At 42.6% G+C, this 57,671-nt stretch carries 52 protein-coding genes and 5 pseudogenes (2 of these 57 cut by a window edge); 49 read left to right on the top strand and 8 right to left on the bottom strand.

Annotated features, from left to right (window positions below):
* Together def and O3629_RS02750 are read right to left on the bottom strand one after the other, a co-directional pair.
* Positions 1-168, bottom strand: the start of a protein-coding gene (gene def / locus O3629_RS02755) for a peptide deformylase (RefSeq protein WP_003004253.1). 447 nt of this gene lie to the left of the window's left edge; only the first 168 of its 615 coding nucleotides appear in the window; the start codon lies at positions 166-168; its stop codon lies beyond the left edge, outside the window.
* Positions 169-228: 60 nt separating this feature from the next.
* Positions 229-915 carry a cyclic nucleotide-binding domain-containing protein gene (locus O3629_RS02750; protein ID WP_371608682.1) on the bottom strand — a complete coding sequence of 229 codons (687 nt, stop codon included), beginning with the start codon at positions 913-915 and terminating at the stop codon, positions 229-231.
* A 146-nt stretch (positions 916-1,061) separates the two neighbouring features.
* Here O3629_RS02750 and O3629_RS02745 point away from each other — a divergent pair, with 146 nt between their 5' ends.
* The 7 genes from O3629_RS02745 to trxA all read left to right on the top strand — a co-directional run bounded on the left by O3629_RS02745 (position 1,062) and on the right by trxA (position 8,582).
* Positions 1,062-2,225, top strand: coding sequence for an MFS transporter (locus tag O3629_RS02745; protein WP_195623639.1), 1,164 nt, complete (start codon positions 1,062-1,064; stop codon positions 2,223-2,225).
* Between the two features lie 105 nt (positions 2,226-2,330).
* Complete coding sequence (locus O3629_RS02740) at positions 2,331-3,482, top strand: MFS transporter (RefSeq protein ID WP_371608681.1); 1,152 nt, start codon at positions 2,331-2,333, stop codon at positions 3,480-3,482.
* A gap of 2 nt (positions 3,483-3,484) precedes the next feature.
* Positions 3,485-4,213, top strand: coding sequence for a pseudouridine synthase (locus tag O3629_RS02735; RefSeq protein ID WP_371608680.1), 729 nt, complete (start codon positions 3,485-3,487; stop codon positions 4,211-4,213).
* Positions 4,214-4,433: 220 nt separating this feature from the next.
* Positions 4,434-7,133, top strand: a complete 2,700-nt coding sequence (locus tag O3629_RS02730; RefSeq protein ID WP_371608679.1) for a Cna B-type domain-containing protein — start codon at positions 4,434-4,436, stop codon at positions 7,131-7,133.
* Positions 7,134-7,396: 263 nt separating this feature from the next.
* Entirely contained in the window at positions 7,397-7,666 is a 270-nt protein-coding gene (gene rpsO / locus O3629_RS02725) for a 30S ribosomal protein S15 (RefSeq protein WP_003004251.1), read from the top strand.
* Between the two features lie 364 nt (positions 7,667-8,030).
* Positions 8,031-8,255 (top strand): DUF4649 family protein, encoded by a 225-nt coding sequence (locus O3629_RS02720; RefSeq protein ID WP_247913517.1) that lies wholly within the window; start codon positions 8,031-8,033, stop codon positions 8,253-8,255.
* Between the two features lie 12 nt (positions 8,256-8,267).
* Positions 8,268-8,582: a thioredoxin gene (gene trxA, locus O3629_RS02715; protein ID WP_003013593.1), complete on the top strand. Its 315-nt coding sequence runs from the start codon at positions 8,268-8,270 to the stop codon at positions 8,580-8,582.
* Positions 8,583-8,634: 52 nt separating this feature from the next.
* Here the strand turns inward: trxA and pepF are convergent, their stop codons facing one another.
* The gene (gene pepF, locus O3629_RS02710) at positions 8,635-10,431 is read right to left on the bottom strand and encodes an oligoendopeptidase F (RefSeq protein WP_371608678.1); all 1,797 of its coding nucleotides are present in this window, start codon (positions 10,429-10,431) and stop codon (positions 8,635-8,637) included.
* A gap of 374 nt (positions 10,432-10,805) precedes the next feature.
* On the opposite strand from pepF, the gene O3629_RS02705 reads away from it, so the two are divergent.
* The 14 genes from O3629_RS02705 to O3629_RS02640 all read left to right on the top strand — a co-directional run bounded on the left by O3629_RS02705 (position 10,806) and on the right by O3629_RS02640 (position 28,736).
* Positions 10,806-11,771, top strand: coding sequence for a hypothetical protein (locus O3629_RS02705; RefSeq protein WP_024054789.1), 966 nt, complete (start codon positions 10,806-10,808; stop codon positions 11,769-11,771).
* A gap of 47 nt (positions 11,772-11,818) precedes the next feature.
* Positions 11,819-14,473: an SEC10/PgrA surface exclusion domain-containing protein gene (locus O3629_RS02700; RefSeq protein WP_371608677.1), complete on the top strand. Its 2,655-nt coding sequence runs from the start codon at positions 11,819-11,821 to the stop codon at positions 14,471-14,473.
* A gap of 78 nt (positions 14,474-14,551) precedes the next feature.
* Complete coding sequence (locus O3629_RS02695) at positions 14,552-15,874, top strand: DUF6287 domain-containing protein (RefSeq protein ID WP_371608676.1); 1,323 nt, start codon at positions 14,552-14,554, stop codon at positions 15,872-15,874.
* A 12-nt stretch (positions 15,875-15,886) separates the two neighbouring features.
* Positions 15,887-17,155 carry a DUF6287 domain-containing protein gene (locus O3629_RS02690; protein ID WP_371608675.1) on the top strand — a complete coding sequence of 423 codons (1,269 nt, stop codon included), beginning with the start codon at positions 15,887-15,889 and terminating at the stop codon, positions 17,153-17,155.
* Between the two features lie 17 nt (positions 17,156-17,172).
* A complete protein-coding gene (locus O3629_RS02685; protein WP_371608674.1) occupies positions 17,173-17,910 on the top strand; it encodes a hypothetical protein in 738 nt (245 codons plus the stop codon).
* A 732-nt stretch (positions 17,911-18,642) separates the two neighbouring features.
* Complete coding sequence (gene pnp / locus O3629_RS02680; RefSeq protein WP_371608673.1) at positions 18,643-20,865, top strand: polyribonucleotide nucleotidyltransferase; 2,223 nt, start codon at positions 18,643-18,645, stop codon at positions 20,863-20,865.
* A 24-nt stretch (positions 20,866-20,889) separates the two neighbouring features.
* A complete protein-coding gene (gene cysE, locus O3629_RS02675) occupies positions 20,890-21,507 on the top strand; it encodes a serine O-acetyltransferase (protein WP_371608672.1) in 618 nt (205 codons plus the stop codon).
* Positions 21,508-21,519: 12 nt separating this feature from the next.
* A complete protein-coding gene (locus O3629_RS02670) occupies positions 21,520-22,386 on the top strand; it encodes a GNAT family N-acetyltransferase (protein WP_371608671.1) in 867 nt (288 codons plus the stop codon).
* Between the two features lie 4 nt (positions 22,387-22,390).
* Positions 22,391-23,155: a nucleoside phosphorylase gene (locus tag O3629_RS02665; protein ID WP_371608670.1), complete on the top strand. Its 765-nt coding sequence runs from the start codon at positions 22,391-22,393 to the stop codon at positions 23,153-23,155.
* A gap of 41 nt (positions 23,156-23,196) precedes the next feature.
* On the top strand, positions 23,197-24,540 hold the full coding sequence (cysS, locus tag O3629_RS02660; RefSeq protein WP_371608669.1) for a cysteine--tRNA ligase: 1,344 nt from the start codon (positions 23,197-23,199) through the stop codon (positions 24,538-24,540).
* Entirely contained in the window at positions 24,533-24,931 is a 399-nt protein-coding gene (locus O3629_RS02655) for a Mini-ribonuclease 3 (RefSeq protein WP_003010060.1), read from the top strand. Before cysS ends, O3629_RS02655 begins: the two co-directional genes overlap by 8 nt.
* Positions 24,928-25,788: a helix-turn-helix domain-containing protein gene (locus tag O3629_RS02650; RefSeq protein WP_371608668.1), complete on the top strand. Its 861-nt coding sequence runs from the start codon at positions 24,928-24,930 to the stop codon at positions 25,786-25,788. The genes O3629_RS02655 and O3629_RS02650 overlap by 4 nt, the downstream gene beginning before the upstream one ends.
* Positions 25,789-25,912: 124 nt before the next feature.
* A complete protein-coding gene (locus tag O3629_RS02645; RefSeq protein ID WP_003010064.1) occupies positions 25,913-27,043 on the top strand; it encodes an ABC transporter ATP-binding protein in 1,131 nt (376 codons plus the stop codon).
* Between the two features lie 25 nt (positions 27,044-27,068).
* Positions 27,069-28,736: an alpha-glucosidase gene (locus O3629_RS02640; RefSeq protein ID WP_155168118.1), complete on the top strand. Its 1,668-nt coding sequence runs from the start codon at positions 27,069-27,071 to the stop codon at positions 28,734-28,736.
* Positions 28,737-28,797: 61 nt separating this feature from the next.
* Here O3629_RS02640 and O3629_RS02635 read toward each other — a convergent pair whose 3' ends face one another.
* Positions 28,798-32,028, bottom strand: a complete 3,231-nt coding sequence (locus O3629_RS02635; protein ID WP_371608667.1) for an LPXTG-anchored zinc carboxypeptidase — start codon at positions 32,026-32,028, stop codon at positions 28,798-28,800.
* Between the two features lie 114 nt (positions 32,029-32,142).
* Complete coding sequence (locus O3629_RS02630; protein WP_125334922.1) at positions 32,143-33,105, bottom strand: aromatic acid exporter family protein; 963 nt, start codon at positions 33,103-33,105, stop codon at positions 32,143-32,145.
* A 96-nt stretch (positions 33,106-33,201) separates the two neighbouring features.
* On the opposite strand from O3629_RS02630, the gene rlmB reads away from it, so the two are divergent.
* From rlmB to rpsI, 5 genes are all read left to right on the top strand, one after another.
* Positions 33,202-33,930: a 23S rRNA (guanosine(2251)-2'-O)-methyltransferase RlmB gene (gene rlmB / locus O3629_RS02625; RefSeq protein WP_031576142.1), complete on the top strand. Its 729-nt coding sequence runs from the start codon at positions 33,202-33,204 to the stop codon at positions 33,928-33,930.
* Positions 33,931-33,948: 18 nt separating this feature from the next.
* Positions 33,949-34,461, top strand: coding sequence for an NYN domain-containing protein (locus O3629_RS02620; RefSeq protein WP_003004212.1), 513 nt, complete (start codon positions 33,949-33,951; stop codon positions 34,459-34,461).
* Positions 34,461-35,324 (top strand): DegV family protein, encoded by an 864-nt coding sequence (locus O3629_RS02615; protein ID WP_125334920.1) that lies wholly within the window; start codon positions 34,461-34,463, stop codon positions 35,322-35,324. The genes O3629_RS02620 and O3629_RS02615 overlap by 1 nt, the downstream gene beginning before the upstream one ends.
* Positions 35,325-35,476: 152 nt before the next feature.
* Positions 35,477-35,923, top strand: coding sequence for a 50S ribosomal protein L13 (gene rplM, locus O3629_RS02610; protein WP_002876943.1), 447 nt, complete (start codon positions 35,477-35,479; stop codon positions 35,921-35,923).
* Between the two features lie 18 nt (positions 35,924-35,941).
* Complete coding sequence (gene rpsI, locus O3629_RS02605) at positions 35,942-36,334, top strand: 30S ribosomal protein S9 (RefSeq protein ID WP_002893764.1); 393 nt, start codon at positions 35,942-35,944, stop codon at positions 36,332-36,334.
* A gap of 109 nt (positions 36,335-36,443) precedes the next feature.
* Here rpsI and O3629_RS02600 read toward each other — a convergent pair whose 3' ends face one another.
* Positions 36,444-36,665 (bottom strand): tyrosine-type recombinase/integrase, encoded by a 222-nt coding sequence (locus O3629_RS02600; protein WP_002893762.1) that lies wholly within the window; start codon positions 36,663-36,665, stop codon positions 36,444-36,446.
* Positions 36,666-36,909: 244 nt separating this feature from the next.
* Positions 36,910-37,518 (bottom strand): DUF1269 domain-containing protein, encoded by a 609-nt coding sequence (locus O3629_RS02595; RefSeq protein WP_371608666.1) that lies wholly within the window; start codon positions 37,516-37,518, stop codon positions 36,910-36,912.
* 350 nt (positions 37,519-37,868) lie between these two features.
* Here O3629_RS02595 and O3629_RS02590 point away from each other — a divergent pair.
* The 12 genes and pseudogenes from O3629_RS02590 to O3629_RS02535 form a co-directional block, all read left to right on the top strand.
* Positions 37,869-38,012: pseudogene (locus O3629_RS02590) on the top strand (IS982 family transposase); the annotation flags it as partial.
* Positions 38,013-38,015: 3 nt separating this feature from the next.
* Positions 38,016-38,349 (top strand): annotated as a pseudogene (locus O3629_RS02585) (diacylglycerol kinase family lipid kinase); the annotation flags it as partial.
* Positions 38,350-38,497: 148 nt separating this feature from the next.
* Positions 38,498-39,088: pseudogene (locus tag O3629_RS02580) on the top strand (transposase); the annotation flags it as partial.
* Between the two features lie 180 nt (positions 39,089-39,268).
* Positions 39,269-39,547, top strand: a complete 279-nt coding sequence (locus tag O3629_RS02575) for a DUF6110 family protein (RefSeq protein WP_002893755.1) — start codon at positions 39,269-39,271, stop codon at positions 39,545-39,547.
* Position 39,548: 1 nt separating this feature from the next.
* A complete protein-coding gene (locus tag O3629_RS02570) occupies positions 39,549-41,612 on the top strand; it encodes a heavy metal translocating P-type ATPase (RefSeq protein WP_002893754.1) in 2,064 nt (687 codons plus the stop codon).
* 299 nt (positions 41,613-41,911) lie between these two features.
* Positions 41,912-42,526 (top strand): CadD family cadmium resistance transporter, encoded by a 615-nt coding sequence (locus O3629_RS02565; RefSeq protein WP_002911684.1) that lies wholly within the window; start codon positions 41,912-41,914, stop codon positions 42,524-42,526.
* 11 nt (positions 42,527-42,537) lie between these two features.
* Positions 42,538-42,876: a Cd(II)/Zn(II)-sensing metalloregulatory transcriptional regulator CadX gene (cadX, locus tag O3629_RS02560; protein ID WP_000711078.1), complete on the top strand. Its 339-nt coding sequence runs from the start codon at positions 42,538-42,540 to the stop codon at positions 42,874-42,876.
* 181 nt (positions 42,877-43,057) lie between these two features.
* Positions 43,058-43,395, top strand: a pseudogene (locus O3629_RS02555) (hypothetical protein); the annotation flags it as partial.
* A gap of 569 nt (positions 43,396-43,964) precedes the next feature.
* Complete coding sequence (locus O3629_RS02550; protein ID WP_004240734.1) at positions 43,965-44,267, top strand: TMEM175 family protein; 303 nt, start codon at positions 43,965-43,967, stop codon at positions 44,265-44,267.
* Complete coding sequence (locus O3629_RS02545) at positions 44,192-44,533, top strand: hypothetical protein (protein WP_000397556.1); 342 nt, start codon at positions 44,192-44,194, stop codon at positions 44,531-44,533. Before O3629_RS02550 ends, O3629_RS02545 begins: the two co-directional genes overlap by 76 nt.
* A 13-nt stretch (positions 44,534-44,546) precedes the next feature.
* Positions 44,547-44,870, top strand: coding sequence for a potassium channel family protein (locus tag O3629_RS02540; protein WP_001253404.1), 324 nt, complete (start codon positions 44,547-44,549; stop codon positions 44,868-44,870).
* Positions 44,867-45,914, top strand: a pseudogene (locus tag O3629_RS02535) (DUF389 domain-containing protein). Before O3629_RS02540 ends, O3629_RS02535 begins: the two are co-directional and overlap by 4 nt.
* 855 nt (positions 45,915-46,769) lie before the next feature.
* Here O3629_RS02535 and O3629_RS02530 read toward each other — a convergent pair.
* Positions 46,770-46,973 carry a CsbD family protein gene (locus O3629_RS02530; RefSeq protein ID WP_049471982.1) on the bottom strand — a complete coding sequence of 68 codons (204 nt, stop codon included), beginning with the start codon at positions 46,971-46,973 and terminating at the stop codon, positions 46,770-46,772.
* 318 nt (positions 46,974-47,291) lie between these two features.
* Between O3629_RS02530 and O3629_RS02525 the strand changes: the two genes are divergently transcribed.
* From O3629_RS02525 to O3629_RS02475, 11 genes are all read left to right on the top strand, one after another.
* Positions 47,292-47,882, top strand: a complete 591-nt coding sequence (locus tag O3629_RS02525) for a rhomboid family intramembrane serine protease (protein WP_101770813.1) — start codon at positions 47,292-47,294, stop codon at positions 47,880-47,882.
* Positions 47,883-48,026: 144 nt separating this feature from the next.
* Positions 48,027-49,148, top strand: coding sequence for a VanZ family protein (locus tag O3629_RS02520; protein ID WP_347089482.1), 1,122 nt, complete (start codon positions 48,027-48,029; stop codon positions 49,146-49,148).
* 283 nt (positions 49,149-49,431) lie between these two features.
* A complete protein-coding gene (locus O3629_RS02515; protein WP_003004214.1) occupies positions 49,432-49,698 on the top strand; it encodes an ACT domain-containing protein in 267 nt (88 codons plus the stop codon).
* Between the two features lie 18 nt (positions 49,699-49,716).
* Positions 49,717-51,054 (top strand): PFL family protein, encoded by a 1,338-nt coding sequence (locus tag O3629_RS02510; RefSeq protein ID WP_070449773.1) that lies wholly within the window; start codon positions 49,717-49,719, stop codon positions 51,052-51,054.
* Positions 51,055-51,135: 81 nt separating this feature from the next.
* The gene (locus O3629_RS02505; RefSeq protein WP_371608665.1) at positions 51,136-51,825 is read left to right on the top strand and encodes a histidine phosphatase family protein; all 690 of its coding nucleotides are present in this window, start codon (positions 51,136-51,138) and stop codon (positions 51,823-51,825) included.
* A gap of 122 nt (positions 51,826-51,947) precedes the next feature.
* On the top strand, positions 51,948-52,649 hold the full coding sequence (locus O3629_RS02500; RefSeq protein WP_371608664.1) for a histidine phosphatase family protein: 702 nt from the start codon (positions 51,948-51,950) through the stop codon (positions 52,647-52,649).
* Entirely contained in the window at positions 52,639-53,412 is a 774-nt protein-coding gene (locus O3629_RS02495) for a M15 family metallopeptidase (protein WP_037607303.1), read from the top strand. The genes O3629_RS02500 and O3629_RS02495 overlap by 11 nt, the downstream gene beginning before the upstream one ends.
* Before the next feature lie 167 nt (positions 53,413-53,579).
* On the top strand, positions 53,580-54,614 hold the full coding sequence (gene hrcA, locus O3629_RS02490) for a heat-inducible transcriptional repressor HrcA (protein WP_003004578.1): 1,035 nt from the start codon (positions 53,580-53,582) through the stop codon (positions 54,612-54,614).
* 24 nt (positions 54,615-54,638) lie between these two features.
* A complete protein-coding gene (gene grpE / locus O3629_RS02485) occupies positions 54,639-55,163 on the top strand; it encodes a nucleotide exchange factor GrpE (RefSeq protein WP_301355021.1) in 525 nt (174 codons plus the stop codon).
* Positions 55,164-55,420: 257 nt separating this feature from the next.
* Positions 55,421-57,244: a molecular chaperone DnaK gene (dnaK, locus tag O3629_RS02480; RefSeq protein WP_371608663.1), complete on the top strand. Its 1,824-nt coding sequence runs from the start codon at positions 55,421-55,423 to the stop codon at positions 57,242-57,244.
* Positions 57,245-57,413: 169 nt separating this feature from the next.
* Positions 57,414-57,671 carry the 5' portion of a DJ-1/PfpI family protein gene (locus O3629_RS02475; protein ID WP_155125224.1) on the top strand. 375 nt of this gene lie beyond the right edge of the window, so only the first 258 of its 633 coding nucleotides appear in the window; it begins with the start codon at positions 57,414-57,416; its stop codon lies off the right edge, out of view.

Genomic DNA, 57,671 nt, shown 5'->3' with positions numbered 1-57,671 from the left:
AGAATGGTGCAAGAATTGCATCATTTTTTCACCCAGGATAATTTCCTGATCAGACAAAGGGAAGGTCACATCTTCCGCAACCGCTCGAAGTGTTGGATTTCCTTCGCGGATAATGTCATCCATATCAATCAAATGGGACGCTCTTGTAACTTTTTCAATTGCTTTCATCGTTTTACTCTCACTTTCTTTCTACCCTCCATGATAACACAAAAGAGCCTAAAATTAAAGTTATCTGTCGACGGTTTCCGCATGTTTGATGGACAAATCACTCATCCTTTTTGCATCTAAAATCGTATAGATCCGTCCTTCTCTTTGGACTAAGCCCTCTTCGATCATCTGCTTGATGACGCGGCTAAGGTGGCGGTAGCTGATCCCAAAACGCAGAGCCAGCTGATTCATCTTGGGCTTGAGGGTCCCATTTTCATCGCAATGCTCCAGAAAATGCGTAGCGAGGCGTTCCTTGACCGAATAATGAAAGTTGGCAGGAGCCAAATAGTTGATCTGGTGCAATTTCTCAGCCAAGGTCTTGGCCGTAGAGCGCAAAAAGGTTGGATCAAGCAGGAGGCGCTTCTTAAAGTGCTGGGCTGGGAGCTGAACGACTAGCGAGTCTTGGTCTGCAATGACCGATGTGATACAGACCCGATCGAGCAGGAGCTCAATCTCTCCTAAGAGTCCAGGTTTTTCTTGGATTTCAAGGATGGTGTCGCTACCGTTTTCAAGACTGTGGACGATCTTGAGCCGACCTTTGAGAAAATAAGGAATGACATCTTGTTCAGAACCTTGGCGGCAGATATAATCTCCAGCCTGATAGAGAACGAGGTCCAGCTGGCTAAGACAGTCGCCTGGAAAGATCTGGTCCAATTGGTAGTCTGTGATGATTTCCTTGAGTCTTGTAGATGGGGAAATTTTTTTCATCTCAATCTCCTAAAATAGGACAAATGTCCTGTTTTTCTATTTCTAAATCGATTATACTAGGATTCTATTGAAAATACTAGTTTGAATCTTTCCTAAAAAAAACTAGTAAAGTCAAATGTTACCAGTAAAGTGTAGGAAATAAAAAAATGAAAAAAACAATGGAAAGAATCAGTCTCTTGAGCTTGTCGCTCATGCTGATCTCATCTTTTTCAATTACAGCCGGTTTGCCAGCTATGAAGGCCTATTTCAGCCAATTCGGATATTCAGCAGGACAGGTGGAACTCTTGGTTTCCCTGCCGGCCTTTGCGGTTGTGGTCATGCTCTTTTTAAATAGCCTGATCGAGCGGTGGATGAGTGAGCGCCAGATGATTGTCGCAGGGCTCTTGCTCTTTTCAACTAGCGGCCTTGTGCCTTTGGTCGTGCAGGACTATCCTCTCATCTTTCTGAGTCGTTTTCTCTTTGGTTTGGGGACAGGAATGATCAATGCCAAGGCTATTTCGATTATCAGTGAACGCTACTCAGGCAATGACAAGACTCGGATGCTGGGCTATCGGGGGTCTGCTGAAGTGGTGGGTTCTGCCATCTTGACTTTTATGGTGGGACAACTCTTACCCCTAGGCTGGCCAGCGATCTTTGCTGTATATGGAGGTGGTTACTTGATTTTACTCCTCTATATCCTTTTTGTCCCCTATCCTAAGGGGAAAAAACAGGCTAGCTTGAAGGAGAAAAAGAAAGGTTCCGCACGCCTTCGCTCCCCTCAATGGCGTTTTAGTCTGATGCTAGCCGTGATTGCTGGTATCATCATTTGTTTCAATTCCATCATTAGCCTGCGCGTGCCGGATATCATTGTTGACGCTCGTATGGGAACAGCGACAACAGCTGGAACAGTCCTAAGTCTGATGCAATTGACAGGGATTGTAGCGGGAGTGGGCTTTGCTAGTTTGACACATGTTTTCAAAAAGAACTTGCTCATGATCATGTGCTTTGGTTTCGGTCTAGCGTTAGCCTTGATTGGCTTGTCTGGACAGCTGTGGAGCCTGGTTCTAGGAACCCTCTTGGCAGGATTTACCTACAGTACAGGAGTAACCAGTATCTTCTATCACTTATCTGAAAAAATTCCGACTAATCTTCTGAATCTTGCGACCTCGCTTGTCTTGATTGGCTGCAATCTTGGATCAGCCGTCTCTTCTTTCTTCATCCAGTTGGTGACGCCACTAGCTCCTTCCAATCATCTGCTCTTTGTCTGGATTGGTGCTTTGATGCTCCTAACAGGAGTCTTCGCCTCACAATTACTAGCACGAACGAAATGATTGAAAAATCATTTCGTTTTTTTAATTCAATCTATTGCGTCCTGTCACTAGCTCGTGTTATTATAGGAGGAGTGTGAAAAAAAGAATAGTTTAAAGGAAAAAATAATGAAAAGAATCATGGAGAAAGTGAGTATTCTTGCGCTTTCATTTATATTGACGACTTCGTTTTCGATTTCGAGTGCGCAGTCGGCCATGTTTGCCTATTACAAGGAAATTCCTCACAGCATGATTGAGCTCTTGGTCTCGCTTCCTTCTGCAGGGATCATGGTTTCACTCATTTTCAATAAATGGATTGGGCGACTATTTTCAGAGCGTCAGATGATTGTGATAGGCCTAGTCGCTTACGCTCTATGTGGCTTTATTCCCTTAATCAGTCCAGCTTATCCGGTTGTCTTTTTGTCTCGGATTATTTTCGGGATGGCGGTTGGCTTACTCAATGTTTCTGCCATTGCCATTATCAGTGAGCGCTATAAAGGAAAAGAACGTGTCCAAACACTTGGCATTCGTGGCTCTGCAGAAGTTGTCGGGACAGCAGTTCTGACCTTTGGGGTTAGCCTTTTGATCCGCTTTGGCTGGCAGGCTGCCTTTCTCGTCTATGGAATCAGTATTCCTATCTTGCTCTTGTATCTCTTATTTGTCCCTTATGGTTCGAAAACAGTGGATGCAGAGGAGAAACATCGGAATGATCAAATGACAGCTAGTCAATGGCGGACAGCGCTTGGCCTAGCAGTCGTCGCGGCGTCAATCGTCTTGTCTAATGTCATGATAACCATCCGGATTCCAAGTGTAGTGGAGCAAGTTGGTCATGGCACTGCCCAAACTGCAGGGCTTATTTTAGCAGCCATGCAATTTGTTGGAATCTTGGCAGGTTTGGCCTTCTCGCCCTTGACCCAACTATTCCGCGATCGTTTATTATTAGTTTCGGGAGTAGCTTTTGGTGTGGCCCAAATGTTGATCGGGGTCTCTCCAAATCTCTTGATTCTTGCCCTTGTAACCATTGCTTCTGGCTTCGCCTACAGTGTGGCTTTGACAACAGTTTACAATGTCTTATCTGATAAGATGCCAGCAGGGGTCTTGAGCCAGGCAACGTCCATTGCGGTTTTGGGATGTAGTACAGGTTCGATCGCAACGACCTTTGTCCTTAGTCTATTAGGGACGATCTCATCTGCTCCAGTCTTCATTTTTGGATTTTCTGGTATCCTCATGATCCTGGTTTCCTTTTTTGGCCTTTGGATTGTGCGAAAGAGCGGGAAGTAATTATGCGGCTAGATAAATTTTTAGTGGATTGCGGCGTGGGGAGCAGGACCGAGGTCAAGCAACTCCTCAAGCAAAAGAAAATCGCAGTGAATGGAAAAAAAGAGACAGCAGGGAAGCTACAGATTGATCCAGACAAGGATCAGGTGACCTTTATGGGGGAAAATCTGGTCCATGAAACCTTTGTGTATTATCTGCTCAATAAACCAGCTGGGGTCATCTCAGCGACTGAAGATGACCATCACCAAACTGTGCTGGACTTATTGGATGAGACAGCCCGTCACAAGGAAGTTTTTCCTGTCGGGCGCCTGGATATCGATACCCATGGCTTGCTCCTTTTGACCAATAATGGCAAGCTCGCCCATGCCATGCTTTCGCCAAAGAAGCATGTGTCGAAGATCTACCGTGCCCAGGTGGCTGGGATCATGGATGAGGCAGATGTAGCCCGTTTTGAAGCAGGCATTGCCCTCAAAGATTTCACGACCTTGCCCGCGAGATTGCAGATCGTAGAGGTGAATGAGGCAAATGCCAGCTCCTACGTCGAAATCGAAATCGCTGAAGGAAAATTCCATCAGGTCAAGCGCATGGTCGCTGCCTGTGGCAAGGAAGTGGTGGATTTAGAGCGTATTTCTATGGGTCCTCTAACGCTAGATCCAACTCTTCAATTGGGAGAATGGCGGAGGCTCCATCCTTCTGAACTCAAGTCCCTAGAGGTCTTCGGAGTTCCCTTATAAGCAAAAAACCAAGCAGTCTGATTCCTACAGACTGCTATTTTTTATTTGTTTCAAAAAAATGTACTTAAAATACAAAAAGCATATATATTAGCTTGTCTTCTCAAAGTAAATCGATTATAATGAAAAAAGATAGGTTGTGTAAAAAATCACAATATGTAGTGATAATTTTTCGACTCACATACCTTATCTAGTAAACGTAGAAAAAGGAGAAAAATCGTTTATGAAAAAGTGGCTCTATTCTGTTGTGACAACAGTTGCCCTATTTTTACTAGCGGCTTTAGGATTTGCCAAACCCAATAGTCCAGCTAAAGTCCATGCAGATACGATCAATGATGTTGTGACATCTGTAAACATCTCGAAATCAACTGGTGGAGCGATTACAGATCCACTCGGTGTTTGGGAGAGTTTTCAAGTTGAAGCAAACTTTGTGTTGCCAAATGGACGTGTAAAAAAGGGAGATCAGACCGTTATCCAACTTGGAGATGGCTTTAAGGTCTTTGAAACGGACACCATTGACCTGCTGGATCCAAGTGGTCAAAAAGTTGCGACAGCAACGGTAGACGATCAAAGAAAGGTCATCACAGTAACCTATACAGACTATCCTGAAAGAATGGCCAATGTGACAGGGAAACTGCGTTTCTTTGCGCGTGTTGACCACCAAGTCGTCAAAGGACAAAAGACACTTGATTTTACTCTTACGATCGATAAGAAAGTGATTTCAGGTGGGAATATCGATTACAAAGGGGTCAATCCAGGTGAGAATCCTCCTACTCCAGAAGTCTTTAGCAAATGGGGTTGGACCAACTCAGATGATAAATTAAAATTGACCTATACCTTGAACATCAATCAAGGCCACACAGCCCTTCATAATATTGACATTAAAGACCAATTGGCCTTTACAGATGGGAAGATCAAAGCAGATTCTGTCAACATCCATACAGGAACTTGGCAGGTCAGTGATGAAGATGGGGCTTATCATTTAAAAGATACCACAAATGTCACGAAGAATTATTCTCCTGTTGTCAGCGCTGATGGTCGTTCTCTAACGATTCATATTGGCGATCTAGCTCCTGAACAAGGGATGACTGTTCGCTATGATGTCTATCTGGACAAGGTTCCAGCCATCAATACATCCTTTAAAAACAATGCTAGCATGACAGCTACAGAAATCAAGGAACAAAATAAGGTTGCAGACATTCTGTATCAGTTCCTTGATGGAAAATTCAATGGTGAGAAATACTCCTTCACCATTCACAAAAAAGGTGAAAATGGTCAAGCGCTTGCCGGTGCCGTCTTTGCTGTGACAGCAGATGATACTGGTGAGCAAGTGGGAACCATTACGACAGATGAGAATGGTGTTGGCACCATTACTGGCTTGATCAAACAAGCTTATACGGTTCAAGAAATTCAAGCTCCAGCAGGTTATGTTCTCTCAGAAGAACCTATCAAGATCAGCAAGGATGATTTTGGAAATGACCTTGCGATTACTCGTGATGTTGTGAACCAAAAAGAAAAAACAAGCGTTGCTGGCCAAAAGACATGGAATGATAATGACAACCAAGATGGCAAGCGTCCATCAAAAATCACAGTCAATCTCCTAGCAAATGGTGTCAAAGTCGCTTCTAAAGAAGTGAAACCAGATGCTACAGGAACTTGGGCTTATCATTTTGATAATCTCGATGTGGTCGATGATGCTGGCAATGTCATTGCCTACACTGTTTCAGAAGAACCTGTTGAAGGCTATGAAGCGACTATTGAAGGAACCAATATTACCAACAGTCGGACACCAGAAGTTGTTGAGATTCCAGTAACGAAAGTTTGGAAAGACAATGATAACCAAGATGGCGTTCGTCCTGACAAGGTCACTGTTCGTCTCCTTGCAGATGGTACAGAAGTAGCTAGCCAAGAGCTAAGTGCAGCGACTGATTGGAAGACAGTCTTTACCAATCTTCCAAAATACAATCACGGCAAACAAATTGTCTACACAGTCACAGAAGACACAGTAGCCAATTACTCTGCTGCGATTGATGGAACAATCATTACCAATAGCTACAAGCCAGGTAAAACCAGCGTTACTGTTACAAAACGTTGGGAAGACAACAATGACCAAGATGGCAAACGTCCAAGCGCCATTAAGGTACAGCTCTATGCAGATGGCAAAGCTCAAGGAAAAGAAGTGGAACTTTCTGCTAAAAATAACTGGACCCATACCTTTAGCAATTTGCCTCTAAAAGCGAAAGGCAAAGAGATTCAGTACCTAGTGAAAGAAGTTGGAACAGTCAAAGGCTATACTAGTACGGTCGATGACAGTAACAAGGGAAATGTAGTGATTACCAATAGCCGCACACCAGAAGTAACAGAAGTAGCGGTCAAGAAGATCTGGGATGATGCAGACAATAAAGATGGTCTTCGTCCTGAAAAAATCACAGTTCGTCTCCTTGCGGATGGTCAAGAAGTAGCTGTAAAAGAAATCACAGCTACTGATAATTGGCAGGCAAGCTTCACGGATCTACCTGTATACAAGGAAGGTAAGAAGATTGCCTACACGATTACAGAGGATCCAGTAGCAGGTTATATAAGCAACATTGATGGTTTCACGGTAACGAATCGTCATACACCACCAACAACACCTCCTACCACACCACCAAGCACACCACCAAGCACACCGCCAACGACACCGCCTACAACCCCACCAACGACACCGCCAACAACACCTCCTACAACTCCACCGACGACACCACCAACAACGCCGCCAAGCACACCGGAAAAACCAGAAACTCCAACTACACCAAAAGAAGGAAAGAAAAAAATTCTTCCATCAACTGGTGAAGTTGTTGCTTACGGATTGACCATACTCGGTGCCCTCTTAGCAATTTTTGCTTTGGCTTTGCTCTTGCGTGGTAAACGGAAAGAGAAATAAGCTTCATACCGATAAAAGGCAAATATCCTAAAAGATATTTGTCTTTTTGAATAAGTTGCTTGAAGAATGATCCATCAAACTGTCCAAATTCCCAAGGTTCTTTTTAGAAAAGTGAAAAGCTCCTCTCAAAGGAAACATAAGTGTTTGACAGAAAGATGAAATCTTGGTAGAATAAGAAAGTCGAATAGACAACTAACTCTTTCTTGGTAGCAGGATATGCCAAACCTGCCACTCGGATAGAGCATAAAGAAAAGGAGCTTATCATGGCAATCTCAAAAGAGAAAAAAAATGAAATCATTGCACAATACGCACGTCACGAAGGTGACACTGGTTCAGTAGAAGTACAAGTTGCTGTCCTTACTTGGGAAATCAACCACTTGAACGAACATATCAAACAACACAAAAAAGACCACGCTACTTACCGTGGTTTGATGAAGAAAATCGGTCGCCGTCGTAACTTGTTGGCTTACCTTCGTACAAACGACGTTAACCGTTACCGTGAGTTGATCAACTCTCTTGGACTTCGTCGTTAATTCAAGATACAAAGGCCGTCAAAAGCACAAAGCAAAAATAGGAAAATTGACGAAGAAGCTTCAGCTTCTAGGAGATTTTATCTTTTTTGCCAAGTGCTTAGGCCGTGTTCAATTGAATACAAAAAAAGTTACTCTATTATAGGGTGACTTTTCTTTTTCACTAGAATTATAGTACAATCTTCGGTTCGTCGCCTTGTCTAGAAACGTTCTATCCAGCAAGAATGGAGCTCTCTGGATTCAGGGGGCTGTTTTCTTGTCTTTTCCTTATCGAACAAGATCCATCATTCTGAGGAAGTCGTTTTGTTTGACAGATGTAATATCTAGAGTTACAATTGATGCATCATAAGAAATAGAGGTTATCGATATGATTGAAATTACATATCTAGACGGTGCAAAACAAGAAAGAGTCATGCATTTTGATTCCTACGAAGAGTTTGAACGCTCCCAACAAGCCTGCTTGATTGGGGTAGCAGATTTTTATCCTGTTGTGAAACTGACCTATAATGGGCATGAGTTGGATTACCAAGGGACTTACGGAGATGTTTTCTTCTATTTAATGAAGCAAGATTTGACCCAGTACCAAAACTAAAGGAGAAAGAAAATGGCAAAAGCAATTACAGACGCAACATTTGAAGCAGAAACAAAAGAAGGCTTGGTCTTGGTAGACTTTTGGGCAACCTGGTGTGGTCCATGTCGCATGCAAGCTCCTATTTTAGAAAAATTATCGGAAGAACTTTCGGAAGATGAGTTAAAAATCCTAAAAATGGATGTGGATGAAAATCCAGAAACAGCTCGTGCTTTCGGCATTATGTCCATCCCAACCTTGCTCTTTAAAAAAGATGGACAGGTTGTTAAACAAGTAGCAGGAGTGCATACCGCAGCGCAAATTAAGGCCATTGTGGCAGAGTTGAGTTAAAAAGCAAAAAAGCTAAAGAGGAATGAACCTTCTTTAGCTTTTTTTTTGAATTTTATTCTCCCAATTCTGCACTGTAGGCAATGATTTGATCCACAGTGTCTGAAAGGAATTGGATGGTATCGCGAAGTGGTTTGTCGGTTGAGATATCTGCTCCGATAATCATGGCTGACTCAAGTGGGGTCTTGCTACCACCTGATTTAAGGAGATCTAGCCAATCTTTGGCTCCGTTTTCAGAGTCCTTCAAGTGCAGGTAACCTGCTGTTGAGATAACCAAGCCAGCTGAGTAGGTGTAGCTGTAAAGTCCCATGTAGTAGTGGCTTTGGCGCATCCATGTTAGAGCTGCATCGTCATCGATTTCAACAGCGTCTCCCCAGAATTCGGTCAAGACTTCCTTCATGATGCTGTTGAGCTTGCTAGCGCCGAAGGTTCCACCTTCTTCAATCAGGGTGTAGACCTTGCGTTGGAAAGCTGCTTCTAGCAAGTGGGTGATGAAGTTGTGGAAGTAGGTGTCTGTCAAACGGTGAGCTAGGGCAAAGCGTTTTTGACGAGGATCGTCAAACTGGTGTTCCAAGTAGTCGCTAAGGAGGAGTTCATTAAAGGTAGAAGGAGCTTCCACATAGTAGGTCGACATGTGGGCGTTGAAGTAGCTTTGGTTGTTGTCTGAGAAGATGAATTGACCAGAGTGTCCAATCTCGTGGATCAGGGTATAAACATCGCTCATCCGTCCTGTCCAACTCATGAGGACATAAGGATGGACACGGTAAGGATCGGCTGCATAACCACCAGAATCCTTGCCTTCATTGGCCGCAAAGTCGACCCAACGTTCGGTTTGGTAGCGGGCGATTTCGCGGGAATATTCTTCGCCAAGAGGTTCCACGGATTTCATGACCAAATCATAAGCATCATCAATGGTAACATCTGGGTTGAGCGCACTGTCCAAGTCCAACTTCCAATCAGCAAAGGTCATTTTCTCAAGGCCGTTGACCTTGGCCACGTGTTTGAGGAATTTTTGAGCTACTGGAGCGAAATCCTTCATGATCAGGTCAATCTGACGATCAAACATGGCACGATCCACTTCCTGCTCAGCTAAGAGATAGTCAAATACGGAATCGTAGCCTCGCATATCTGCGATTAGTTTTTCAGATTTGACTTGGGCTAGATAGGTAGCAGCAGCCGTGTTTTGGTGCTTGCGGAGACCTTCTGAGAAGGAACGAAAGGCTTTTTCACGGACTTCCGCATTCTCATGGTTTTGGTAGAAGTTTTCATAGGTGACAAAGCTATTCTTGTAAACTTTTCCATCTACTTCAAAATCAGCCATTTCAAAGTCACCTGCCCGCATCTTGGTATAGATGTCTTGCGGTCCGTAGAAGACTTCACCAAGGTTGGTCAGAGTTTTTTCCACATCAGCTCCCAAGTAGTGAGCTTTTTTGATTTTAGCCTGACGAATGGCAAAAGTGAGGTGAGGGAGTTGTCCGAGACGTTCAAGGACTTCTTCATCCGCTTCTACCAAAGCATCGTCAAAGAAGGAAAGTTCAACGCTGGCCCAAGTTTCGAAATCCATCCCTGCTTGGGCAATTTCCGCAAAAGTTTCATCGCCAAAGTCCGTCGTTTGGGGCATAAAGCTGTAGTTGCCAATGTGGCTGAGTTGGATCTGAATTTGTTCAAAGACTGTAAAGGCAGCTTCAAAGTCTTCAAAGGTGTGGAGGTTGCCTTTGTAGTTACGGACAAATTCATTGATTTCTTCACGTGTTTTTTCAATGGCACGCAAGAAGTCTTCCTGGTCTTGGTAGAGGGCTGTGAGGTCCCAGAGTTCGTTCTCAGGAAATTCAGAACGTTTTTTTAATTCCATAGTGTTCTCCTTTTGATCAAATAACTATACTAAGTATATCAGAAAAAAGGGCAGAAACATAGAGGGAGAGGGGAAAATGCTTGTGTAAAAATCTTGAAAAGAGCTGGAAAAAAGTTAAGATTAAAAAACTTAAGTTTAACCACTATATTTAGGTAAGGCATGGATTGGAATTTCGCTGATATACTTAGTACATCAGAGTATTGCATTTCATGCAATACTCTGATATACTTAGTACATCAGAGTATTGCATTTCATGCAATACTCAACACTAATGGCTCTAAAGAATATAAGGATTGCTTAATAATTTTTTGTGGCAATTCTTATATTCAAAATTTTAGTAAAATGTTGCTAATTAGTGATAGAGGAGGTTATTAATGGAAACAAGAGAAGAAATTGTCTCTAAATTAGAACTCATTCGTGAGAATATATTGGGATTTATTCAAGCCCGTTCACGTCAAGTTACACTTGTTAATCAAATGAGAACAGCTAAATTGATTCAACAAGATGAATATAACGAAAACACATTGTCTCATAAATCCCTCAAGCTTGCTTTTTCAATTATGGTATTTTCAAGTATTTCGATACTATTAGGGGATTTATTGTATGTCATCTTACTTGGTGCTGTGAATCGATTAATCGGTGATATTATCTTTGAAGTTTTGTTCTTATCAGGATTTTTATTTCTATTATTTCGTCGTATGAAAGGTTCAAAGGATAGCTGGATTTATCCAGCGACACTGATTATGGGAGGGATCTTACTTGTATTCCCTCTACGTTTGCTTTTGACTCCTAATCCTATAACATTAATTCTACTTGGAGTGTCAATTGTAGCCACTTATTTTATCATTCAAAATAAGCTGGAATTAATGATTGCGTTTGTGAATAAAGGTATTCGTAATAAAAATGAACAGCATTTAAGAGATTACCAAGCAGTGGTTGCAGAAAATCAACGATTAGAATTGGCCTATCAGCAAGAGGGACGTTTGATGGAAAATTTCCGGAATCAAGCTGTAGCAATTGGTCAAGGATGGTACCCTAAGGATTATTACGCACTAGATGCAGTGAATTATCTAATTCACGCGTTTAATAACTTTAAAGCAGATAACATAAAAGAAGCGATTAATTTATATGATACATATTTAGACCGAGAAGCACGTCGAGCCTTTGAGGCAGAGATGATCGAACTTGAGAAAGAGCAGATTATTAATCAAGAACGGATGATCAAGCTTCAAGAACATGCAAATATTTTAAGTGCAAGACAAATTGCAGAAACACAAGAAGCGGCTGCTGCATCACGTGCTGTAGCAAGTGAACTTGAGAATATTCGTTATGGAAGATAAAAAATCCGGAAAATATAGGTAGGAAAGTAAATAGAAGGGATATAATTATGAATAAATCAACAAAGAAAAGTATTGCTATCGGTGCTACTATTATTGCTGCAACTGCTGTAACTTCAGTTGTACAAGCTGAGGAAACGACAGTTGCTCAACCGCATACAGAAACACCGGTAACTACTTCAAATATCGATAAGACTGCTGAGGTTACAAAAGAGGTAGTCGATACAGCAAGAGAGAAAGCTGATGAAACGGCTAAACAAGTAACGGAACAAGAAAAGGTTGTCAGTGTGGCAGATCAAAAGGCTAAAGAAGCTGAAGCTGCTGAAGAAACGGCTGCAGCAACCTATGAAAAAACAAAAGAAGTTGCGAAGGAAGCAACCCCTGAAAATATTGCCAAAGCTGAAGAAGCCATTAAAACAAAAGAGGCTGGGGTAAAATCAGCTGAAGAAAGTGTAAAAACGGCTGAAGAAGGTGTGAAATCAGCTGAGACAGCAGAAGCTGAATCAGAAAAAACTTATGAAGAAGCTACTAAAAAAGTAGAAGATGAAAAAGCAAAAGTCGCATCAGCCAAGGAAGAAGTTAAGAAGGCAGAACAAGCTCTAAATGAAACAACATTGACCAGAGCACAAGAAACAGTGACGATTGCGGGGAATAAAGTGAAAGATGCTGAGTCTGTGAATAAAGCAGCTCAAGACGAATTGACTCGCGCAAAAGACTTCGACGCATCTCGTCAAGCTAAAATTGATGAAACAAAATCAGCTCTCGATAAAGAACGCACTGAAAAGAACGTTCCTGCGCTTGAACAAGGTCTCGCTGATGCAAAAGCTAACGTAAAAGCAAAAGAAAAAGCTCTCGCTGAAACAAAAGCTAAAGCAGGTGTCGCTCAATCTGAAGTCGATGAAGCTCAAAAAGCACTTGACGAAGCAAACGCGGCTTATCAAGAAAAAGTTGCTAAATTGCAACAAGACGAAGCTCTCCGTAAAATTGTCATTCCTGCCGAATACGCAAAACATGACATTAAGGATTACGCTTGGTTCATCTCTCATGCAGATGAATTCATGAAATTGCAACCTGAAATTAACTGGGATGCCTACAACAAAACAGCTCTTGGAACAAACAAAGATAAAGTTGACCTTGAAAACCTTACAGCGGCTCAACGTAAAGAAATTGCTGAATTCGTATCTCAAATGTTGAACGACCTTAACCAACAATACTGGTCTCAACGCGAACCGGGTAAAGCACACACACCAATCCAATTAACAGTTGGTGGTCAAGAATTTGCAGACGCTATCGCGCGTGGATACTCTAAGTTCTACGCAGACAACGGCGGAACACCTGACAAATTCAACTTCGCTAAAAACTGGGGTCACCAATACTCAGTTCTCCGTCCGTATAACGCAGCTGAATCCCTCGGTGGACTTTTGCCTGAATGGCACAAAGAAAACATGGGTGGATACAACATGTTGAACTTGAAACAAGACATCGCAAACGTTATTCGTAAAATGATGTTCGCAGATGGTGACCAAGCAAACGGTCATACTAAACACTTGATTTCACTTGAAGGTACAGGTATCGGATTTAGCGTAAGCTCAGGTTCTGTTCACATCTTGTCAACAAACCGTCCAACAAACCAAGACAAAGGTGACTACATCAGCACTGACGCTGAATACAAAGCATCTTTAACATCATCTGTTGAAGCAGAAGAACAAGCGCTTCAAGCAGCTAAAGCTAAGAAAGCAACTGCTGACCAAGTAGTTAAATCTGCTGAGAACGACCTTGCTTCTGCAAAATCAGCTCAAGTCGACGCTCAAACAGCCTTGAACGCGGCTCAAAACGCTATCGCGAAAGCTCAAAACGCATACGACGATGCTCTTGCTGTAAAAGAACAAACGCCTGACGCTCAAGCTAAAGTGAATGAAACAGCAAAAGCTCTTCAAACAGCTAAAGATGAACTCGCAACAGCTAAATCAAATCTTGCAAACTTGCAACAAGTTCGTGCACAACGCGAATCTGAATTGAAAGACGCTAAAGCTAAATTGATTGCTCAAGAAGAAGCTCTTAAAGTAGCTCTCAAATCAGCAATCGATGCCGAAAACGATTTGAAAGCAAAAGGTCTTGCAACAACTGAAGCTAAAGCTCAAGTTGAACGTGCTAAACAAGCTGTTAAATCAGCTGAACAAGCAGTAAAAGAATCAAAAGATTATCTTGAATTGCTTAAGAACGCACCTGTGAAACTTGCCGAAGCTGAAAAAGTATTGACTGAAGCTAAGGCTAAAACAGCTGAAGCTAAAGCAACTCTTGAAACTGAAATTGCAAAACTCGAAGCTTTAAAATTGAAAGCAAAAGCGTCTCAAGAAGATTACAAACGTGTCTTCGAAGCTTACCAAAAACTCGTTCAAGCAAAACAATTGGAAGAAACAATTCGTCGTGAACAAGAACGTATCAAACACGAAAACGAAACTCGTCGCAACGAACCAGTTCGTCATGAATCTACTCAAAACAAAGTAATCAAGACAACTACTCCAACTGCAACAGTAACACCTGGTGCAATCACACCAGCAACACCTCAAGTTAAACAAACTAAACAAGCAAACACTAAAGAATTGCCATCAACTGGTGAATCTACAAGTGCACTTGGACTTATGGGCGTAGCTATGATGGCTCTAGGTCTTGCTGGATTGAAACGCAAACGCGAATCAAAATAAAAATTCTATTTAGGCTGGGGAAACCCAGCCTAAAATGATATAATTTTAAGAAAAAGATTGTTAAATGGGGAATTCTTTATGAAAAAGGTTATGATTTCACTACTGGCGGGTGCGTCCGTTCTATCTTTAGTGGCATGCACGCCCAAACGTTATGAACGCCAAAGCAAGCCAAAGACAGCAACGTCATCATCGGTTAAAAAAGAAAAGAAGGATACAGGTCAGAAGTATTATCAAGAGGTTTTGAAGCGGTATGCTAAGTATGATACAGCTCTTAAAAATGGGGATAAAACAGGCCTATTTGAGGAATTAGGCAAATTACAATCGGGTTCAGAAGAAAATATCTATCTGGATGCCTTGGAACGCTTGGGAACTCCCGTAACTTTCCAATACGCTTTTACAGACTTGAACCAAGATGGTGTGGATGAGCTCTTGGTGTCTAATCAATACACGGGAAACAAACAGTATGTTTCTGCTATCTATTACCTCAAGGGTCAAAAAGCTGAATTGCTCCATACAGCTTATACAGCTGCGGTGGGCGGTTATCGCTCCAGTTTAGATGTTTTTGACAATGGGCAAATCGTCTATGCGACTTGGCAATCTGTGAGCCCAGACCGGGAATTGACCCTTTATTCGCTAGGAAAAGGGGAAGCCAAGGAAGAAAAGAAAGCAACCATTCAAATTGGTGGGGACCAAACGGCAGAACAAGCTCTTGGGATTTCAGCCAAGCAGTTGGACCTCAGTAAGCTGGACTGGAAAACTTTTGAAGGTTCAGGGGATTCCAAATCAGCAGCAAAATCGGAAGAGAAAAAATCGGAAAGCTTCCAAGTACAAGTTAGCGTAGCTGATCTTCGTATTCGAAAAGAACCATCTACTTCAGCTCCATCTGCGGGAATGATCGCAAAAGGAACTCACACCATTACGGAAACCGTAGAGGCGGATGGTCATACCTGGGGCAAATTAGAATCTGGACAAGGCTGGATTGCCCTTGACTATACAACGCGGGTGGATGGTTCTAAATCAGCCAGCTCAAGTAAGAAAAGCAGCGGAATGAACATTCAAGAAACTCAGAACGGTGATTTTTCAAGTATTGCAGGGACCTGGAGAAATGGGAAAGGTTGGACACTGGTGTTTGATGGAGCTGGATCGGCAGATCAGGTTTTCCTGAATGGTGAAAGTATGGTGGTTAATCGAATTCAACCAACGGATAATCACCTTAGTGGAGGTTTCGCCAATCCTAAGTATAAGGTTGGTGGTGCAATTATAAGATTTATTCCGGCAGGAACTTCTCTACCTGTATACGTTGAACAGATAGCAGATCCTTCGGATATCGGAAAAGATCGCATTTGGACAGGTCAATCAGCAGGGTGGGAAGCAAGCGACTTCTTCTACCGTGTGGACTAAAGGGGTGCTACTATGAGAAAACTGATAATTTCATTCCTAACAGGTGCTTCTATTCTTTCTTTAGTTGCCTGTGCTCCCAAACGTTACGAGCGCCAAAGCAAACCGAAAACGGCAAGCTCTTCGTCGGTCAAAAAAGAGAAGAAGGATACAGGTCAGAAGTATTATCAAGAGGTATTAGATCGCTATAAATCTTATGCGGTTGCCATTAATAATAAGGACCAAACAGCTTTACAAAATGAACTAAAGAAGATTGAAGCAACTTCAGAAGAATATGCGTATGTCTTTAACCTTCAAACACTTGGAAGCACCAATGAGTGGCAATATGCTTTTGAAGATCTTAATCGTGATGGTAATGACGAACTGCTGATTGGGGATGGCAAAACGATCGCTGCGGTGTATTATTTGAAAGATAACCAGCCAACCTTGCTCCATGTAGCCTATGTGGCTTCTGCAGGTGGCTATCGCTCTAGTTTAGAAGTTTTTGACAATGGGCAAATCGTTTATGCTACTTGGCAATCCCTTAATCCAGAAATGGAATTAACCCTTTATTCGCTAGGAAAAGGGGAAGCCAAGGAAGAAAAGAAAGCAACCATTCAAATTGGTGGAAAGGAAACAGCAGAGCAGGCTCTTGGGATTTCAGCCAAGAAGTTAGACCTCAGTAAGCTAGACTGGAAAAAATTTGATGGTTCAGGGGATTCCAAATCAACAGCTAAAGCAGAAGAGAAAAAATCAGAAAGCTTCCAAGTACAAGTTACCGTAGCCGATCTTCGTATTCGAAAAGAACCGTCTACTTCAGCTCCCTCAGCAGGAATGATCGCAAAAGGTATTCACACCATCACGGAAACCGTAGATGCGGATGGCCATACCTGGGGCAAATTGGAATCTGGACAAGGCTGGATTGCCCTTGACTATACAACGCGTGTGGATGGAAATGCCGAATCAGCTCCTGCCCCTGCCAAAACAAGCACTGGGATGAATCTGGATGAAATCAAAGCTGGAAATTTCTCAAGTGTAGCGGGAGTTTGGAAAAATAAGTACGGTACGAGCATTGAGTTTGATGCGCAAGGAATTGTGAAGGTCAATGGTAGTGCTGTTAATGGTGTTCAATTTTCTGGTTTTTACTTCAAGGAGGGTAATCTACACGGAGTTAGTCGGATGCCTGGGGCAACGAATGAAACGCCTATTCTTTTCATTCCTTCAAGAGAAGGTGGCAGTGAATCCATTTACTGGAGTAAGAGTGATGCTACGAATGGGAACGATTTGTACTACCGTGTGAACTAAAAAATAAGGATACAAACATGAAAAAAATTGGAACATATTTACTAGCTGCAGCCCTCTTGCTTTCCCTAGCAGCCTGCGCCCCAAAACGCTATGAGCGTAAGCACAGTCCAGTAGGAGCTTCATCGGTCAAAAAATCATCTGACAAGGCGCAAGAAAAAGAACAGTCAGAAGAAGCTAAGTCAGATGAGCATGATAAAGAAGCCATTGGGACCTTGTCAAAAGCGGACCAAGCGGATATCTACTCGATCATTGAAAACAGTGCGTCTTTGACCTATTCACTTCAGGTGCAACCGACTCGCTTGCTAGAGTTGAACAATGATCACGGTGCGGTTGATGGTTACCCGCAAGACATGTTCATTGATTACTACAATACCTACACGCCGGGAACCTATAATCTGCAAGATGTCATTGATAAATTGAATGCAGAAGAGACATCGGACTCTATCCGCAGTCTGTCACAAGACAAGCTGATCCAACTGACAAACGAAAAGAAGGACGGCTGGCTCTATTCGACAAAAGACAAGGCCTTCTACGAAATTGTACCTGGTGGTCGTGGAGGAGCGATGCCACCGATGGAAATCCCTTCACCGGATGAATGGGTAGTCAATGAAGATTCAGTTGAAGTGACAACGACTATCCAAGGAACTTCCGACCCATACAGACGTTTTGTCTTGAAACGTAACAACAAGAACTACAAGGGTGGAACCCACAAAACACGCTTTTATGTTGACAGTACAGAATTCGTGAAATCGTAAAAATAATCAAAAGCTATATCCAGCTCTAAAATTTTTATATAGAACTTGCTGAAGATTCACAGAAAAAGGCCCTCAAAGCCTTTTTCTTTTGGGCTTGAATATGTTAAAATAAAAGGTATACGTGCTTGGATACAAAGATGAGGATATAACAGATAGATGGGCTGTCGAAATTCCTATCTCGTTGAGATGGGTGGCCTTGGTATCTTGAGTAATTGAATTTTGGCCTCATTTCTTAGGAAAAAAGATAAGCTTCCTAGCACTCATCGAGTGCGGCGTCACCTTCCTATTTTTCTACAGAAATGTTCGGCAAGCCGAACCGTCCAAAATATCTTGAGAATTGAACCCGCCTACAACTCTGTGGAAAAAGATAAATCTACCTAGGAGCGTTCGCTCCGTCGTTCGATTTCCTATTTTCCTTTGAGTTGCTTAACGGCTTAGTATCTTGATAGTTGAACACGGGCTAAATCCCTAGTGAAAAAGATAGATTTCCTGGTGTGCGTGGCACACTGCGTCAATCTCCTATTTTCATACGGGATTCTACACGCCCTTTGTATCCTGATGAACTGAATTTTGGCCTCATTTCTTAGGAAAAAAGATAAGTTTCCTAGCACTCATCGAGTGCGGCGTCACCTTCCTATTTTTCTACAGAAATGTTCGGCAAGCCGAACCGTCCAAAATATCTTGATCTTTGTAGGCAAGTCGTATAATTTTATCAATCCAAAGGGGATTACAATGACAAAACAAGTGTTTCAAACGACTTTTGCGGGTCGTGAGTTAATCGTAGAGACTGGCCAGGTTGCCAAGCAAGCAAATGGCGCTGTTGTCGTGCGTTATGGTGAGTCAACTGTCTTGACGGCTGCTGTCATGTCTAAGAAGATGGCAACTGGGGATTTCTTCCCACTTCAAGTCAACTACGAAGAAAAAATGTATGCGGCTGGGAAATTTCCTGGCGGCTTTATGAAACGGGAAGGACGTCCTTCTACTGATGCGACTTTGACAGCTCGTTTGATTGACCGTCCAATCCGTCCAATGTTTGCGGAAGGCTTCCGTAACGAAGTGCAGGTGATTAACACAGTCCTTTCTTACGATGAAAATGCATCTGCACCAATGGCAGCGATGTTTGGTTCATCCTTGGCCTTGTCTATCTCAGATATTCCATTTGACGGACCAATCGCTGGAGTACAAGTAGGTTATGTCGATGGGGAGATCGTCATCAACCCAACGCAAGAACAAGCTGAGCGCTCGCTTCTTGAATTGACAGTAGCTGGTACCAAACACGCTATCAACATGGTAGAGTCTGGCGCTAAAGAATTGTCAGAAGAAATCATGTTGGAAGCTCTTCTGAAAGGGCACGAAGCTGTTAAAGAATTGATTGCCTTCCAAGAAGAAATCGTAGCAGCAGTTGGGAAAGAAAAAGCAGAAGTAGAATTGCTTCACGTGGACGCTGAATTGCAGGCTGAAATCATTGCAGCCTACAACAGTGACCTCCAAAAAGCAGTCCAAGTAGAAGAAAAATTAGCTCGTGAAGCTGCGACTCAAGCGGTTAAAGACCAAGTGACAGCCGTTTACGAAGAAAAATATGCAGACCACGAAGAATTTGACCGCATCATGCGGGATGTGGCTGAAATCTTGGAACAAATGGAACACGCAGAAGTGCGCCGTTTGATCACAGAAGACAAGGTACGTCCTGACGGTCGTAAGGTTGATGAAATCCGTCTTTTGGATGCACAAGTCGACTACCTTCCCCGCGTACATGGTTCAGGCCTCTTTACTCGTGGACAAACGCAAGCCCTTTCTGTTTTGACCTTGGCACCAATGGGTGAAACGCAAATCATCGATGGTTTGGATCCAGAGTACAAGAAACGCTTTATGCACCACTATAACTTCCCACAATACTCTGTAGGGGAAACTGGACGTTACGGTGCACCTGGTCGTCGTGAAATTGGTCACGGTGCTCTTGGGGAGCGTGCTCTTGCTCAAGTCTTGCCAAGCTTGGAAGAATTCCCATATGCCATCCGTTTGGTAGCAGAAGTTTTGGAATCAAACGGTTCTTCATCTCAAGCCTCTATCTGTGCGGGAACACTTGCCCTTATGGCGGGTGGTGTGCCAATCAAGGCGCCAGTAGCAGGTATTGCAATGGGTCTCATTTCTGATGGAAATAACTATACAGTATTGACAGATATCCAAGGTTTGGAAGACCACTTTGGCGACATGGACTTCAAGGTCGCAGGTACGCGTGACGGGATTACAGCCCTTCAGATGGATATCAAGATCCAAGGGATTACTGCAGAAATCTTGACGGAGGCTCTTGCCCAAGCCAAGAAAGCTCGTTTTGAAATCCTTGATGTGATCGAAGCAACCATTCCAGAAGTTCGTCCAGAATTGGCTCCAACTGCTCCGAAAATTGATACCATCAAGATTGATGTGGACAAGATCAAGATTGTCATCGGTAAGGGTGGAGAAACCATCGACAAGATCATCGCTGAAACAGGCGTTAAGATTGACATCGACGAAGAAGGTAACGTATCTATCTACTCTAGCGACCAAGATGCCATCAACCGTGCTAAGGAAATCATTGCTGGTTTGGTTCGTGAAGCGAAAGTGGACGAAGTCTACCATGCCAAAGTGGTTCGGATCGAGAAATTTGGTGCTTTTGTCAACCTCTTTGACAAGACGGATGCCCTCGTTCATATCTCTGAAATGGCTTGGACGCGCACCAACCGTGTCGAAGACTTGGTAGCCATCGGTGATGAAGTCGATGTGAAAATTATCAAGATTGACGAAAAAGGTCGTGTCGATGCTTCTATGAAAGCTCTTCTCCCTCGTCCGCCAAAAGCAGAAAACAGCGAGGAAAAAGGTGAAAAAACTCATCGCCATGGCGATCGTCCTCGTCACCACAATAAAGACCACAAACCTAAAAAAGACTTTACTATTACACAAAAAGATTCAGAATAATCATTAGAAAAGGAGGAGCACGGTATGGGATGGTGGCGTGAAACCATCGATATTGTAAAAGAAAATGACCCAGCAGCGCGTACCTCGCTGGAGGTCCTTTTGACCTATCCGGGCGTCAAAGCACTGGCAGCTCACCGTGTTTCCCACTTTTTGTGGAACCATGGCTTTAAGCTCTTGGCGCGGATGCATAGTCAATTTTGGCGTTTTTGGACTCAGATTGAGATCCATCCAGGTGCGACCATTGCTTCTGGTGTCTTTATCGACCATGGAGCGGGCCTCGTTATCGGGGAAACGGCCATTGTTGAAAAAGGCGTTATGCTCTACCACGGGGTGACCCTTGGGGGAACAGGGAAGGATGTCGGTAAACGCCATCCAACGGTTCGTGAAGGAGCCTTGGTCTCCGCTCATGCTCAGGTCATCGGTCCGATTGAGATTGGGGCCAAGGCCAAAGTAGGAGCGGGAGCGGTCGTCGTCTCCGATGTACCGAGTGATGTGACCGTTGTCGGAGTCCCTGCTAAAATTGTTCGTGTTCACGGTAAGAAGGATGAGCCAGTCATTCACCAAGAAGAAGAAAAACGCGAATACTATGTGAATAAGATGGAGCATGCTAAGGAAGCCAGTCATCGGTCTTCTAGCTTGTAAGGAGATCGCTACGTGATTCAAGCAACCAATACATTGACTGACCACCAACTACTGGAAGCAAAGGCCCTTATTGCCATCTGTCAGAAGGATGACGGAACGTTTCGGGATCCTTATCTCTCCAATATGCTCAATTTTGATCCCGATATGCCCGCCTTTTTCCTTTATTATGAAAAAGGTGAACTTGTTGGCCTATTAACCGTTTATGCAGATGACCCAGATGTGGAAGTAGCGATTCTGGTTCACCCCAATCATCGTCGTCAAGGCATTGCGCGGGCTTTGTATAGAAGTTTTGAGACAGAAACGGCATCTTATCCCATTGAGTCTGTGACTTTTCAGACAGAGCGTGTTTTTCTAGAGCGCCATCCTGAGTTTGCCAGCAATTGGGGACTGGTCGAGGATGAAGAGACAGAAACCTGGTTAGGACGTGATCGAACTCCATATGAACTGGATCCTCGTTCAGATGTAGAAGTACGCTTGGCAGAGCCTTCTTATCTTGAAGCCATTGCCAGGCTCCATCATCAAACGTTTTCAGATGAAATGGAATCACCGGAATTAAGCCAAAGATACATTTCTGAGGCCTTGAAGGATCCCGACAGCCTACTTTATATTTTACTCAAGGATGGTCAAGTCATTGGAGTTTGTACTGTCGATGTATCTGGAACTAGCAACTACCTCTATGGACTTGCAGTAGTAGAAGATTATCGTGGCAAAGGTTATGGGAGCTACCTGGTAAAATGCCTTGTCAACCAACTCATTGAGCAAAATGACAAGTTCTTTCAGATTGCCGTGGAAGACAGCAATGTAGGTGCCAAACGTTTGTATGAAAAGATTGGCTTTGTCAAACAGACTCAGGTTGTTTATCTAAATAGGAAAGAGTGAATAAATGTTACTAGAAGAATTTGAAAATGTACCTGCTGTTATCGAGCCAACTGATCGAAGCCTTCTTAGTAGTGGAGAAATCTGTGATACTATTATTTTATCTTTTAATGGAGAAATTGTTGAACGAGTAAAGCAGATAGACGGAGTTTATGAAGGTGGCTATCTTACCAACCTAAATGGCAAATTTCCATGGTATATCTATGAAGTAGATGGACTTAAACTTGCAGTTGCTATGGCTACTATTGGAGCTCCAATGGTTGTGGGGTTCTTAGAAGAACTCAAAGCGAGAGGCTTTAAGAACTTTATCGTTTTGGGCTCTTGCGGAGTTCTAGATCAGTCTATTCAAGCAGATAAAATTATTATACCAAGTTCAGCTTTACGTGATGAAGGTACTAGTTATCACTATGCTCCAACAAGTGATGAGATTTCTTATGATGAAGCCCTTCTCTCAACTCTGGAGAACGCTTTGAACAAAGCTGGTATTGAGCACATTCGGACCAAAGCTTGGACGACAGATGCCTTCTATCGTGAAACAGCTGCTAAGGTTAAACGAAGACTTGCAGCAGGAGCGAAAGTTGTAGATATGGAAGCTTCGGCTATCATGGCTTGGGCTCAATATCGACAAGCCAAGGTCTATCAATTTTTCTACACGGCTGACTATGTGGATCATCACAATCATGAATGGGATGCTAGACGTGAAGATAGAAAAGCAGATGCTATGACTTTCTTTAAGATTGCTGTCGATATTGCGTTAGAGTTGGAAAAATGAGAATATAGATTCAAAAGCTAGAAACAGAAAGGAAATGAAGCGTGTTAAAAATTTATGATACCATGTCTCGTGATTTGCGAGAATTTGTCCCCATCGAGGAAGGGAAGGTCCGCATGTATGTTTGTGGGCCAACGGTTTACAACTATATCCACGTTGGGAATGCCCGTTCAACGGTAGCCTTTGACACGATTCGTCGCTACTTTGAGTATCGTGGCTACGAAGTTGCCTATATTTCCAACTTTACCGATGTGGATGATAAGATCATCAACCGTGCCAAGGAAGAAGGCATTACTCCTCAGGAAGTGGCGGATAAGTACATCGCGGCCTTTCGTGAAGATGTGACGGCTCTTGGGGTCAAGCCTGCAACCCGTCATCCTCGTGTGGTTGAGTTTATGGATGACATCATTCGCTTTGTTACCGACTTGATCGAAAAAGGCTATGCCTACGAGAGCCAAGGCGATGTCTATTTCCGTGTGGAAAAATCTCACAACTATGCTAAGTTAGCCAATAAAACTTTGGAAGACCTAGAGCTAGGAGCTTCTGGTCGGACAGATGAGGAAACAGCTCGCAAGGAAAATCCAGTCGATTTTGCCCTCTGGAAAGCTGCCAAACCAGGAGAGATTTCTTGGGACAGCCCTTGGGGACCTGGTCGTCCTGGCTGGCACATTGAGTGTTCGGTCATGTCAACGGGGATTTTAGGCGATACCATAGATATCCATGGTGGTGGAGCTGACCTTGAGTTTCCGCACCATACCAATGAAATTGCCCAGTCAGAGGCTAAAACTGGTCAAACCTTTGCCAACTACTGGATGCACAATGGCTTTGTCAATATTGACAATGTCAAGATGTCCAAGTCTTTGGGCAACTTTATCACTGTGCATGATGCTTTGAAGACGATCGATGGTCAAGTGCTTCGTTTCTTCTTTGCGACCCAACACTACCGCAAGCCGATTAACTTCACAGAAAAAGCTGTCCGCGATGCGGAGACCAACCTCAAGTATTTGAAAAATACCTATGAGCAACCGTTCACAGGAGAAGTGGATCCAGCAGACTTACAAAGCTTTGTGGACAAGTTTATCGCGGCTATGGATGAAGATATCAATGCGGCAAACGGCATCACTGTCGTCTTTGAATTGGCTAAATGGATCAATTCAGGTCACTACAATCAAGACGTCAAAGATGCCTTGACCAAGATGTTAGAAGTCTTTGGAGTGGTCTTTGTCGAAGAAGTCTTGGATGCAGATATTGAAGCCTTGATCGCTGAACGTCAGGAAGCGCGGGCTAAGAAAGATTTTGCGCGAGCAGATGCCATTCGTGATGAATTGGCTGCGCAAGGAATCAAGCTCTTGGATACAAAAGAAGGTGTAAGGTGGACACGTGATTGATGTCAATCTAATCAATGGGATTGCCCTTGCCTTTGAGGGAGATGCGGTCTATTCCATGTATATTCGCAGACACCTGATTTTTCAAGGGATGACCAAGCCCAATAAGCTTCACCAGACTGCAACCCGCTACGTCTCTGCTAGAGCTCAGGCTAGCTTGATCGAAAGCATGCTGGAGCAAGAAATTCTGACGGAAAAAGAGTTGGAGATCTACAAGCGCGGTCGCAATACCAATAGCCATACCAAGGCCAAAAATGCGGATGTCGTGACTTATCGTATGTCGACAGGCTTTGAAGCCGTCATGGGCTATCTTCATATGACGGGTGAGCTTGCTCGTTTAGAAGAATTGATCAACTGGTGCATCCAGCAAGTAGAAGAAGGAAGAAAGCAGTGAAAAATATCAGAGAGTGGTTTCCTCATGCAGAGGTGACGGATCAAGCCCATCCACCAGCTGGTTATGTAGCGATACCCCTTCAGGTTCATCAATGGTTGCTACTGAAGGAAGAAGAGCTAACCGAGCGAGAAAAACAATTGATTTCCTGGTTGGGCGGTGAAGAAGAGGTTGCCCCCAATCCTTGGTACCAATACCTGATCGATGGAAAGGGAGAAGCCCCTCAGGTCATCAAAAAAATGCAGCTTGTCTATTGCCACCTCTCGCACTCAACAGCGGAAGGGATGGCTTCTTGGTTAGAGATGATGCAGACACTCTTGCCCAACTTCCGAGCAACCTTGCAACTGAGTGGACAGGACTACGTGCTCATTCTGGACCAAGACCAGTCTTTGCCTGTGGCCGATATCTTAAAAGATACTGTCTCTGCCATGGAATATGACTTTACTATTCGCTTATCCATTATGGTCGGGCAGGTATGGACAGAGTCGAAAGATGGAAAATTGTCTCCTGTCATCCGAGCAGAATGGGCAGCCTTTAGAGCCTGGATCCGAGAAGGGCATCAAGGCGTCTATCGCTTTTCTCAACTCTATCTGTGGGGGATCGAGCAGGCAGGTCTGGATCTTACCCCGATCAAAGAACGCTTACATCAGTTGATTGAAAGTCAAGATCAATTGCAAGACATCATTGTCGCTCTTTGGGAAAATGGGGCAGTCGTGACCAAGGCGGCCCAGCAACTCTATCTCCATCGCAATTCCCTTCAATACAAGATTGACAAATGGGAAGAGCTAACGGGTCTCCAGTTGAAAAATCTGACAGATCTGGCTCTTTGCTACCATTTAGTCTTGCAAGATGTCATTTAAACGGAATCAATCGAGAGTTTTGTGCAACTTGCACAAAACTCTTTTTCTTTTTTGTGAGACTTGCCATAGATTTGTAAAACGTTTTCATTTACAATAGAACTATAAAAATCAAAGGAGTACCATCATGGTAGAATTGAATCTTAGTCACATTTATAAAAAATATCCAAACAGCGAACATTACTCAGTTGAAGACTTCAACTTGGACATCAAAGACAAAGAGTTTATCGTTTTCGTAGGTCCTTCAGGATGTGGTAAATCAACGACTCTTCGTATGATCGCTGGTCTTGAAGACATCACAGAAGGTGAATGTTCAATCGATGGCACTGTTGTAAACAACGTGGCACCTAAAGACCGTGATATTGCCATGGTATTCCAAAACTACGCTCTTTACCCACACATGACTGTGTACGATAACATGGCATTTGGTTTGAAATTGCGTAAATACAGCAAGGAAGATATCGACAAACGTGTACAAGAAGCAGCTGAAATCCTTGGCTTGAAAGAATTCTTGGATCGTAAACCAGCTGACCTTTCTGGTGGTCAACGTCAACGTGTGGCTATGGGACGTGCGATTGTCCGTGATGCAAAAGTATTCTTGATGGACGAACCTTTGTCAAACTTGGATGCGAAACTTCGTGTATCAATGCGTGCTGAAATCGCGAAAATCCACCGTCGTATCGGAGCTACAACCATCTACGTAACTCACGACCAAACAGAAGCGATGACACTTGCTGACCGTATCGTTATCATGTCTGCTACTAAAAACCCAGCTGGTACAGGTACTATCGGACGTGTAGAACAAATCGGTACTCCGCAAGAAGTGTATAAGAACCCTGTGAATAAATTCGTAGCTGGATTCATCGGAAGCCCTGCTATGAACTTCATTAACGTGAAATTGGAAGGTGGACACATCGTTGCCAATGGATTGAACTTGAAAGTTCCAGAAGGTGCTTTGAAAGTCTTGAAAGAAAAAGGCTATGATGGTAAAGAATTGATCTTTGGTATCCGTCCAGAAGACGTGAATACAGAAGCTGCTTTCCTTGAAACATTCCCAGAATCAGTCGTGAAAGCAACCATCTCTGTATCTGAGTTGCTTGGTTCAGAATCTCACTTGTACTGCCAAGTTGGTGACAACGAATTCATCGCTAAAGTAGATGCACGTGACTACCTTGGAACTGGTGAAACCATCGAACTTGGATTTGACTTGAACAAAGCTCACTTCTTCGACAAAGAAACTGAAAAAACAGTATACTAATACCTACTGATTAAGGAGACAAAACATGGAAAAAGACTGGTGGAAGGGGAAGGTCGCTTATCAGATCTACCCAAAAAGCTTCAAAGACAGCAATGGAGATGGTGTTGGGGACTTAAAAGGGATCACGGAGAAACTCGATTACCTTCAAGACTTGGGGATTGATATCCTCTGGTTATCGCCTATTTACAAGAGTCCGTTTATTGACCAGGGCTATGATATTTCTGACTATTATGCCATTGATCCTATTTTTGGAACGATGGAAGATATGGAGGAGCTGATTGCGGAAGGTAAGAAACGGGGCATTTCCATCATCATGGACTTGGTGGTCAACCACTGCTCCAGTCATCACGAGTGGTTCCAAAAAGCTCTAGCGGATCCAGATGGTCCTTATGCGGATTACTTTTATTTCATCGAAAGTGACAAGGAACCCAACAACTGGGAAAGTTACTTTGGAGGCAGTGTCTGGGAACCCGTTCCTGGCACCAACAAATACTATCTCCATTCTTACCACAAGGATCAGCCGGATCTCAATTGGCAAAATCCTGTCTTACGCGAAGAGATTTATAAGATGATCAATTGGTGGTTGGACAAGGGAATTGCAGGCTTCCGGATCGACGCTATTATCAATATCAAAAAGGATTTAGAATGGCGTTCGCTTCCATCCGATCGTGACAATGGCCTGGTCCCAGTGCTGGAATCGCTGGTCAATGCCCAACCGATTGAACCTTTCTTGCAAGAGTTAAAAGAGCGTACTTTCGCCAAGTACAACGCCTTCACAGTAGGGGAAGTTTTCAATGAAACTGACGAAGAGTTGCATTTCTTCATTGGAAAAGACGGTGTCTTCTCTTCCATCTTTGACTTCAAACAAACCATGCTGGGTCAGGAAGGAAAAGGCTGGTTCGACCATGCTCTTCCGACAGCGGATGAACTCAAGGAAAGTATTTTCCAAGCGTATGAGCGCGCAGATAGTATTGGAGTTCTCTCGACCATCATTGAAAACCACGACGAACCTCGTGGAGTGTCCCATTATATCGCGGAAGGTCAAGTCAACGACACGAGTAAAAAAGCTCTGGGAACTATTCAAATCTTGCGTAAGGGAATTCCTTTTATCTATCAAGGCCAAGAAATTGGAATGGAAAACCAAGTCTTTGAATCAGTGGAGGACTTTGATGATATCGCGACCATCAATGGCTACCACGTCGCTAAAGAAGCTGGTTTGAGCGAGGAAGAAGCCTTAGCAGCGATTGCCAAATACAGCCGGGACAATGCGCGGACACCCATGCAGTGGACAAAAGAGCCAGGTCTGGGCTTTAGCGATGGGTCAGCCTGGTTGATCAGTCCCAAACCAAATGTTGCCATCAATGTGGAAGATCAGGAAAAGGATCCAAATTCCATCTTGAATTATTACCGGCAGCTGACGGCCTTGTATCGCCATCCCCTCTATGGAAATACTATCCGATTTGGAGATATGATCCCAGCGTATCGGGACCGTGAAAACATCATCGCCTTTGAACGCCGTGGGGACAAACGTCTCTTGGTTGTCAGCAATTTCCAAAATCGCCAGGCTAGCTTGGAGTTGCCAGCTCCGATTAAAACAGTCGTTTTAAATAATACAGCAGGATTATTCCAAGAAGGAGACCAGGTGCTCGAATTGACCCCTTACCAAACGGTTGTGTTGGAATTAGTAGAATAGAAAGAAGAACCTTCGCAGACGCGAAGGTTCTTTTCATGTCATCCAAGTCTAAACCTGGAACTTACTCAACTTCTTTCTTTTTCAAGAGGAGGAAGCCTCCGCTAACGGCTAGCAAGAAGGCTGAAAGAATGAAGTGTGCAGCTGTGTCTTCTCCAGTTTGTGGCAATTGTGCCTTAGCTGGACTTTCTTGGAAGCTTTGTCCTACTTGGTAAGTCAAAGCTTGCACGCTTTCTCCATTTTCCACAGTTGTTTCTTTTTGTGGAAGGAGCACTTTAGGAGTGTCCTTCTTGGCCAAGATTGGCTGTGGAGTGGTTGTTTGGTTATGAATTGGAACCACCACTTGATCTGGTTCTTTAGCTGGAACGTAATCCATCAAGCTAGCCAATTTGCTGCCAAAGATCGCATTGGTTACCCAGCGGAAGAAGTGGACAGGGTGTTGACGGTTGGTTGGATTTCCTGCATAGACAAAGAGTGGTTGTCCCATGAGTTCTCCAGAGATCGCCATGACTTTGTTGGCTAGAACATCGTTATGTGGCCACCAGCCAGCAATGTAGTAGTCGCTCGGAGCGATACTCATCAAGGTTTTGAAATGCTCTGGAACCTTTTCAATCCAGTTTCCTGAGTTGGAGTAGAAGAGGGTATTCTTCTTGTATCCGCTGGTCAATGGATCCTGATCATCAATGATCGCTTTCATCAAGCCTTCGTAGTCGCTACCGCCTTTTAATTTTTCAGCGTCAAATCCTGCAAGAACTCCCAATTTTTCCAGTTTCTGCATGGCTTCCCCGCCGATGACGAGAGTTGGTTTCTTACCAAATATGGAAGCATCAAAGCGGTTGCTTTCCAAAATAACAACATCCGCTTCTTCTGGCGTATTGACGATTTGGAAGCCTAATTTTTCAAGGACCAGACTAGTATGAGCAGGCGCATCGACTCCAGCCCAATTATAGTGGTAGTTTGGAGAGTAGACCTTCATCGGTTTCAAGGTTGGTCCGCTTGGTACCTTGTAGAGGGCATCCCCATAAATGGCATAGTTTGGCAGGAGTGAAGCAAAGGTATCGCGGTCAACGATGTAGCCATCATCTGTTAGGTAGACAGATTTTCCTTGGGAAATGGCCTGGTTGATAGCTTTAACGGCACTGGCTGAGGTATTTGCGATCACATAGTAAGGAGCTTTTGGATCGATCTCAGAAGTACGAGTCGCACGGGTAGTGGTGACTTCCCCTAATTTTCCATTGAAAAGACCATCCGCAAAGACAGGTTCGGACTTGAACCCTCTCATATCTGGGAAGTTAACCAGCAATTCTGCGTACATCGCAGCCCAGGCAGATTCGTTGGAGCCCTTGTAGAGAATATGGTTGGCATAGCCCCGTTTGGCTTGGGCCATATCAATGACTAAGTCTCCTTTTTTATAGTTGCCAATATCTTCTTTGAGTTCTTTGACGAGGACACCATTGCGTTTGAAGTAGTCGATCATATTGAAGGCTTCTTGGGCATCGTTGTCTTTGTCGAGGCTCATTGGGATGACGTAGTAGTCTGGGAAGAATTTTGGACGACCGTTTTTTACACGTCCAACGATTTCCCCATTTGGGCCGACCAGTTCATTTTCAGCTTTTGGATCTTCAGTTTTATTGAGACCACGTAAGTAGAAGTTGAGCCGCATCTCAAGGAGACGGTCTGGATCTTGGTTGAGGAAGTCAATGCCGCCGAGGACAGCATTGCGTCCAGCCTTATAGGATTCTTGGTTGGATTCTGGTATTTCAATGGTGTGGCCCAAGATGCCGTGATAGACAGCATAGACACCTGTATAACCTGAGAAGGAATCATCCCAGCCATCTCCCCAATCCAGTTTTGGAATGATGTAACTGTCGTATTTGGAATTGGCAACTCCAGCCCGGCCCATATGATGGGCATTTTCCAGCATGAGGTTGGACATGAGATCGTATTCAAAGTTCGGATCATGTGGAGGTGTTGCAGGTTCGATTAAGAATTCTTTTACAAAACCGTGTAAGTCGTAGAGAGCGATCGGATTCCACTTGTTGATCATTTGGATGACGGTCCGGACTTCAGGGTTGGTTTGGTAGCTGGCATCCCGGTTTGGATCGAGCCCGTTTGCTAGGGCCCGCAGGTTGAGAGCGTCCCCATCTGGGTTTTCCGTGAAGTCAAATAAGAAGATGAATTTATTGAGCAAGGTTGGAATATCTAGCGTGACAGTTTTAGCATTTCCAGCTTCATCAGTGGTGTTAAAGGTCACCTTTTCCTTGGTTGCAAAGGTATTAAAGAGGCCTGTGATGATATCAATGCCAGGCTGCTCATCCGCGTGGGTGTTGTGGACTAAGACAGGTAGTTTGTAATCCAAGGTCTTGTCCTTCAGTGCAGCCAGCATTTCGCTTGGTTTGGTCAAAGCTGTAGGATTGGTGCTAGACAGGTAGTGATCGATGCTGGCTTGGTCCTTACTCACAATTCCCATCTTCATGTCCCGGCCTTGGGCGCTCTTACCAAGGGTTTCTAACTGCACCAAACGATCGGGTTTCGCTTCTTCCTTGGATTTTTCGATAGCAGCTAGCATCTCTTCATGTGTATGGTAGTCTTGGTAAGGTCGAAAAACAAGAGTTTTATTGATGGTCACACCCAAGTCTGCATTGGTTCCGACCAGCTCATGATTGCCGATGTAGTTGCGATAAGTCCGGCGGATATTATTTGGGCTCCGAAGGCTAAGATCTTCACCAAAGAGATCCTGCACGTCGATGTGGAGATCCAGATCATTTCCGTTTGCGGTCTCTGTGATGGTAAGGAATGGATCCTTGCTTAGTGTTCCTGTCTCCATATCCCAAGTTTTCCACTCAGAGAGAGGCTTATTGTCTAAGGTCCAGTTGATCTTGCCAGCAGCTTGAGCTTTTTCTTGGACTTTGTCATCAATCGTACTCTTTTCAGAGAGATAAATGGTGCTATCAGCCAATCGTGTCGCTTGGTCAGCGGTCGTTGTCGCACGGGTAGTGCTTGGACTAGCGGTTGGCGCAACTTCTGTAGTAGAAGCCACATCAGAAGTCGCTGTTGCTTCTGCAGAAGTGGCAGGGGCTGCGGTGTCTCCTTTTTCAGCTGTAGCAGGACTGGCAGTCTCAGCTGTCACAGCTTGCTCAGTAGCGGGTGCCGCTTCAAGGACCGTACTTGGCTCTGTTTGAGGCGCTTCTAAGCTATCGGCTGATACTTGGCCATGACCGATGACAGAAAGCAAGACAGCAGCTGAGAGGCTGAGTGTCGTAGTGTACAAATGTTTCTTATACGAAGACTTCATATAGAAGACCCTCCTTAAAAAGTTATTTTCCTACTCCAGTATACCATTTTAGGAAAGCGTTTTCAACATTTCCCGCAATAAAGAAGCCTTTGCATTTCGCAAGGGCTTCTCTGTCTATTCTGTCTCCTGATGAAATTGTTGGTAAAAATCAACCTTGACCTGAATGAAGGTTTCTAAATCTCTTAACAATTGGAGCAAGGTGGCGCGTGTTTCAAATTCTTCCCGGGTCTTGGGCAAGGGCCGTTCGCGGAAGATCGCCAAATACTGAGTAATATCATCTAGAAGATTTTGGGCAGGATTTTCCTGACTTAACTGTTGCGCAGTCTTCTTAAAAAGTTGAGCCAAGATCATACTTTCACTCGCTGCTAACTGACAGCGGTTGACGTTTTCTGCCATATCCCGCAGGATATCGTTTTGGCGCTTGCGCATTTCGAAGTAGTGAATGTGGTAGTTGGTTTGGTGAAAAAGGTGGTTGGAATGATCCAGATAGACCAGATTTAAAGCGTCCTTTAGGATACTATCCAATTCCTTGATCAAGCGGGCATCGTTGCGACCATCCCCTTTACCAAGTAATTCCGCAAAACGGGCAAGAATCTTCTTTAGTTGGTCTTCGACAACATCATGATAGTGATCGATCGCTGCCTGGTGAGAGGGCATATAGAGATTGGCTAGTAAGGCAAAGCTGGTTCCTATTAAAAAGAGGGCAAGTTCATTGAGCAAGAGCCCCCAGGAAGTAGACTGCTCAATCAAGAGATGGGTGACGAGGACCGTACTAGGGGTGATGCCGATCTGCCAGCCCATTAGAAAGGCGCATGGAACATAGAGAGCGATAAAGACTCCCAGTGCCCAAAGGTTGAAGCCAAAAAAGGAAAAAGCGAGACTTCCGATCACAAGGGCCAGCAAAGTCGACATAAAACGCTGATAGGCTTGCTTGATCGTACTGCGACGCGTATCAGAGATACTCAAGATGGCAATGACGCCAGCTGAGATGGCATAGGTCAAGCCCAGAGCATAAGCAAGGGCAGCTGCTAAACAGGTGGCCAAGGTGAGCTTGATGGTTCGTTGAAAAAGAGGCATGGCTTCCTTTCTATTTTGCTGGTTTCGCTGAGATAGATTTCATTTCATTATATCATGAATTGGCCTCATCCTCCTTTCTTGTGGTATACTAGTTCTATGGAAAATAACGATATCGTATACGGTGTCCATGCAGTCACCGAGGCTTTACAAGCCAATACAGGCAATAAATTATATATTCAAGAAGACCTCCGAGGAAAAAATGTCGATAAGATCAAGACCTTAGCAGCTGAAAAGAAGGTGTCGATTTCTTGGACGCCAAAGAAAACCCTGCAGGAAATGACAGAAGGAGCTGTTCACCAAGGCTTCGTTCTTCGTGTGGCAGCCTTTGCTTACACAGACTTGGCAGCGATTCTGAAACAGACAGCCCAAGAAGAGAACCCGCTTTTGTTGATTCTCGATGGTTTAACAGATCCGCACAATCTTGGATCTATCCTACGGACAGCTGATGCGACCAATGTATCAGGAGTCATCATTCCTAAGCACCGGGCAGTCGGGGTAACCCCAGTGGTTTCTAAAACTTCTACCGGAGCAGTGGAACACATTCCCATTGCGCGTGTGACCAATCTTAGCCAAACCTTAGACAAGCTAAAGGAAGAGGGTTTCTGGGTCTTTGGAACCGACATGAACGGCACGCCATCGCACCAGTGGAATACGGCAGGCAAGTTAGCCTTGATCATTGGCAATGAAGGAAAAGGAATCTCAGCCAACATCAAAAAGCAAGTCGATGAGATGATTACCATTCCCATGAATGGTCATGTGCAAAGCCTCAATGCCAGTGTGGCAGCAGCCATCCTTATGTATGAGGTCTTTCGCAATCGACTATAATCCTAGAAAGGCAATGATATGAAACGAAAAATCTTATTGGTTGACGGCTATAATATGATTGCCTTTTGGCAGGAGACCCGCCAGCTCTTTCAAAAAAGTGAGCTCGATGCAGCCCGCAACATCCTCCTGCAAAAACTGAGCCACTATGCTAGCTTTGAAGGGATCGAAGTCATCTGTGTCTTTGATGCCCAGTATATGCCAGGAGTGCGGCAGACCTATGAGGAGTTCAATGTTCAGGTGGTATTTACCGGCGAGGATGAAACGGCAGATGACTATATCGAGCGTTTGGCGGCAGAGCTTAATACGCCCCTCCACCAAGTTTCGGTAGCGACCAGTGACTTAAATGAGCAATGGACCGTATTTGCTCAAGGAGCTCTTCGGGTATCTGCCAGAGAGTTAGAAAAACGGGTCGCAGTCGTCAAAGGAAACCTCAACCAGGCGCAGCGAGTGGTCAACGATCAAAAACCACCCATGCGACCACTCGATCACGAAGTATTGCGACAATTACAAGAAATGATGGGAGACAAGTAATGACATTTGCTATTTTAACCGATTCGACCGCAGATTTGGACCAAAACTGGGCCAAGGAACACCAGGTAACCATTCTGGGTTTGACCATTGAGTTAGATGGGACGGTTTACCAGACAGTAGGAGAAGGTCAATTGACCAGCCCTGAGCTTTTAGAAGCCATGAAAAATGGAGCCAAACCGACAACCAGTCAGGTCAATGTGGGCCAATTTCAGGAGACCTTTAAGCACTTTGCAAAAGATGGAAAAGCTGTACTTTATGTAGCCTTTTCATCGGTCTTATCTGGGACCTATCAGAGTGCAGTCATGGCACGAGACCTGGTTTTAGAAGACTACCCGGAAGCCGTGATCGAGATTGTCGATCCGAAGGCTGCTGGGATTGGAGAGGGCTACCTGGTCATGCGGGCAGTAGCAGCGCGCGATGCGGGTCGCTCATTAGCAGAAGCCAAAGAAGAGATCATGGCTCTAGCTCCAAAACTGCGGACCTATTTCCTCGTCGATGATCTCTACCACCTCATGCGTGGTGGTCGCCTCTCAAAGAGCGCTGCGATCATGGGAAGTCTAGCCAGCATCAAGCCCATTCTCTGGATTGATGCAGAAGGGAAATTAGTGCCCATTACGAAAGTTCGTGGACGCAAAAAAGCCGTCCGAGAATTACTGGAGTTGATCAAAACCGATATCGGTGAAAGCACAGCCTTGGTCTCTTATACAAACGATCTAGAAGGAGCCGAAGCGTTGAAGGCAGAAATGCTTGCACTTGATGGCATCGACGAAGTCCTTGTAACGCCCCTTGGACCAGTCATCTCCGCCCACGTCGGCCCAAATTCCTTGATCGGATTTGTCATAGGAAAAGAAAATCGCAAATAATTTTCCAAATCGGTTGACTTTTATCTTAGAATTTTGATACAATAGTAGGCGGTATTGTTTACCCCATTTGTAAGGCCCCGGAACCTTTCAAATACCCTGCGGACCGGAACATCCGCCCTGTAAACAAAAACGACATTCATATAGGAGAAATCATGAACAAAACTACATTCATGGCTAAACCAGGCCAAGTAGAACGCAAATGGTACGTTGTTGACGCAACTGATGTACCTCTTGGACGCCTTTCAGCAGTTGTTGCAAGCGTGCTTCGCGGAAAAAACAAACCAACATTCACACCTCACACTGATACAGGTGACTTCGTAATCGTTATCAATGCTGAAAAAGTTAAATTGACTGGTAAAAAAGCAACTGATAAGATCTACTACACTCACTCAAACCACCCAGGTGGATTGAAATCAATCTCTGCTGGTGAACTTCGTTCTAAAAATGCAGTACGTTTGATCGAGAAATCAGTTAAAGGTATGCTTCCACACAATACTCTTGGCCGCGCTCAAGGTATGAAATTGAAAGTATTCGTTGGAGCTGAGCACACTCACGCTGCCCAACAACCAGAAGTTCTTGATATTTCAGGACTTATCTAAGGAAAGGAACAATAAAGTATGTCACAAGCACAATATGCAGGTACTGGACGTCGTAAAAACGCTGTTGCACGCGTTCGCCTTGTTCCAGGAACTGGTAAAATCACTGTTAACAAAAAAGATGTTGAAGAGTACATCCCACACGCTGACCTTCGTCTTGTAATCAACCAACCATTCGCAGTTACTTCAACTGCAGGTTCATACGACGTTTTCGTTAACGTTGTAGGTGGTGGATACGCAGGTCAAGCAGGAGCTATCCGTCATGGTATTGCTCGTGCCCTTCTTCAAGTAGACCCAGACTTCCGCGATTCATTGAAACGCGCAGGACTTCTTACACGTGACTCACGTAAAGTTGAACGTAAGAAACCAGGTCTTAAGAAAGCTCGTAAAGCATCACAATTCTCAAAACGTTAATCAATACGATTATATCAACGTTTACAGACATTCAAGAATTATTTCTTGGATGTCTTTTTTGTTTCAAAAAATCAAAGTTCACCCCAAAATTCACCCCATATTCACCCCATCAATTTTTTAAACTACGAAAAGCAATATCACCTACAGTCTGATTGACTTTATCTTTGATATTAACGTAAGTTTTTGTAATCTCTTTATCACTATGAGTAAGAGCTTCTGAGAAGGCTTCAAGAGAAACACCTGCTTGTTTAGCAAGAGTAGCACCAGTATGTCTTAGTTTGTGTGGTGATGCTGGTGCTAATTCGGGATGTCTTCGTCTGACTGATTTCATCTTGATAAAACTTAAAATTTTTCTAATTATAACGAAGCATAGTCAAAAAGCTATGACCTCTATATTCACAAAAAAATCCAGACCAATACTAGTCCAGATTTCTTGTCTATTAAACATTCTTTTCAAAGAATGGAAGAACGGCTGTAACGGCTTTGTCAACGCAATTATTTAACTGTGAGAATCCGACGCACATAAATTTTAAATGGCGTCTCAGTCACATTTAAATTTATGAGACGCTTAGACGTTAGGCTTTCAATTTGTCAAATTTTGCTTTGACATTTGCCTTGAATTCTTCAAGTTTAGCCTTGCGTTCGGCTTTACGTTCATCCTTCATTTGTGCACGTGCCTGGTTGTAGAGGTCTTCTTGGACTTGCAGAGCTGCTTCGATTTCGGCTACGACGGTTGCTACATCCCAACGCACGATTTGGGTGTCGTACTTGGTGAAGTAAGCATCGATGACTGCTTCGTTGTTTTCTTGCACCAAGGCGACAACGGCTGTTTCGCCGTCGATCAATTTTTGAGACACAACGTCAATCAAGCCAGCTTCTGCCGTATCAACGGTATCACCAGCAGCCAAACCATAGAGGCTGCCAATACCATAACCAAACAAGACGCCGATAGGACCACCCAAAAGCCCGATAACTGCACCGAGCAAGCCACCTTCTAGGGTTGCATCCGTCGTTGAATCTTCAAAGTCATAGCGTTCTTTTTCAACGATGTGACCGTTTTCATTTTTGACCAAGGCGATTTGAGCAACCTTGGTCGTCTGAGTTTGGCGGAAAGCCTTCAAATCCGCAAAGGACTGATAAGCTTCGCTTTCAGTGTTAAAGACTGAAACTACTAGGTTTTCCATAGTTAGTACCTCTTTTCTAAATATATACGTTCATTATAATACAGTTTCAATCACTTTTCAATCATTTTAGTGCGACATTTTAATTGATATGTCGCGTTTATCAGCGTCAAAGAACAGTTTCAGGCAGCGGTATATCTTTGCCATATCCCAGCCCAGACACTCTGGCGACTCTGAGTGATTATCAAGAAAGGCGTCCAGCAACATCTTAAAGCCTCCCGTGCAAAAAGTAAATAAATAGTGTTTTTCCTGTATGCCTGTCACACGGCTAAAAGACCGCTTGACCAAATCTTCCAGAAAATTATAGCAGATATTATGTACCAGCTCTGTGTAGCGAGTCTGATGAGCGTGCCGAATCACATCGACACTTTTATAGAATCTGCCAACTGTTTCCTTATGGTCGAATCCTTGAAAGAAGTCGCTTTATTCGTCGGTCAAGACAATTAATTTGGCTGGTGCAACTGATTCGCCAAGCTATGAACAAGCAATTATTACCTTTTGAAAGCAAAAATGGCAATTATGAAGGTGAAGCTACTCAGGTCTTAGTTCTTCTATCCAATTACTATGCAGACAAAAAACTATTTGATGAAAATACAGATGAATATGGAAATATCTTGATTTTAAAGGATTCATCCATCATTTCTAAATTATCGGCTATCCCAGATTTATTAAAAAGGGGATCTAGTAGGTAACAATAATATCGAATATATCAAAGTACGCAATATTAGGATTTCTTCAGAGGTTGAGTTAGAGTCAGATGTTGATGGGGATAAGTCGGATAATCTGCCAATAGATATAAAAATACTAGAAAACAGGCTTGAAAAAGGCTCGTAAAGCTAGCCAGTTCTCTAAACGTTAATTCGTTGCTGGACAGCAGAATACAAACGAAAACACTTTGCATCTTGCAAGGTGTTTTTTTCTATGAGAACTGGCGGTGCGCAATTAGGATAGCTCTAGCGACTTTAGTCGCATAGAGATATGCTATGCACAGTTGCCTCAAGAAAACAATGCTTCTTGGTCCACCCTGTTAGACAAGCTTCAAAACCAAGGAATCCAACAGATTTCTCTTGTAGTTACAGATGGCTTTAAGGGGCTTGAGCAGATTATCAGTCAGGCTCACCCATTAGCTAAACAACAATGTTGCTTAATTCATATTAGTCGAAATCTAGCTAGTAAAGTGAAACGAGCAGATAGAGCGGTTATTCTGGGGCAATTTATAATGATTTATCGTGCTGAAAATTTAGAAATGGCAGGACAAGCTTTAGAGGACTTTCTCGCCGAATGGAAACCAAAGTATAGGAAAGTCATGGAAAGTCTGGAGAAGACGGATAATCTTTTAACTTTTTATCAGTTTCCCTACCAGATTTGGCACAGCATGTATTCGACAAACCTCATTGAGTCTCTTAACAAAGAAATCAAACATCAAACGAAAAAGAAGGTTCTTTTTCCTAATGAGGAGGCTCTGGAACGTTACTTAGTTACGTTGTTTGAAGATTATAATTTCAAGCAAAGTCAACGAATCCATAAAGGGTTTGGTCAATGTTCTGATACACTTGAAAGCTTATTTAATTAACACTCCGTAACTCTACTTAAGTGTTTACACATAATTATTTACAGTATCAAAAAATAAAGTATATTGTTTTCATCATAATATAATTAAATATCAGTATAGAGAATTTTATCTATATATCAGATATCAGCAATTGCTTTTGCTGTCATTTTTCGCTACAATAGTTACAAGGAGGAAATAAACATGTTAAAAGAAGTATTAAACGTCGCAAAAGTTGCGAAAAAATCATCTCTCTTCTTAGGAGGGGTAGCATTTGGGACGCTTGGCTTGAAAGTCTTAGCAAGTAAAGAAGCTAAGAAAGGCTATTCTAAGGCCTTGGCTAAAGCTTACAAATTGAAAGATGGACTGGATGCATCTGTTTCTGTTGTAAAACAACACGGTGATGATGTTTTACAAGACGCTAAATATTTATACGAACAGGAAAAGAAAGAAGAACAATTAGATAGCCTGACAGGTGAATAATATGTCTTTTAAAGTGCTACACAGAGGATATCAACATATCCGATTATCGTCCTCGTTTTCACTGACCTTGGATATTCAAGATTATCTTCGTTCCTTGGCTAAAGATGAAAAAGGGATCGACTCTATTCAGTTTTATATGGATCAGCAGCACTTTACTCTACGTATGAAAGAAGGCTTCTCTGTATTAGAAAATGCAGAGGCCTTTTTAAAAAAAATTGACAAGGGGAAAGTTTCGGACTTGATGACTCTTCCCATTCGTAGAGAAGAGAGTGCTTATTCAATTGTATCGGGTGCAGCGATTAAGCGTTTGCTGTTTCGAAGTTTTGTACCCTACCCTATTCGTTATATTTGGACTTGTTATCAGGCTTTGGGTTATGTCAAAGAAGCCTATCAAACTTTAGCGCGCAAGGAACTAACCATGGAGGTCTTGGACTGTTCGGCCATTTTGTTGTCCTTGTTTATGAACCAATCCAAGACAGCTAGCAACATCATGTTTATGCTTGATTTGGGTAATCATCTGGATCAGTGGTCTTTAAAAAAAACAGCAACAGATTTGGAACAAAGCCTTCTTGCTAAAGAAAGTGATGTTTTCTTAGTGCGGGGAGACATGGTCATCAGCATCAAGAGTTCTGATGTTCAAGTAGGTGATGTATTAGTTGTCTCCCAAGGTAATGAAATCTTGTTTGACGGCCAAGTGGTTTCAGGATTAGGCATGGTCAATGAGAGTTCCTTGACTGGAGAGAGCTTCCCTGTTGAAAAGAAAGAGGGAGATTCTGTATGTGCGAATACTGTTTTGGAAACAGGAGAGTTAAGAATTCGTGTGACTGATAATCAGATAAACAGTCGTATTTTGCAACTCATCAATCTGATGAAAAAATCTGAAGAGAGTAAGAAGACAAAACAACGTCATTTTATTAGGATGGCAGACAAGGTTGTAAAATATAACTTCTTAGGTGCTGGTTTGACTTATCTGTTAACAGGTTCGTTTTCAAAAGCCATTTCCTTTTTATTGGTGGATTTTTCATGTGCTCTAAAAATATCCACACCTGTAGCCTACCTTACGGCCATAAAGGAAGGTCTAAATCGAGAAATGGTTATTAAAGATGGTGATGTATTAGAAAAATATCTGGAAGTGGATACTTTCTTGTTTGATAAAACGGGTACCATCACGACGAGTTATCCTTTGGTTGAAAAGGTTCTTCCTTTCGGAGATTATACTGAGAAAGATATTTTAAGAATAAGTGCATGTTTGGAGGAACATATCTATCATCCTATTGCCAATGCAATTGTTAAACAAGCTGAAATTGAAGGCATTGAACACGAAGAAATGCATGGCAAGCTTCAGTATGTTGCAAGCAAAGGGATTAAATCGCAAATTGATGGTCAATCGGTTGTCATTGGAAATTATGTACTAATGCAAGACGAACAGGTAAGAATTAGTTCTGAGCAGCTGGCCTTGATTGAGCAATATAAGACTCATTACAATTTATTGTTTTTGGCTTATAAGAAAGAATTAATTGGGATGTTTTGTATCCACACTCCCTTGAGAAGCGAGGCGAAAGTTGCATTGAAAAAGCTAAAGCGCCAAGGGAAAAAACTGATTCTGGCAACTGGTGATACGTTGGCTAGAACAGAAGAGTTGGTTAAAGATCTGCCATTTGACAACGTTTATACTGATTTAAAACCAGATGGTAAGTTTCAGTTGGTTCAGGAATTACAGAAAGCTGGCCGAACTATTTTGATGGTTGGAGACGGGTTAAACGACTCTGCTGCCTTGACGCTTGCAGATATTGGGGTTGTGATGAATGAAAGTGCTGATATTTCTAAGCAGATGAGTGATATTTTATTATTAGATAATCGTTTAGATTTCTTCGAGGAATTGAATTCTTTATCTGAATCGTTGCAGAAATTAATTCAAAGAAATATTCAAGAAACAGTTGTAATAAATGGAAGTTTAATTGGATTTGGGTTGTTAAATTGGTTAAGCCCATCTAATCTTTCGATATTGCACAATCTGACTACTTTAAGAATCGTCCTTCGTAGTCTTTCTATTAAAAGTAGGTAAGAGACCGAGAAGCTGAGGTTATAAAAACTAAAAGGAGTTGTCTCATTTGAGAATAACGGTTCTTTGTCAACTGTAGTGGGTTGGTGGAAAATTATACCCTGGAGAGGACCAAATTGGTTCTCTCCTTTTAAATATTGAAAAAACCATTGGCAGTGGACATACTTTAAGACTATATATTTCTGAAACTAGTTTCACAATACAAATATTGACATGCAATTATTAATTGGTGGATTTTAAGTTGACATCTACAAAGGTTAATGTTAGAATACATTCAAAAATATATTTGAATGAGGTGTTTTATGATTCAAAATATTGTTACTTCAATAATCCTGTATTCTGGGACAGCCGTAGACTTACTTATTATCCTAATGTTATTTTTTGCCAAAAGAAAAAGCAGAAAGGACATCATTAACATCTATTTAGGACAATTTCTAGGCTCTGTTAGTCTAATATTCCTAAGTTTGCTTTTTGCATTTGTCTTAAATTATATTCCTAGTAAAGAGATTTTAGGTTTACTCGGTTTGATTCCAATTTTCCTAGGCCTCAAAGTTTTGCTTTTAGGAGATTCTGATGGAGAAGCTATTGCAAAAGATGGTTTGCGAAAAGACAATAAAAACCTGATTTTTCTAGTCGCTATGATTACTTTTGCAAGTTGTGGCGCTGACAATATTGGTGTCTTTGTCCCATATTTTACCACCTTAAATTTAGCGAATTTGATAGTGACTTTACTTACTTTTCTAGTCATGATTTATCTCTTGGTTTTTTCTGCCCAAAAATTAGCACAAGTCCCTTCTGTTGGAGAAACTTTGGAAAAATATAGCAGATGGTTTATTGCCGTTGTCTATTTAGGATTGGGGATGTATATCCTGATTGAAAACAACAGCTTTGACATGCTATGGGCTGTGTTAGGCTAGGAGAAAAAATTATGAAAAAAGATAGTATCTGTCAAGTGGATGTTATAAATCAACAAAATGTTACAACCGCAACGAACTACCTTGAAAAGGAAAAAGTCCAAAAATCACTTCGCATTTTATCAAAATTTACCGATAATAAACAGATAAATATCATCTTTTATCTCCTTGCCGTCGAAGAACTCTGTGTCTGCGATATAGCCTGTTTATTAAATCTCAGTATGGCATCTGCCTCCCACCATCTTCGTAAACTAGCCAATCAAAACATCTTGGACACTAGAAGAGAGGGGAAAATTATATATTATTTTATAAAAGATGAGGAAATCAGAGATTTTTTTAATCAACTAGGATAACAACTATTTTTACTACTTTTCCATGATTATAGGGAGATTATATATGAAATTTTTTGATGAAAATTACTCATAAGAAATACCTACTCGTATCAAATGTTTAAGAAAAAAGTATAATTTAAAGCAAAGCGACCTAGGTAATGCAGGTCAAGTTAGCCAAGTTGAAAAGGGAGGAATTTGAAAGAATTTGTATCTTTTATTTTTTGTTTCATTTATGCCCTATGCTACTGGAATAGTTAGTAGCATAGGGCACAGCTCTTTTATGGACTGATCGTTATTGTTTCAACGGTAGCAAACTGGTTTTTACATAAAGTAATTGATAAACCCAATATAGATCAGAAAGAATTACTTGAAGCTACCGCACAATATAGGAAGTTATTGATACCTGACCTAATAATTAAAGGAGTGGGATTGATTCTGTCCTTAATTCTCTATCCTCCGATTATGATGTATAGTGTTTTAATTGCGGCATTTTACATCATAACTTTAAAAACACTATCCGAAAAAAGAGTGAATAACTAAAAAACGGTGACCAAAGTTAGGTGTATTATTTTAATGCTTACAGACCTAAACTATTCCCCTATTAAAACAATATTGATTCAAATTTTATGAAATGAATAAGTAGATTTCGTTCAGAAAATCCTTGATATTACGCTGTTTTTAGTCCAACTGAAATCAATACTTTCCAAACCAGGTCTTAAGAAAGCTCGTAAAGCATCACAATTTAGTAAACGTTAAAACTTATTTAAACTTATTGAAAGCATTTCGTATCAAAAATACGGGATGCTTTTTCTGTTCACCCCAAATTTTTGTAACTAGGTGATACTTGAAATTAATACAAATTTGGTTGTTTTTGATAAATCTAAGCAACACTAAATGATGAAGTGAAAGGGGATGAATCTTTGATAGTATTCATTTATTGTGAAATATGATATATTTATTAATTAGATGGATGAATACTTCTAGAGTTAAATATAGCATAATAGGGACAGACTTTTTGGTTTATTTTTGTTTGTAGTCGGATTATGAAAGAATATCCAATATTATGCGATAAGATAGAATGTTACAAAAAAGAAAGGGGATGCAATCCGATGAAGAAAGACAGATTAATTGTATTGACAGATGCTGTTCTAGCAATTATTATGACCATCTTGATTTTAGAGTTAGAAAAACCAACAACACCAAGTCTTGAAGCTTTTTGGGATTTACGGCAAAATTTCTTTGCTTGTTTTCTTTCCTTTTTCTGGTTGGGATCGTTATGGATGGCACTAAACACATTATGGGAAAAGGTTGAGAAAATTTCCTCAGAAATTATTTGGTGGAATTTGTTTCTACTCTTGGAGCGGCAGGAGTTCTCTTTGGAGAATTTCATGCCATCCAAGATACCAGTCTGAATGATGTGGTGGACCGGATCTATATAAATGTCAAGGATTTACCGTTTCAGTCCTTGGGAGCTTTAGCTAATATCCTGTCTGATGTTAAGAAGGGACTGATTCAAGACAGTCATATCTGGTCTTTCTTCCAGTCATTTTTCAAACAATATCAGTTGATAATCAGCTTAAATCAGATCTATCAGTTTGTCTATCTTTCTCTGATGGAGATCATGTCCTATCTTCACTTTGATTATTGGAAAAAACGGCTCGGTCAGGAGCTAGTATGAATAAGGAGAACAAATGAGACGTTTAAAAATGTTATGGCATATTATACAGGTTACGGGTTTTACTCGGTTTGCTCTGAGTTTTGTGACCTTTGTTTTTGGGTCAGGAGGCGTGCTTTTCCTAGTTGAACCTGCTATCACAAATTACGGAGACGGTCTTTGGTATGCTTTTGTGACTTCGACGACTGTCGGCTACGGGGATCTCCTAGCTGTGACCTTGATTGGAAGGATTACCAGTGTCTTCTTGACGATTTATGGGCTCATATTTTTTGGCTGTTTATCAGCTGTTATTATTAATTATTATACCGATTTAAATAAGGAAAGAGGAGAGGACAAATGACTGCCAATTATTCAACACGGGAATACCGTGAGAAATTATACGATGACCTTCATGTTCGATTGAGAGATACAGCGATTTTGATGTGTGCAATTTTTATTGCCTCTATCGGTCTAAATATGAATTCAACAGCTGTTATTATTGGAGCCATGTTAATTTCACCTCTCATGACACCGATTGTTGGACTGGGATTCGGTTTAGCTATTTTTGATACGCGTTTAATCAAGCAATCTCTAGAGGTTTTATTGACTCAAGTGTTGGTCAGTTTGCTTGTCTCGACTCTGTATTTCTGGATTTCTCCCTTGTCTTATGCAAGTAGCGAGTTGATCGCACGAACCTCTCCAACCATTTGGGATGTTCTCATTGCTATTGCTGGTGGGATTGCTGGTGTGATCGGTTCAAGGAAAAAAGAAGCAAACAATATCGTGCCAGGAGTAGCCATTGCTACAGCTTTGATGCCGCCTATCTGTACTGCTGGCTATGGTTTAGCTAATGGGAATGTACGATTTTTATTGGGCTCTCTATCTTTTCTTGATCAACTGTGTCTTTATCATGCTAGCCAACATTGTTGGAACAAGAATTTTGATGAGAAAATCTCCTTTAACTTCATTTAAAGAGCTGAGCATTAAAATGAGAATTGGCTTGATTTCTTTGATTGTATTGTTGATTCTTCCAGCTAGCTATTCGGCAGTTACTCTGACAATAGAACAAGCGCGCAAAGAAGGGATCAAACAGTTTGTAGGAAAAGAGTTCGCCAATTATACGGTTATTAATCAAGTCTACAAGTCAAGTAACAATGAATTGGTCTTGACGGTTGTTGGAGATCCGATTTCAGAAGAAGAATTAGAAACACTCCACCAAAAACAAGCCTCTTACGGTATTCAATCTGTTCAATTGAAAGTGAATCAAGTTCAGAACTCGCCAACATTAGATAGTGAAGCGACCAAGGAATTTTATGAAAACATTGACAAGTATATTGATCAAAAACTCTCTGAAAAAGATTCACAAAACGATCTCGTAAAAGAAAATGAAGCAGACAAGGATTGAGGACAATGAACTGAATCGGTTTTTACGCCGTGTTTTTCTTGTATCTTCCTCTTTCTTACTTATAGCAGGTTGTTTTTGCTTGAATAAGAAATAAATTAGAAGTTCTATCATCTAAGAAAAATGATGAAAAAAATCATTTAACTAATGGTGTGAACGTTTAGTGTTTATCAGCTCCATTCTCTGTAATTTTGGGGGTAAAATCCACACCATTTAGATAAAATTAGTTGAATTTGATTGGAAAAACGCTTTTATAAAAGCGGAGAAAAGTCTTGATATTACGCTGTTTTTAGTCCAACTGAAATTCATACTTTCCAAACCAGGTCTTAAGAAAGCTCGTAAAGCATCACAATTTAGTAAACGTTAATTCGAAAGAATTACAATATTTACAAAGAACACCTTTCGAGGTGTTCTTTTTATGTTTTCATACTAAATTGTGGCAGTTGACGTAGTTGTTGTGGCTTTAGCCACTTACAAATACGGCTGCAATTCGACGAAGTCAATTGCCTCTAAACGTTAATTCGTTGCTGGAAAGCAGAATACAAACGAAAACACTTTGCATCTTGCAAGGTGTTTTTTGTATGAGAACTAGCGGTGCGCAATTAGGATAGCTCTAGCGACTTTAGTCGCGTAGAGATATGCTATGCACAGTTGCCCCAAGAAAACAAGCGAAGCGATATTTGAATGGATAGCAACCACTGCACGCAAAATGTTAATTCGAAAGAATTACTATACTTACAATGAGCACCCTTCGGGGTGTTTTTTTTGTATAACTGAATTTGAAGCAAATAAAAACCACCCTATCTTCCACGGTCAAACATGACTGTAGAAAATAGAGTGGGTCTAGGATGTTAAAGACTATTTGTCGTCTTTATGAAAGATATTTTTAACGCCCTTGATAGCTCCTTCAACAGCTTCTTTTGCATCTTCAGCAACTTCTTTTGCTTTTGAAGCAACTTTTTCAGCAGTGCCTTCAGCTTCTGTTTTTGTATCGCCGGTTAATTTACCAAGGCCTTCTTTAACAGAACCTTTTGCTTGGTTCAATTTTTCTTCTAATGACATAGCGTCACCTCCATGAAGTTAGTAGTTTTTTCTCTGAATGCAATACTGTTGATTTAAAAAAATAAAAAATATTTGTCTCAGATTAGAATGAGTATATTCTTTTTAAAATAGAAAGTCAAATTTTTGCTACGGCTAAAAAACAGGATCGCTTTCCGGTCACGAATAATGACCGACTAATAAGTCACGATATTTCGTTTTTCCAGCAAAGATTTGAAACGAAAGAAGCAAAAAACTTTTTCTGTCTCCAATGAAATAAATGGTATAATAATCGTGAATGGAAACATCGTAACGCTGTTTTTTGAAAAAGAGAAGATAAATATGAAAAGAATCCTCACAACCTACCCTATTATCAGCACTTTAGCTCTAATCTGTTTGTTGCTCGGTCTATTGACTTCCTTTTATGGGGATGCTATGTATGACTTATTAGCTTTTCATTCGAAGCCGGTGTATGGTTGGCAGTATGTCAGTGGGACCTTGATGCATGGTAGTAAAGGAGCCCCTGCCTGGTTTTTATGGGTCCATTTGATTTTAAACGGACTCATGATCCTTCCCTTCGGTGGACTGCTAGAAAGAAAAAGAGGCTCCATACAAGTCTTAATCGTTTTTGTGACGGCGACAGTCCTCTCTTCCATCGTTTTTCACTTCTTAACACACGGGCAGGACATTCAGGCAACAGGGATCTCTGCCGTCGGCTATGCCTTTGTGACCGGAGGGGTTATGCTCCTGCCAAACGTGTGGAAAGAATTTTCGCGCACCGTAAAATGGCTTTATCTATTCTTAATTTTCCTATCTGGCCTCATGCTCTTACCAGCAATCACCGGATGGATCTCAACACTATTGCATCTTTCAGGGATTGTGAGTTATCTGTTGGTCTTTATCGGAAGTAAAGGCTTGAAGGGAAGGAGCTAACTATTAAGACGGCTCCTCAGTATGGTTTTCATCGTACTTCCTTGACTCTTCCTCTACCGCGCCGTATAATATTCTATATCAATGAAGAAATCACCTTTTGTCATTGTGCAAAGGGTGATTTTATAACGGTAAAAAGGAGACACAATGGGGTATATCTCTACAATCAAAACAGCTGTTCAGCTCTTTCCTTTTCTGGCATTTTTGTTGACCTTGCCCTACATGATTTTGAATTATCGAAAATATGGTTCGGTCAATAAATTGCGGGTGCTGATTTTCTATTCTTTTATGCTTTACTTGATGACGGTCTATCTCTTGGTGATCTTGCCTCTGCCGGATCCAAGTAAGATTCATACTAGCTACTCGGAAATGGTCAATCTCCATCCCTTTGCTTTTGTGGTGGATTTTTTCAAGGAGAGCCCCTTTGATCTAGCGCAGACTGGTACTTGGATTCAAGCTCTTAAGCATCCAACTTTTTATGTGCCTGCCTTTAATGTCCTGATGTTGATTCCTTTTGGGATGTATCTGCGCTATTATTTCAAGTGTGGTTTTAAGAAAACGATCCTTCTGGCAGCTCTCTTTAGTCTCTTTTTGGAACTGACCCAGTTATCAGGTCTCTACTTTATGTATCCGGGTCCTTACCGCCTGGCAGATGTTGATGATATTATTCAAAATACTACCGGTGGTGGAGTGGGTTATCTGCTCGGTTGGTTCCTGGTTTGGTTATTGCCAACACGAGATGAAATTGACGAGCATTCTTTCCGAGTAGGAACGAGAGTATCTGGTTTCCGGATGGGGCTTGCCTTCTTGATCGACTTTGTGATGCTTTCCTTGCTTTACGTGGTAATCGAGAGTTTAGAGACGATTCCTTATGTAGCGGTTTTGGCTGTTTATTTTGCCTTGATTCCCTTGTGGCGGGGTAAAACCTTGGGAATGGCTTTGTTGAAATTCCGCTTGCATTTTGACAAGCAAAAATGGCTTCGCACCATCTGGCGGGGGATTCTAGTAGTGGGCTATTTCTATCTGATTCCTCAAGGGTTGTTCTATTTGATTTCGCTCTTGAATAGCGATTTGACGGACAATTCCCTCTTAACCCTGTCCATGATTTTATTGCTCTTCTTTATGCTTTTATTGTACCTGATTCTGACTCTTGCCATCGTCTTACTTAATCGTCGCTTTCCCTTTGACCGTTTAGCTGGAGCTGAGTATGAGAGTACGGTGCGCGTGAAGAAAGAGCTCTTAAAGGATGAAACCGAATCATCAAAATAGAGAGAGTGGGACAGAAATCGGTAATTCGTTAGAATTTGATTTCGTCGTCTCACCTCCGCACAGTTGAGTAGGGCTGTAAAAGCTGATGAAATCAGCGTAGTAGAGCCCACGCAACCACTGCGTCTTGCTCGACAATCCAAAAACAATTAAGAGGCTAGGACTTTTGTCCCAGCCTCTTTATTTTTTTATACACATAAAAATATCCGAACGTTCCCAGTTGAGAAGGGCGATTTTAAGGGGATTGTGCTACAATGGAAGCAAATAGATAGAATGGAGCAGTGAAATGAAAGCAATTATTACAGTCGTTGGTAAAGACCAAAAAGGAATCGTAGCGGGTGTTGCAACGAAAGTAGCAGAATTAGGACTCAATATCGATGATATCTCTCAAACTGTATTGGATGAATACTTTACCATGATGGCGGTCGTATCGTCAGATGAGAAAAAAGATTTCACACAGCTTCGTTCAGAGTTGGAAGAATTCGGTCAGTCTCTGCATGTGAAAATCAATATCCAAAGCGCAGCGATTTTTGATGCTATGCACAATTTGTAAGATAGGGGTTGAGAATTTATGGACATTAGACAGGTAACAGAAACCATTGCCATGATTGAGGAGCAGAACTTCGATGTTCGGACTATCACCATGGGGATTTCGCTTCTCGATTGTATTGATCCAGATATCGAAAAGGCAGCTGAAAAAGTCTACAATAAGATTGTGACAAAGGCCAAAGATTTGGTGGCTGTGGGGGATGAGATTGCGGCAGAACTTGGCATTCCGATTGTGAATAAGCGGGTTTCAGTCACTCCAATTTCTATTATCGGAGCCGCAACAGATGCGACAGACTATGTACCCTTTGCTAAGGCACTGGATCGTGCGGCGAAGGAAGTTGGGGTCAACTTTATCGGTGGCTTCTCAGCTCTGGTTCAAAAAGGCTACCAAAAAGGGGATGAAATCCTCATTAATTCCATTCCTCGCGCCCTTGCGGAGACAGATTTTGTCTGCTCTTCAGTCAATATCGGATCGACCAAGACAGGGATCAATATGACCGCTGTCCGAGATATGGGTCGTATCATTAAAGAGGCATCCCAAGCAGATCCAATGGGGCCTGGTAAGCTCGTAGTCTTTGCCAATGCAGTAGAAGATAATCCCTTTATGGCGGGTGCCTTCCACGGTGTCGGTGAAGCAGATGTCGTCATCAACGTTGGGGTTTCAGGACCAGGTGTCGTCCAACGGGCCATCGAAAAAGTTCCCGGAGCAAGCTTTGATGTATTGGCGGAAACAGTCAAGAAGACAGCTTTCAAGATTACCCGTGTCGGTCAATTAGTCGGTCAAATGGCTAGTGAACGCCTAGGAGTAGAGTTTGGAATTGTAGACTTGTCTCTCGCACCAACACCAGCTGTTGGGGACTCGGTTGCCCGTGTCCTTGAAGCCATGGGGCTTGAAGTGGTAGGGACCCACGGGACAACAGCAGCGCTGGCTCTGCTCAATGACCAAGTGAAAAAAGGTGGCATCATGGCTTGTAACCAAGTCGGTGGTTTGTCAGGTGCCTTCATTCCTGTCTCAGAAGATGAAGGGATGATTGCGGCGGTCCAATCAGGTCATATCAACCTGGAAAAATTGGAAGCCATGACAGCCATCTGTTCCGTCGGTCTAGATATGATTGCCATCCCAGCAGATACTCCAGATACAACCATTGCGGCCATGATTGCCGACGAAGCAGCTATCGGGGTGATCAACCAAAAGACAACAGCCGTTCGGATCATTCCTTATGGTAAGGAAGGCGATATGTTAGAGCTCGGTGGACTTCTTGGGTCTGCTCCGGTAATGAAGGTCAACAAAGCTTCGTCAGCTGATTTCATTGCCCGTGGTGGTCAAATTCCAGCTCCGGTTCATAGCTTTAAAAACTAAGAGAAATCTAGTATAATAGTAGAAAATAGAAAAGTCTGTGATGATGAAACTCCAGACTTTTTTCTTGCAAAAGGAGACAAGATGGCTAAAACAAGATTATTTGTGATTCGTCATGGGAGAACCATGTTTAATACCATTGGCCGTGCTCAAGGCTGGTCCGATACACCCTTGACAGCAGAAGGAGAACGAGGGATTCAAGCTCTAGGAATCGGCTTGCGTGAGTCCGGTTTGGAGTTTACTCGAGCTTATTCCAGTGATTCAGGCCGTGCCATTCAGACAATGGGGATCATTCTTGATGAATTGGGCTTGAAAGACCAGATTCCTTATCGCTTTGACAAACGGATCCGCGAGTGGTGTTTTGGTAGCTTTGATGGGGCCTACGGTGGGGAACTCTTTCACGGTGTCGTGCCGCGCGTGCTGGATGTAGAAGACTATAAGACTTTGACCTTGGAAGACTTGGCCAATGGAATTTGCCAAGTGGACACAGCAAATTGGGCTGAACCATGGGAAGTCTTGAAAAACCGAATCCTAGAAGGTTTTGAAGCCATTGCCAAAGAAGTAGAAGAAAATGGTGGAGGCAATGCCTTGGTGGTCAGTCATAGTTGGACCATTCAGACCTTGGTCTGCTTGATCGAAGGAAAACCAAATCTCAATCTACCTCTTTCAAACGGTAGTGTTACCCTTGTAGAATATGAAGATGGAGAATTGACGGTTAAGGGGGTTGGAGATAGCAGTTACCGTGAGGTCGGTGAAAACTTGCAAGAATCCTAGTTCGTCCTGAAAGGCTGATCTTTTGGTCATGCCTTTTCTTTCTCTCAAAACTTGTAAGAGCTTTCCTACTTTCTTTTTGCAAAAAATGATATAATGAAAGAGATACATACGGAGGTAATACAATGACAAAAACCAGATTATATATTGCTCGTCATGGAAAAACCATGTTTAATACCATTGGGCGGGCACAGGGCTGGTCAGACACTCCGCTGACAGAAGCAGGAGAGCGTGGAATTCGAGAATTAGGACTTGGTCTCAAGGAAGCTGGGCTTTCTTTTGAAGAGGCTGTTTCGAGTGATTCTGGACGCACCATTCAAACCATGGGAATTATTCTTCAAGAACTCGGTCTGACAGGGGAAATCCCTTATCGTTATGACAAACGGATCCGCGAGTGGTGTTTTGGTAGTTTTGACGGTGCTTATGATGGCGATCTCTTCATGGGGGTCTTACCCCGTGTCTTTAAGGTCGATGATTTCCATCAGTTAAGCCTAATGGAGTTAGCTGAAGGAATCGTCGAAGTGGATACCACTGGTTGGGCTGAATCCTGGGGTACCTTGAGTGGCCGGATCTTAGAAGGTTTTGAAGCCATCGCAAAAGAGGTAGAAGCAGCTGGCGGTGGGAATGCGATTGTGGTCAGCCACGGCATGACCATTACGACCTTGATTTATCTCATCGATCCAAAAGCGGTCGAAGAATTGGTCTTGGACAACGGAAGCGTGACGGTTTTGGCTTATGAAGATGGTGCTTTCAGTATTGAAAAGATTGGGGATCTGTCCTATCGTAAGGTTGGAGCAAAACTTCTAGAGGGTGGCCATGACGAATAAGTATAGACGCGCAAGAAAAAAACGTAAGAAATGGTGGCCTTACCTATTGAGTTTCTTTCTTCTTGTGGTCCTTGGATCGGGAATTGGTGCTTACTTAGCGAAGCCAAGCTTGTTTTCAGGGCTTCAGTTTTGGAAGGCTAAAAAAACAGCTGTAACGACTCCCTCTTCTTCTAAGAAAAAGAAAGAAAAATCAGATTTACCAGCCGTTTCGACAAAAGACTGGCAGTTGATCTTGGTTAATCGTGACAATGTGAAGCCTGAGCTGAACCCACAATTGACAGATGTGGATGCTATCAAAGTGGATAGTCGGATTGTAGAACCAACTCGTCAATTTTTAGAAGCGGCTCGAAAAATTGCCCCAGAAGAAACCTTGATATCAGGCTATCGAAGTGTGGCCGAGCAAACAGAGCTCTATAATGAGCGTGTTGCGCAACTAGAGGCTAGTGGTCTTTCGCACGAAGAAGCTGAAAAGCAGGTGCAGACCCAGGTACAGGTCCCTGGTGCGAGTGAACACCAGACGGGGCTTGCGATTGATATGAGTGTCGAAGCTGGTCAAAGTGATGAGTTGGGCATGCAGTTGGCTGCCATCGCACCGCAATATGGCTTTGTCCTTCGCTACCCAGATGGGAAGAGCAACATCACGGGTGTGAATTTTGAGAATTGGCATTTCCGTTATGTTGGCGTAGAAAATGCTCAGTATATGGCCAAGCATCAGCTAGTATTGGAAGAATATATTCAGCTATTGAAAAAAGCTGGTAAATAGGAGGAGATTCACTTCTCTAGGTCTTAAGAATGATTTTTAGCACTCTTTGAAAAGAGTGCTAATTTTTTGGTTTTTTCTCTTGACTTTCTTTTGGATGGGTGTATAATAGAATCAAGGTTTAGCACTTAAATGTTTAGAGTGCTAAAAAATGAAAGAGAGGTGAGGTCATGGTTACAGAACGTCAAAATGAGATTCTCAATCTTGTCGTCGATATCTTTACCAAGACCCACGAACCGGTCGGTTCAAAAGCACTACAAGATGTCATTCAATCCAGTAGTGCGACCATCCGAAACGACATGGCTGCCCTCGAAAAACAAGGCTTACTAGAAAAGGCCCACACTTCGAGTGGCCGAATGCCTAGCCGAGCTGGTTTTCAATATTTTGTTCAGAACTCGCTTGATCTAGAGCTGATTGATGAGCAAGATGTCTACCAAGTGGTGAAAGCCTTTGATTTCGAAGCCTTTAAGTTAGATGATATCTTGGATGCTACGGCCAAGTTGCTAGCCCAGATGACGGGTTACACCGCAGTGATTCAGGATGTTGAACCGACACGTCAGCGCTTGACTGGTTTTGAGATTGTTCCATTATCCAATCACGATGCCTTAGCAGTTCTGACCTTGGATGAATCAAAGCCTGTCACCGTCCAGTTTGCCATTCCAAAGAATTTCTTAACCAGTGACTTGGAAATCTTCCATCAGCTGGTTCAAGAACGCTTCATTGGAAATACAGTTTTGGATATCCACTACCGCTTGCGGACGGAGATTCCACAGATTGTACAGCGCTATTTCAAGACGACAGACAATGTGCTGGATCTCTTTGATTACGTCTTCTCGCAACTGTTTCAAGAACTGGTCTTTGTAGAAGGAAAGGTTTCATCCTTAACCTACGCCGATCTTCAGACCTATCAGTTCTTGGACAATCCCCAACATGTAGCTCTCGAGTTGCGAGGGGGAATGCCAGAAGACCAAATGACCCAGATCCTGGTTGCAGAATCTCAAGAGAAGGCCTTGAAGAATGTGACGGTGATTAGCCACAAGTTCTTGGTTCCTTATCGTGGGATGGCCCTCATGCATGTGATCGGTCCCGTAGAGATGGATTACAGGCGTGTGATTAGCCTGGTCAATGTCATCGGCCGAGTCCTAGTCATGAAGTTGACGGACTACTACCGTTACCTCAACAGCAACCATTATGAAGTAAATTAAGACCAAATGAAAGGGGTGTATGCCTTGACAGAAGATATCAAAAAAGAAGACGTGAAAGAAGAGGAAGTTGCCCAAACAACTGAAGAAGTTGTAGAGGAAAGCAACCAACCTTCTGAGTTAGAAGAAGCACAAGCGCGTGCCGAGGAATTTGAAAACAAGTACCTTCGTGCTCATGCAGAAATGCAAAACATTCAGCGCCGTGCCAATGAAGAACGTCAACAATTACAAAAATACCGTAGCCAAGATTTGGCAAAAGCGATCTTACCATCACTGGACAACCTCGAACGCGCCCTTGCCGTCGAAGGATTGACAGATGATGTGAAGAAGGGCTTGGAAATGGTCCAAGAAAGTTTGGTACATGCTCTGAAAGAAGAAGGAATTGAAGAAATTCCAGCGGACGGAGCCTTTGACCATAACTACCACATGGCCATCCAAACCTTGCCTGCAGATGATGAACATCCAGCAGACACCATCGCACAAGTCTTCCAAAAAGGCTACAAACTCCATGACCGCATCCTGCGTCCAGCCATGGTAGTAGTATATAACTAGGCTAGAGAACTTAAAAACCTTGTCCGAAACGACACTAAACTATGAAAGAAAGATAAGACGCAAGCCGGAGGCTTGCAAGGAAGATATTTCCCGCCGTGGTGAAAGTTTCAGTAGCTTGTGCTACTGAAACAGGGGATTTTTGAGACAGTAGGCTCAAAAATAAGTGATGAAATCCCGAAGGGAGTTGCTCACGTCCCCACCACTTAAGGGAAATATCAAAAAGAAAAAAAGATAAAAAACAACGAGGAGAAAAACATATGTCTAAAATTATCGGTATTGACTTAGGTACAACAAACTCAGCAGTAGCAGTTCTTGAAGGAACTGAAAGCAAAATCATCGCGAACCCAGAAGGAAACCGTACAACTCCATCTGTAGTGTCATTCAAAAACGGTGAAATCATCGTTGGTGACGCTGCAAAACGTCAAGCAGTCACAAACCCAGATACAGTGATCTCTATCAAATCTAAGATGGGTACTTCTGAAAAAGTTTCTGCTAACGGCAAAGAATACACACCACAAGAAATCTCAGCTATGATCCTTCAATACTTGAAAGGCTACGCTGAAGATTATCTTGGTGAAAAAGTAACTAAAGCAGTTATCACAGTTCCAGCTTACTTCAACGATGCTCAACGTCAAGCAACTAAAGACGCTGGTAAAATCGCTGGTCTTGAAGTAGAACGTATTGTCAACGAACCAACTGCAGCAGCCCTTGCTTATGGTTTGGATAAGACTGATAAAGAAGAAAAAATCTTGGTATTCGACCTTGGTGGTGGTACATTCGACGTATCTATCCTCGAACTCGGTGATGGTGTCTTCGATGTATTGGCAACTGCAGGGGATAACAAACTCGGTGGTGACGACTTTGACCAAAAAATCATCGACTACTTAGTAGCAGAATTCAAGAAAGAAAATGGTATCGACTTGTCAACAGACAAGATGGCCCTTCAACGTTTGAAAGATGCAGCTGAAAAAGCGAAGAAAGACCTTTCTGGTGTCACTTCAACTCAAATCAGCTTGCCATTCATCACTGCAGGAGCTGCTGGACCTCTTCACTTGGAAATGACCTTGACTCGTGCGAAATTCGACGATTTGACTCGTGACCTTGTAGAACGTACGAAAACTCCAGTTCGTCAAGCCCTTTCAGATGCAGGTTTGAGCTTGTCAGATATCGACGAAGTCATCCTTGTCGGTGGTTCAACTCGTATCCCTGCCGTTGTAGAAGCTGTTAAAGCTGAAACTGGTAAAGAACCAAACAAATCAGTGAACCCTGATGAAGTAGTTGCCATGGGTGCTGCGATCCAAGGTGGTGTGATCACTGGTGACGTGAAAGACGTTGTCCTTCTTGACGTAACGCCATTGTCACTTGGTATCGAAACAATGGGTGGAGTCTTCACAAAACTCATCGACCGCAACACAACCATTCCAACATCTAAATCACAAGTCTTCTCAACTGCAGCAGACAACCAACCAGCCGTTGATATCCACGTTCTTCAAGGGGAACGCCCAATGGCAGCAGATAACAAGACTCTTGGACGCTTCCAATTGACTGACATCCCAGCGGCACCTCGTGGTATCCCACAAATTGAAGTAACATTTGACATCGACAAGAACGGTATCGTATCTGTTAAGGCCAAAGATCTTGGAACTCAAAAAGAACAAACGATCGTTATCCAATCAAACTCAGGTTTGACAGATGAAGAAATCGACCGCATGATGAAAGATGCAGAATCTAACGCTGAAGCAGATAAGAAACGTAAAGAAGAAGTAGACCTTCGTAACGAAGTAGACCAAGCTATCTTTGCGACTGAAAAGACAATCAAGGAAACTGAAGGCAAAGGCTTTGATGCAGAACGTGACGCGGCTCAAGCAGGACTTGATGATCTTAAGAAAGCTCAAGAATCAGGTAACCTTGAAGAAATGAAAGCAAAACTTGAAGCCTTGAACGAAAAAGCACAAGCATTGGCTGTTAAACTCTACGAACAAGCTGCAGCAGCGCAACAAGCCCAAGCAGGAGCAGAAGGCGCACAAGCAGCAGGAAACGCAGGCGATGACGTCGTAGACGGAGAGTTTACGGAGAAGTAAAACAATCCAGTGGATTGTTTTAGCGGAACCTCCTGAAATAAAGAAAGGTTCCGAGATTTGAGGATTCCTTTAAGCCGAAACTCAATTCAGCCTAACTAGTAAATGATAAAAAGAAATCCAGAGGTTGCAACCCAGCCTCTGTTTTTCGGTAAAATAGAGGATGTTGCGTATGAAAAAAGTACTTTGTTTGATTTATCCTAATTTTTCTCTTTATGAGATAACTGCTTTAACGAGTACTTTAGCTCTGTCTTTTGATGTTACGATTGATTATGCTGCTTCAGATCATTCGATGGTGGTCTCTGAGGATGGCTTACCCTGTCAACCAACGAAAACACTAGATCAAATCCGTATTGAAGAGTATTCTTGCGTGATTTTGCCCGGGATGGTCAACATAGGACCTGCCCTACAGGATGGAAAATTGATTTCG

The sequence above is a fragment of the Streptococcus sp. 27098_8_12 genome (genome assembly GCF_041432115.1).
In the GTDB taxonomy this organism is placed as follows: domain Bacteria; phylum Bacillota; class Bacilli; order Lactobacillales; family Streptococcaceae; genus Streptococcus; species Streptococcus parasanguinis_V.
This window is presented reverse-complemented; position numbering and strand designations above follow the sequence as displayed.

What these genes read in the sequence shown, in the direction of transcription:
- O3629_RS02595 (WP_371608666.1), bottom strand. Translation starts at nt 37,518, where the DNA reads ATGGAAAACCTAGTAGTTTCAGTCTTTAACACTGAAAGCGAAGCTTAT.
- O3629_RS02685 (WP_371608674.1), top strand. Translation starts at nt 17,173, where the DNA reads ATGAAAAAAATTGGAACATATTTACTAGCTGCAGCCCTCTTGCTTTCC.
- O3629_RS02500 (WP_371608664.1), top strand. Translation starts at nt 51,948, where the DNA reads ATGACAAAAACCAGATTATATATTGCTCGTCATGGAAAAACCATGTTT.
- pepF (WP_371608678.1), bottom strand. Translation starts at nt 10,431, where the DNA reads ATGGAATTAAAAAAACGTTCTGAATTTCCTGAGAACGAACTCTGGGAC.
- O3629_RS02550 (WP_004240734.1), top strand. Translation starts at nt 43,965, where the DNA reads ATGAAGAAAGACAGATTAATTGTATTGACAGATGCTGTTCTAGCAATT.
- O3629_RS02520 (WP_347089482.1), top strand. Translation starts at nt 48,027, where the DNA reads ATGGGGTATATCTCTACAATCAAAACAGCTGTTCAGCTCTTTCCTTTT.
- rplM (WP_002876943.1), top strand. Translation starts at nt 35,477, where the DNA reads ATGAACAAAACTACATTCATGGCTAAACCAGGCCAAGTAGAACGCAAA.
- O3629_RS02525 (WP_101770813.1), top strand. Translation starts at nt 47,292, where the DNA reads ATGAAAAGAATCCTCACAACCTACCCTATTATCAGCACTTTAGCTCTA.
- O3629_RS02570 (WP_002893754.1), top strand. Translation starts at nt 39,549, where the DNA reads ATGTCTTTTAAAGTGCTACACAGAGGATATCAACATATCCGATTATCG.
- O3629_RS02620 (WP_003004212.1), top strand. Translation starts at nt 33,949, where the DNA reads ATGAAACGAAAAATCTTATTGGTTGACGGCTATAATATGATTGCCTTT.
- O3629_RS02565 (WP_002911684.1), top strand. Translation starts at nt 41,912, where the DNA reads ATGATTCAAAATATTGTTACTTCAATAATCCTGTATTCTGGGACAGCC.
- dnaK (WP_371608663.1), top strand. Translation starts at nt 55,421, where the DNA reads ATGTCTAAAATTATCGGTATTGACTTAGGTACAACAAACTCAGCAGTA.
- O3629_RS02515 (WP_003004214.1), top strand. Translation starts at nt 49,432, where the DNA reads ATGAAAGCAATTATTACAGTCGTTGGTAAAGACCAAAAAGGAATCGTA.
- O3629_RS02575 (WP_002893755.1), top strand. Translation starts at nt 39,269, where the DNA reads ATGTTAAAAGAAGTATTAAACGTCGCAAAAGTTGCGAAAAAATCATCT.
- trxA (WP_003013593.1), top strand. Translation starts at nt 8,268, where the DNA reads ATGGCAAAAGCAATTACAGACGCAACATTTGAAGCAGAAACAAAAGAA.
- cadX (WP_000711078.1), top strand. Translation starts at nt 42,538, where the DNA reads ATGAAAAAAGATAGTATCTGTCAAGTGGATGTTATAAATCAACAAAAT.
- O3629_RS02740 (WP_371608681.1), top strand. Translation starts at nt 2,331, where the DNA reads ATGAAAAGAATCATGGAGAAAGTGAGTATTCTTGCGCTTTCATTTATA.
- O3629_RS02665 (WP_371608670.1), top strand. Translation starts at nt 22,391, where the DNA reads ATGTTACTAGAAGAATTTGAAAATGTACCTGCTGTTATCGAGCCAACT.
- O3629_RS02630 (WP_125334922.1), bottom strand. Translation starts at nt 33,105, where the DNA reads ATGCCTCTTTTTCAACGAACCATCAAGCTCACCTTGGCCACCTGTTTA.
- O3629_RS02640 (WP_155168118.1), top strand. Translation starts at nt 27,069, where the DNA reads ATGGAAAAAGACTGGTGGAAGGGGAAGGTCGCTTATCAGATCTACCCA.
- rpsI (WP_002893764.1), top strand. Translation starts at nt 35,942, where the DNA reads ATGTCACAAGCACAATATGCAGGTACTGGACGTCGTAAAAACGCTGTT.
- rlmB (WP_031576142.1), top strand. Translation starts at nt 33,202, where the DNA reads ATGGAAAATAACGATATCGTATACGGTGTCCATGCAGTCACCGAGGCT.
- O3629_RS02645 (WP_003010064.1), top strand. Translation starts at nt 25,913, where the DNA reads ATGGTAGAATTGAATCTTAGTCACATTTATAAAAAATATCCAAACAGC.
- O3629_RS02700 (WP_371608677.1), top strand. Translation starts at nt 11,819, where the DNA reads ATGAATAAATCAACAAAGAAAAGTATTGCTATCGGTGCTACTATTATT.
- O3629_RS02510 (WP_070449773.1), top strand. Translation starts at nt 49,717, where the DNA reads ATGGACATTAGACAGGTAACAGAAACCATTGCCATGATTGAGGAGCAG.
- O3629_RS02635 (WP_371608667.1), bottom strand. Translation starts at nt 32,028, where the DNA reads ATGAAGTCTTCGTATAAGAAACATTTGTACACTACGACACTCAGCCTC.
- O3629_RS02745 (WP_195623639.1), top strand. Translation starts at nt 1,062, where the DNA reads ATGAAAAAAACAATGGAAAGAATCAGTCTCTTGAGCTTGTCGCTCATG.
- O3629_RS02690 (WP_371608675.1), top strand. Translation starts at nt 15,887, where the DNA reads ATGAGAAAACTGATAATTTCATTCCTAACAGGTGCTTCTATTCTTTCT.
- rpsO (WP_003004251.1), top strand. Translation starts at nt 7,397, where the DNA reads ATGGCAATCTCAAAAGAGAAAAAAAATGAAATCATTGCACAATACGCA.
- O3629_RS02730 (WP_371608679.1), top strand. Translation starts at nt 4,434, where the DNA reads ATGAAAAAGTGGCTCTATTCTGTTGTGACAACAGTTGCCCTATTTTTA.
- O3629_RS02495 (WP_037607303.1), top strand. Translation starts at nt 52,639, where the DNA reads ATGACGAATAAGTATAGACGCGCAAGAAAAAAACGTAAGAAATGGTGG.
- O3629_RS02705 (WP_024054789.1), top strand. Translation starts at nt 10,806, where the DNA reads ATGGAAACAAGAGAAGAAATTGTCTCTAAATTAGAACTCATTCGTGAG.
- O3629_RS02600 (WP_002893762.1), bottom strand. Translation starts at nt 36,665, where the DNA reads ATGAAATCAGTCAGACGAAGACATCCCGAATTAGCACCAGCATCACCA.
- O3629_RS02750 (WP_371608682.1), bottom strand. Translation starts at nt 915, where the DNA reads ATGAAAAAAATTTCCCCATCTACAAGACTCAAGGAAATCATCACAGAC.
- O3629_RS02530 (WP_049471982.1), bottom strand. Translation starts at nt 46,973, where the DNA reads ATGTCATTAGAAGAAAAATTGAACCAAGCAAAAGGTTCTGTTAAAGAA.
- cysE (WP_371608672.1), top strand. Translation starts at nt 20,890, where the DNA reads ATGGGATGGTGGCGTGAAACCATCGATATTGTAAAAGAAAATGACCCA.
- O3629_RS02505 (WP_371608665.1), top strand. Translation starts at nt 51,136, where the DNA reads ATGGCTAAAACAAGATTATTTGTGATTCGTCATGGGAGAACCATGTTT.
- O3629_RS02735 (WP_371608680.1), top strand. Translation starts at nt 3,485, where the DNA reads ATGCGGCTAGATAAATTTTTAGTGGATTGCGGCGTGGGGAGCAGGACC.
- O3629_RS02615 (WP_125334920.1), top strand. Translation starts at nt 34,461, where the DNA reads ATGACATTTGCTATTTTAACCGATTCGACCGCAGATTTGGACCAAAAC.
- O3629_RS02720 (WP_247913517.1), top strand. Translation starts at nt 8,031, where the DNA reads ATGATTGAAATTACATATCTAGACGGTGCAAAACAAGAAAGAGTCATG.
- hrcA (WP_003004578.1), top strand. Translation starts at nt 53,580, where the DNA reads ATGGTTACAGAACGTCAAAATGAGATTCTCAATCTTGTCGTCGATATC.
- O3629_RS02540 (WP_001253404.1), top strand. Translation starts at nt 44,547, where the DNA reads ATGAGACGTTTAAAAATGTTATGGCATATTATACAGGTTACGGGTTTT.
- pnp (WP_371608673.1), top strand. Translation starts at nt 18,643, where the DNA reads ATGACAAAACAAGTGTTTCAAACGACTTTTGCGGGTCGTGAGTTAATC.
- O3629_RS02695 (WP_371608676.1), top strand. Translation starts at nt 14,552, where the DNA reads ATGAAAAAGGTTATGATTTCACTACTGGCGGGTGCGTCCGTTCTATCT.